This is a genomic window from Stieleria tagensis, from assembly GCF_024129865.1.
Classification (GTDB): domain Bacteria; phylum Planctomycetota; class Planctomycetia; order Pirellulales; family Pirellulaceae; genus Stieleria; species Stieleria tagensis.
In genome coordinates, this window is the sequence record NZ_JAMYFE010000028.1 from 1 (window position 1) to 57,671 (window position 57,671).

A 57,671-nucleotide genomic window follows, 5' to 3' on the forward strand; every position below is an offset into this window, starting at 1 on the left:
TCGATTTAGCGGTATTGGGCGCTAGCCTGCGGTTCCCGGCCACCGTCAAACGTATTCTGCTCGCTGGTTCATCCTTCGATGAATCACTCTTCGATGGAATCGAGTTGATGCGAATCCACTTTCCTGAAGGAACGACCGTCAACTGCTATGCCATCGACCACCGCAGTGATGACGATGCACTTGGTAAACGCATCCGCGCAGCCACACTTACTTCACCCTCCCGCGAAGTGGGAGGGTCGGACGCTGTAGCGGCCGGGGAGGGCTCAACGCCGGAGAGTTCAACCACGAAGGACACGAAGAGCACGAAGGAAGGGGGATAACTGGGGACAGAGCTCACCGGGGCGTTGTTGTCGCTCTCCACTTGGGGAGTCATGCTAGGCACGGGGGGATAACTGGGGACAGAGCTCACCGAGGCGTTGTTGTCGCTCTCCACTTGGGGAGTCATGCTAGGCACGCGATTCCTGCAAGTTTTCACCTGATCTAGCGCGAGATGGTCCAACAGATTCGGGCATTTCTCACCCTCGGCGCGTACCGGTACCCCAGGTTAGCTCGGCTCTGTCGGTTTATTCTGCTGTTGGTCGAACAAAAAAAGGAGTTGGGGGGTTTAAATTGGCCGTGTGTTGGTTCCATCGCCTTGACATCGTCAATGTCGATCTGTTTGCCGCGTCCTCCACGAATCCAATTCGCCGGTGCAAACTCTTGGATTGCTGCTCGTGCCGATCGCTGAAGACTCGAATGTAGACTGAGATCGTGATTTCCCCGGGTCTGACAACCAAAGACAAAGTCTGACCCCGCGGTGGTTGCCGCGGGGTCAGCCACAGGCTCTCGAACCATACGGTGTCGGCGCCGAGTAGGAACGGGGTTCGCCCGATCGATTGCTTGCGTTGCTGCGGGGGATTTATCCGACCGGATTCGATTCAGGCGACGTGCTGCTTGGTCGGATGAATCCTCCACACCAGCGCTGGGTCGTTTTGTCGGTTGCTCGTTGGATCGCAAGCGGGGTCAGGACTTCACATTCTTGGAGAGGATGGACGCCCCCGTTTCCATGGATGGTGGAGATGGCCTTAGAATCGGGCGTTGACGCACCATTTGCCCGCTTTCACGCTGACCGGAACTTTGATCATGTTGCGATGCTGCTGGATTTTTTTGAGGCTCGCATTTGTTGTCGCTGCTGTTGCAGCGGCGGCCGATTCAGCACCGCCGCAAACGTTGCAGCGATCACCTGACCAAACGCGTCCGGGACTGAACTATTGGATTTCTGTCCCGGATGTCGATCAGGCGGAATCGGAGCAGCGTCCGGCGCTGCTGTTGTTTTTGCATGGCGGTGGCGAAGGTGGCGGCACGGCGGATTTGGTGAAGAAACATGGACCACCGCGCTTGATTGACCAGGGCAAGCGATTTCCGTGTCTAGTGATTTCGCCACAAAACCCGTCAAAGAGCCAACATTGGGACGACCAGCAGTTGATCGAATTGGTCGATCATGTCTGTGCGAAGTTCAATGTTGATCCGACCCGCGTCTATCTGACGGGGATGAGTCGCGGCTGCTACGGCGGCTGGCGATTGCTGGTCCAACACCCGAATCGTTTCGCAGCCTTTGTGGGGGTTTGTGGTGGTGGATTGGCTCCCTATGTCAAACGAGTCGCCGACGTACCAATCCGGCTGTATCACGGCGACCAGGACCGATCGATTCCCCTGGAAGAATCGCAGCGAATGTGCGCGGCGCATCGCGCCGCCGGTGGCGATTGCCAATTGACGATCTATCCCGGCGTGGGACACGACGCTTGGGAACAGGCCTATGCCGACGACCAGATGTATCAGTGGCTGTTTGCGCAGCGTCGACGTTAAGGCGACTGTTCCCGAAGCGATCACTCAAACTGCCAGTGCCCAGTCTCCCGTGAGTCAACCGACCCGTTGCTTGAACGTGGCGCTGTCGATGACTTCGCTGATAAACATTTGCTGGGCGACCAAAATTGAACGCTGAAGTTCCTCCGCCGTGACTTTTCCGGCTTCGTTTTCGACCGCCAAGGTTCCTGTCGCATCACGCAAGAATTCCACTTTGTAGCCACGATGAAAGGCTTGGCGAGCCGTTGTGTCACAGCAGATCTGTGTCATGTAGCCGGCGATGCAGACCGTGTCCGCCTGTTGCTCGGTCAACCAGTCTTGTAGTCCGGTATCGGTGAACGATCCGGGCCACTGTTTGTCGATCAGGATATCGCGTGGCCGGTCTTGAACCTGCGGATGCAACTGCCACATGTCCGAATCTTTACGAAAGATCGGCGATTCAGGATCCGCTTGATGATGACGAATCACAGCCGTCGGCAATTGCTTTTCCGCGGCATAGTCCATCACATCAAGAATGTTTTCCAGATGCCCGGTCGGATACGAGATCGGCAGGGCACCGTCAAAATATTCTCGCTGGACATCGATCACCAACAGCGCTCGCGACATAGATTCACTCCGATTCAGGGCAGAAGAAAAAGCAGAAACATCAAGTCTAACCGATCACGCCACGCTTGAAGTTGGGAGTGGATCAAAGGTGAAACGTGTGAGTTCTGAGTTTGCAATAGCCGGGACTTCATGCATTCGATTGGAAGGTCCGCCAACGCGAGCAATTCAATTCTCGGGCACACTGGTTTGGGCATCGGCTATCGCACTGTCCGATCGCCCGAACCGTTCGAATTGGACCGCAATCGCTTCCTCGCCAAGTTCCCCAGCGACTTCCAGTCGACTGAGATTTGCCATCTTACCTCGCGGCTGCCAATTTCCATTTGCTGCCGGGAGGTCAGTGATGGCAACATCAGCGTTCACGGCGTTAATTGCACGATTGGATTGTTGGCCGGGGTTGCCTGACCGATACGCCGGATCAGACAACCAACTCGAAACATCAGCAAACCCCATATCAATAACAGACGGCGGCTTCTCCGTTCTTTGACGTCCGTCAGACGTTTCTGACTCCGCCGACGAACATTCCTTGCCAAGCCGCAATCGCAGCGATCGAAAGTTCAGTTTGAATCGAGACACTGCCGCTTCGTCATCAAGCAAACTCAAATCAAAATCTCGCCAGAACAGCCCATCTACCTCGTCAGAATCTTCAGCCAAAAGCGGGACTTCTTCCGCCGATTGAGATTCTTGTTGGGTTTCACCGACTGCTGGAACCGCAGGTTCAACGTCACTCGGATCACGCATGAATTCGAGTTTCGCTATCGAGCGGGATTCAGTGACCTGGCGAACTGCGATCCAACGACCTGTCGTTTCCAAGTACGCATGATCGTGAAACCAAACGGGAAGCCAGGTTGCCGGCTGAAACAAAAAAGGTGAGTGTCGATGACTGAAAAACATTTGACCGCCGGAAAACGCCTCGTCCACAACGGGCAATGGCAAATCTGGGTTGGGAAAATCGATGACAAATTGCAATGGCGCGATTGCGATTCTCGACGCGGGGAGCGGATTATCATGACCAACGATCAGAATCGATTCACCGTCACTGGTTAAGTTCGCAGCAATCTTTGCGTCCCCGGTTCCCACCGCCTGAAACGGAATCGATGCGATCCGCATCCGGCCGTCAACAAAATCGCTGGGGTCGGCCAGTGATGAGACAACGTTGGTGCCACCGACATTCAAAAGCCGACCGTTATCAACTGTTATAACGCCAATATTCCCAGACAATTTTTCGTGCAATTGAACCTGGTCTACGATTGGCGCGACGACCGCTGGATCAAATTGCAAATCAAATTTGGCTTGAAAGAGTCCACGTCTATCAAACTGGAATTGGCCGGTTTCAAGATCCGTAAACGAATCCATCACAAACAGATCGATCATGAATTGGTCGCCGGCAGCGCCAACGCGTCCGCGTGATTCCAATTGAACTTCGACCGATGGTGTGCCCCTTGCCGTTGCTGGCGGCGATAAATCGACCGTGCCACCGAGTGAATTAAAAAGTTCGGATTTCTTGGCAATGAAGTCCTCCAAAAATCCTGATATCGTTTGCACATCAGTGCTGGTCCATCCATCCGATGGGGCCGCCTCGGTTTTCAGCATTTCAACCATGGCCCTTAGACGGTCGATTTCGCTCGCGAATCCGCCATCAAGTGTAAGACGCAATTCGAGTTGTTCGATCTTGAGCGTGCGTTTCATTACAGTTGCTCCACCCTTTTTAAGTCGGCAAGCGTCTGTTTCAGCAGTTGTTGACTGGTCACCTTCATTGGATCAGTCATCTGCGAGGAACGTTCTGCCAAAGATTTTTGCAAATCGAGGGAGCGGTGAAAGTAATTGCCGGCCTTCTCATTCGAATCGGTGAATGCGTGGGCACGCCCCAAATTGTGCAATACACCAGCGAGGCTGACAGTGTGATGCTCCGCTGTCGGATCTGTTTGTTGCAAACAGACGAGCGTCTGCTCGGCTCGTTCGAACTCTTCAATCGCCTCGAGCACGAATCCATTTTCGATCAGGACTCGTCCAAGGTCGTTTTGAATCGTAGCGACTTGCGTCAAAAAAGTTCTGTCGTGACTTTGAGAATCACGAATGGATAACAACAATTCCGTCGCACATTTCAGATCAGCCGCCGCCCCCGACAAATCATGACTTCGAAGTGCAGCACGATTCGCCCGTGCCGTCGCCAGCATGCGTATGATTTCCGGTGTGCGGGGCTGTGATTGCAAGAGGGCGATGGCACGTTCAGCAACCGAGAGAGACTGTGTCGATTGCTTTGTCTGAAGTACATACGACAATTGGCTGAGCAACATCGCGCGCACAAGCCCTTGCTCCTGCCCGGCTTGCTGCTGGATCTCGGCCAGACCTTTTTCAATCAAAACGATCGATTGAGTGTATTCTCTCGATTCGATCCTCAGCATCGCGTAGTTGCCGTAGGTTCGCGCCAAATCGACGCCCGCCAAACTGCTGTCGAGCACTCGTTCGTACAATTCGATCGCCTTGTTTTTCTCTCCCAATTCTGCTCTCAAGACGGCCAAGTTGTTCCACGTAAGAGCACGCGTGGTGCGTCCCAGTTCCGACAGACCAGTCGCCTTGGCGAATAATTGAGCAGCCGATTCATAGTTCTCGATCGCATCCTGCTTGGCACCGATTTCATCAATGATCTGTGCCGCCTTGAAGTAAGTGATCGCAATTTGTTCGCTAAACTGCTCGCCGCCTTGGATGCGGCGGGCGTAATCTTCGTAGTACAAGAGAGTCTGCTTCAACAGTTCGCGACGAACCGGTTCAGCGCCCTCAACATCACGCAGCTTCTCTGCAGCCAGCAATCCAAATCGGTCAAGTATTTCCTCGGTCCGTTGTAGATTCGATTGTGAACTGGCCAGCGCCTGGCGGGTTCGACCGTTGGCGATGGCTAGCTGTGCCAGAACAACCCAGGACGCTGCAACAATCAACACGATCGAAGCAGCGACCGCCAGTACAATCCGTCGATGTCGGCGCATCCACTTTGATAGACGCGTTGCCACAGAGGGACGCGTTGCCAAGATCGGCTCGCGATTTTGATAGCGCCGCATGTCATCCGCGAATTCGCGGGCGGATTGATAGCGTTGAGAAAGCTCATGCGCGGTCGCTTTTGCCACGATCAGATCAAGGTCGCGATCAATCCCTGGATTGTACGCACGTGGACTAAATGAATCGGAGTGTTCGCGAGCGTTTTGCACCTGACCGATTGTTTCGCCTGCGATGGCACGACGCCCGGTCAATAGCTCAAAAAGAGTTAATCCCAATGCATAGACATCGGCTCGAGCATCAACGGGAACGCCGCTCGCCTGTTCGGGGCTCATGTAAGCCATCGTGCCGACTCTGTCACCGGTTTGCGTCAGTGCCACGGCATTGCCGGGAGCCAGGCGAGCCAAACCAAAGTCCGTCACCCACAGATGGTTGCTGCGATCAACCATCAGATTGGATGGTTTAATATCGCGATGAATGATGCCACAGTCATGCGCTTCGGCAATCGCATCGGCTGCTGCAATTGCCCATCCCACCGCGGTCCCCGAATCGATAGCACCGGTTTCGAGAACGCGATCGATCGAAAGCCCGTCGATCAACTTCATGCTTAAAAAACAGGTCTCTCCGCAGGTTGCATCACCCCCAATGCAATAGATTGGAACGATGTTTGGGTGATCGAGCCGCGCCGCAGCTTGAGCTTCAATGATAAATCGAGCGTGTGCGTTGGTCTCTCGATCAATCGCGGCGGGAAAGACTTTGAGCGCGACCTTGCGTTGAAGTTTTTCTTCAACCGCTTCAAAAACCACGCCGGCGCCGCCATGTCCCAATCGCCGAATGATCGAGTATCCATCGATCAGCGGGCTAGAACGGCAGTCATGCCCCGCCAACAGTGACAACGCATCGATTTGACTCGCATCATCGCAGAGTTCAGTTGCCAAAGACGGATGTTGCTGACATGCCAATTCGATCCAGCGTTGACGGTCAAAACAGGGATCGGTCTCAATCGATTCGAGATACTGTTCGAGCAACGCAAGCAGACGCTCATCGTTGCCACGATCGCTTGGTCGATTCGCGGTTTGACTGACAGTCATCAGGAAGACTCCCGCAGCAGTGTTTTCAATCTCTGGATGGCTCGCAACCACATCATTCGTACCGCACCACTACTCCGCTGCATTTGCTTGCCGATCTGGTCAAACGACAACCCATCAAAATGCCGCATCACAATCACTCGTTGGTAGTCGTCTGACAGTTTGGCGATCGCATCTGCCACCAACACGGCGCGTTCTTGATCCGACACGATCGTCCCGGGAGACCGTTGCAAATGATCACGAGCCATCGTTTCCAGACAGGCACTGCTGCGACTCAACCCATCATTGATCGTTTCGATGGACACTTCACGGCGCACGTCTCGCCGTGCGGCACCAAGATGCCGCTCGTGTGCATCGGCGATGCGGCTCACCATGATCGCACGAATCCACGCTACAAATTCGCTGGTCGACGCGCCGCGAAATTGTTCGAACGCTTCAATGGCGTGCAAGAAGGTTTCTTGAATGACATCCGAGACCGTGACCCGCGTCTGGATTTGCAGTGACAAACCGTTGTGAGCAAGCAGTCGCAAATAGTGTTGATAGCACGCAAACAGATCCCCGATCGCGCCGGCGTTCCCCGCGCGGGCAAGTTGAAGCAGTCTGGTGCGGCGCTCGGAGTGGAAAGATGCCATCGACTGGAAGAAACCCTGGAGAGGTGAAATCTGTGGCATTCTAGCCAATGCTGACACCGTTAAAAGTCGTTTTGCGCAGATCATCTTCGCGCCCGATTCGAGCCCGTTTTGTCACGGACAAAACGCGAAAACAGATTTTTTTTCTGAAGGCTAAAAAGCAACGTTTTCGTAGGTGACATTGAATCGCTAAATCCTTCTTTCTTTCTAACGGGACAGCGCCGGCTAGTTTCATCCTCCATTCGTTCACTATCTATCGCTGTCCATCAAGGCAAATCTACTCCATCCCATATCCACGATTGACCGCATGCGATTTCCAGCACGACACAACAAGCAGCGCTACACCCGCAAACATCGCAAACCCCGTCTCGAGCGACTTGCAGATCGAGCCCTGTTGGCCGTTTTAGGTGTCAGCCCAGAACCTGGCGATGTCCCAGCCGTCTTGCTGTCCCAAGCGATCGAGGCAGCCAACGCAACGCCCGAGCCGGATACCATTGAGCTTGTCGCTGGAGTCTATGATCTGGCTGCTCTGGACGTCGGCACGATCACAATCCAATCGGATATCACGATCATCGGTGCCTCGCCCAGTCAAACGTCAATCATGCCGGCTCCGACTGCGGTCGCATTCGAAGTCACGAGATCCGCGACACTCGATCTATCAATGCTGACCGTTTACGGCTCCGCAGGGGGCAGTGGCGGAATTGCCGACGGATCCGGCGCGATCAACATTCACGATGGGGGCACAGCCCGAGTGTCCAGTGTCGCATTGATCGGTTTGACGGACACCGATTTGTTGGGCGAACCGGACCTGCAAGCAACCACACTGATTCGAGCTGTTGGAAATTTAGAGATCGAAAACTCCGCCCTGATCGACAGCGCTGGCGATGCCATTCAATTCGGCAATCAGGCTGGAACGGGCCAAAACGTCATCAGCGGTACAATCATCGCGGGCTCGGCGGGCCACGCCATTGATGGGCAACGAACTTCGCTGGTGCTTTCCAATTCGACGATTTTTGACAACGGTGCGGGTGTACGCGTTGCGGGAATCGATCCAAGGGTAGAAGTCTCTGCGACGACGATCGCAGGGAACCACAATCGACTTGGACTACCGATGCTAACCCCCAGCCCGGATTTGCTAGGTTACCCTGGATTGACGATCGGCAGTTGGATGGCGGCGGGGCAAGACCAACCCCACCAAAACCCAATCACCGTTGCCGATGACAACGTGATCACCGGAAACCAAACGAATGCATTGAATCCGACGAATGCATCCGGTCCAGAAATCGCAGTGATGGGCGGAATCGGCGCGCTACCGATGCAGGTCAATGCTGATTTCCCAGCGTTTCTAGGCACGCAACAAATGGCGAACGACAATATTGCCGCAGTTTCCGCGGTCACCGAACCGGTCTCCGGAAATCGCGTGCTCCGCAGCGACCAAGCTCTGGAAGGCGTCAATGTCGATCTTGTCACAATCGACGGCGAAACAATCGTTCGATCTCGTGAATTGGGATCGTCAGGTGTGTATTGGAGTCCCCTAGAACAACGGTTCTTGGTCGAATCCAAACCCCGCGAACTCAGCGAGCTGATCGATCTTCATCAACCGCTTGCACCACTGCACTTAGGACAGGTCATTGGCAACGGGGCCGCCAAACGAATGGTGATCTCGGACCTTGCCCGCGGCAATGCAGAACTATCCACTGCCCAGCAGAACGCTTGGGTCTATTTGGACGTCATTGACGTTGCCAGCCAGGCTGGTGCAACGATCTCCCTTGCGACCAATGCGACCCACCAACCGTTCATCTTTACCTACACCCCTCCGTCCGATTTTGAAGGCACAGACACTCTTACCGTTCGTGCTTTGAATCTGGCCGGCGATGAAGTCGAAGGAACGCTCACCATCGATGTTCTTCAATCGAGCGACATCACGATGAACGTGGCTGCATCTGAATTAGATGACTTGATCGAGGTGGCCATCTCGACAAGTGGCTTCAACACGGTTTCGTCATTCAGTTTTGGCGTCGGATTTGACCCCACCGTCGTGAGGTTGACCGATACCGAGTTTGGCCGTGAGTTCCCTTTTCTGGCCGAGTCGCGATTGAGTAGCAGCGGGCCACTTAACTTTGCAAACTCGAATTCGCGAGTCAACGACAAGGTCATCGTCAGTGCCCTGGGCGGATTCAGTCGAGGCAGCGATTTGGTGACGCTGACGTTTGAACGAATCGGCAATGGTGCCGCAAACATCGAATTATTAGACCAAGAATTTCGGGCAAGCTTCAAAGGTCAACGCTTGGGACTCTCTAATTTTCACCAAGCCTACTATCACCTTAGCCAAGATGACGTCAATCGAGACGGATCAGTCACGGTTCGTGACGCGTTGAACGTTGTCAATGGACTTGCCCTGCCAACGACTGAAGGCGGAGCGGAGGGCGAGAGCGCGTATGACCGTGATCTGGATTCCAACGGCGATGGAGTCGTTACGCCACGCGATGCGCTGCGTGTCATCAATCGACTCGCGCTTGCTAGCCGGCAGGAAGCCGAATCTTCCAATAGCGGTTCCGACATTATTTTCTCCCAGGAGGGAATGGCGTTCCTTGACCCAGACAGAGAGATCCCCAGCTTCGTCGGGCGACCGGGGATTCCTATCGACGATGGAGCGGCACTCGACTCGGTTGACCTGACGGCACCAACGGAACTCGAAAAAGCAACTGCCGAAACGATTGCCCTGTCCGCCGAGGGGGTATCACTTCAGCGCAGCCTGAACGATGTTGATGATCAACAACTGTTCGTCGTACAGGGGACCGGGACCAAACTCGGATTCGGTCTGCAGCCCGCGGACCTCGAACATGCAACCGATTCTCCCAACGCAAAACTCACGCTCGTCTTTTTTCGAGCCGATGGAAGCGTGATCGAAGCGCACCCGACTCAAAACACCAACCGCGTGATTGGCGGAGCGATCGATACCGTGCAAGGCGAATCGGTGTTTGTCCGAGTTGGGACATCGGACTCGGCAACGCTGGACTTTCGTCTTGATCTTCTCTCGTTACACGGTCTGGTTTGATTCGCGGATCGAATCGATCGGCATCAGCAATAGCCGGGTCGTCGTGTCACTGCGGTTTTCCAGTGAAGATCGCTTGGATGTCTTCGAGGATCAGATACAGACAGGGCACTAGGACCAGAATGATTGCGGTTGCGAACAAGATGCCGAATCCAAGTGAAATCGCCATCGGGATGATGTACTGTGCCTGAAGTGACGTTTCAAAAATCAGAGGCATCAGGCCTCCGAACGTCGTCAAGGTCGTCAGCAAGATGGGACGAAATCGGCGCACACCGGCTTGGGAAATCGCGTCAAATGCAGACAGTTCGTTGCGGCGGCGGTTGGCGTAGTCGATCATGATCAACGAATCATTGATCACGACACCCGACAGTGCGATCACACCCATCAAACTGACCAGCGAGAGGTCATAGCCCAACAAGATGTGACCGGCGATTGCACCGACGACACCAAAAGGGATCGCAGTCAGGACGATGAGCGGCTGGATATAGCCGCGGAAAGCGATGGCCAACAGTGAATAGATCACCGCTAGCGCCAATCCAAACGATCCCCATAGCGACTCGGTCGCCTGACGCATCTCGGCGTCGCTCCCCTCGAAACTCCACGTGATCCCCGGAAAATCTTGACGCAGTTTCGGCAACGTTTCCGTCCGCAAGGCTTGGATCACCTGTGTGATCGCCCGTTTTGGTTCGACGTCCATCGAAACATTAATGACTCGACGACCATCACGCCGGTCGATCGATCGAAAAGCCAAGGATTCCGACAGGTCCGCAACATCCAGCAGCGGGACTTCGGCGCCCGACGGCGTGCGAACGACCAAATCCTCCAAGCTGTGAATATCCTCGCGCTCGTCCTCTGGCAATTTCACTCGGACTTCGATCTCGTTGGTGCCGCGCAGCAGACGCAGTGCTAGCGAGCCAAAGAATGCACCGCGAAGTTGTTCGCCGAGTTCATCATCGGTCAGACCGAGTGCGCGGCCTTCGGGACGGAGCTTGAAATCGTATTGGGTCTTGCCTTTGTTGTAGCTGTCACTGACGTCACGCGCGTTGCCGAATCGTTCACATTGGGCGACCAGCATTTGTGAAGCCTGTTCCAGCACGTCGATGTCACTGTGGCTGAGGTCGATGCTGATATCACGGCGGTGACCGCCCGGCCCACTTTCCGCTTCGAAAGTGACCTGGTTAACACCTGGCAAATCACCGATCGAATCTCGCCACAACTCGATCACTTGGTTGGCGGTCATGTCACGTTGATCTGGCGGTTTCATCACGATTTCCACATCAATGAAACTCTGGCCGCGAACGTTGGTTTTGATTCCCTCGGCGACTTCATACAGGTTATGTCGTTCGAACATTTCCAGACTCGCTTTGGTCACCGCATCGGCGATCTCGGCAGCCTGGGCCTGGGTGGTTCCGACCGGCATGCGAACGCCTGCTTCGATTTCATCAGCCGACACCTCCGGCATCAGGATCATTCCCATGTGGGCGCTGGTCGCGTAACCGGTGATGACCAGGAACAACGCGAGCGCCGAACAGGCGGTGATGTAGCGAAAGTGCAGGCAGGTGACCAAAACCGGACGGAACAGGATTTCAACCATTCGCGTGAACGTGCGGCTGAATGCCTGTTGGCCTCGATGCAACATTGCCCCCACACCGCGTCGCTGACGGCCTGCGGTTTTGGCATGGGCCAGGTGTGCCGGCAGAATGAACAGCGATTCGACCAACGAGAGCGACAGCACCAAAATCACGACCACCGGCAGCGGTCCCCAAAACTTGCCGGTCTCTCCGGGAATGAACATCAACGGAACAAAGGCCACGATGTTGGTCAAAACACTGAAGGTGACTGGCCCGGCGACCTCGCGTGTTCCTTCGATAGCGGCCACCGTGTTGTCACTGGTTTCCTGTCGTTTCTCATAGACATTCTCACCGACCACCACGGCGTCATCGACGACGATCCCCAACACGACCAGAAACCCAAACAGCGAGATCATGTTGACACTGACGTCGGCGATGGGCATCAACAACAAGCCACCGATAAACGAAACCGCCATTCCCGTCATCACCCAGAACGCCAGCCGAAACTCCAGGAACAACGCCAGGATGAACAGGACGATGCCGACCGCCATCACCGCATTTTCCAGTACCAAATTCAGTCGCCGTCGAAATTCTTCGGCATTATTTCGATCGATCCGCCACTTCACACCGGGAGGCATCGACGACTCGAAGTCAATCATGATTTGTTCGACCGCGTCGGCAATGTCGGTGGGCGATTGCGACCCGATACGAAAAATATCCAGCTCGACCGAAGGCGTTTGACTGAACTGGGAATGAAACCCGACGTCTTCGAATCCATCGCGAATCGTTGCGATGTCACCGAGTGTGACTGAAGGGCCGTCGCGTCCGGAAACAATTTCCATGGCGGCAAATTCGTCGGCCCATTGTTTGCGTGCTTTGACCCGCAACAGAATTTCACCGGCGCTGGTTTGAACCGACCCTGCCGGCACATCTCGGCTGGATTCTCGAATAACCTGGGCCACCTCGGGAAGTGTCAGTCCATATTCACGCAGTCGCTGACGCGGGATTTCGACATGCGTGACGTAACTGGGGACGCGTCGCAGTTCAACCTGAGTGATGTTTTCGTTGGCCTGCAATTGATCCCGCAATTGCTCGGCCAACTTGCGAAGCGCCCAAATGTCGATGGGACCATACAGCGCGACCTGCATCGCTTCCCGCTGCTCGGATTGCAGACGCACCTCGGGCTGTTGGATCTGGTCGGGAAAGGTACGGATACGACTGACCGCTTGGTCGATGTCTTGAAACGCCTTCATCCGCTGTTGGCCGGCGACCAACTCAATCAGGACTTCGCCGCGTCCTTCACGAGCTTCGCTGGTGATTTCGCGGACGCCTTCCACACCGCGAACCGCGCCTTCGATCGGCCGCAAAATCCCCTGCTCGACTTCCGCAGGCGCTGCGCCTGGATAGTCCACACTGACTTCGACGATATCGAGTTCGAATTGTGGGAAGACCTCCTTTTGAATCGCGATGGCCGACCAAAGCCCGCCGCCAAGCAAGATAAACATCAACAGGTTGGCAGCAATCGAATTGTGCGCCATCCAGGCGATCGGGCCACTCGACGGGCTTGTGCGTGAAGTGTCGGTCATTCGGCAGACTCCTGGCCGGACGTTTCGACTTGTTCGGACCCCGGGTCCAGCTTTCGCAGGCCGACGCCGTTGGCCACCGTTGCCAATGTCGTCACGACAACTTCGTCACCGTGGTCCAGCCCGCTGCGAATGAACGCATGCTCGGCATCACGAAAGACGATCTCGGTCTCGCGAATTTCCAACTTGTCGTCTTTCATCACCCAGACCGTGTCGCCATCACGCACCAATCCCCGATCGATGCGAACGACATCCTCGATCGGTTTGCCTTCGATCTCGGTTTGGATCAGCGTCTGTAGAATCAATGGCGGATCATCGGACTCGAGGCCCAACGGATCCTGCACAGTAATAATCACCCTCGCCAAACGACTCTGTTGATCGAGCGTGCCGATCATTCGGGCGACGCGTCCATGCCGCACCACACTCTCTGGCCAGGAATCGGAATTACGGAGCACGACGACCGAACCCGGTTGGTCATCGGATTGAGTGAATTCCAACCAACGCAAGCTGCGGACCGGAACAGCGGCGGAAATCCAGTACTCTTCAATACCAACCAATTGTGCCAATTCATCCCCGGTGGAAACTTGGGATCCGACGTTCACCGAGCGGCTGAGGATTTGGGCGTCGAAAGGAGCAAAAATGCTGGTGCGTTCGAGGTCCAGTGCTGCCCGTTCCACCGCGGCTTTGGAAGCGCTGACCTGGGCACGGATTGATGCGATCTGGGGCTGACGCAGCACCAATTGGCGATTGGTTTCATCGATCGTTCCCTCCAGCATGGCGAGTTCTTTTTTCGCCAAACTTTGCCGCCCTTCCTCGATTTGCAGCGAGGCCTCGGTCTGTTCGAGTTCACTTTGACTGATCGACAGCGCATTCTCGAAATCAGCCGGATCGATTCGCAGCAACAAATCGCCCTTGCGAACCATGCCGCCGGGAACGAGCTTGGGTGACATTTCGACCAACTGTCCGTTGACCCGCGGACTGAGCACGATTTCCTGGGCGGGCTGGACCGTCCCCAGCACCACCAGTTGCGGTGAATAGGTCCCGCGCTGGACCGTCACCGTTTCGACCAACGCGGTCGACTGACGCGTGGATTTGAGCTGTTCGGCGGTCGGCTCGGTCCGATTGATCCACACGATCGCAGCAGCCGACGTCGCCAAGATCGCGAGACAGGCAATTAAATTCCCCGCGAGTCGAAGCCAGCGCCAAATCGGTCGCGGTTTCTGGTCATCAATCATCAACATCTTTCTCGTAGAGACGCTCCGCCGACCGCAGAAGCTGACTAAAATCGTTATCCACCTGCTGGCCGGCCTGTTCAAGAGTCTCGGGATCAAGGGTCTGTGGATTCGCGCCCGGTGGACCAAGTCCTTCGTCACCGGATCCAGCGGGCAGAGTGACGCCCTCTGGCAAAGGAATCAACTCGACCGGCAACGTCCCGTCCTGGGCGTCGTCCACTCGCAGGCCGCCGGACTCCGAATCCTGGAAAAAGAACACTTCCTGGTTTCGAGGCTCGAAATCACCCGCCAGCGCCAAGTACAGCGACACGCGAATCAGCAGTAATTCTAGTCGGGCGGACAAGGTTTCGCGCTGCAAACGTTGATAAGCGGTGATCGCACTCAAAACATCCAGGTATTCGACGTCGCCGATTTGATATTGCTCCCGCAGTTGGTCAGCAGACTGCCGCGCCAATTCCGTTTGGGCATCGAGATGTTCAAGCCGCTGGAGCTGGAATTTTTCCTGCGCCAACGCATCCTCGACTTCGCGAAATGCGTTCAGCATCGTTTCACCGTATTCATTGAACCGCTGGCGAACCACAGCGGTTGTGCGGTCGACCTCCGCCCGGCGTTGGCCCCCATCAATCAGCGGAGCAATCATTTGGCCGCCGATTCCCAGCAACCAATCGCGAAACAAAGTCTCGGGACTCTCGGCTGCATTCAGAACCGAACCGGACAGACTGATGCGGGGATAGCGTGCCGTGATTGCGGATGCCAAATCGCGGTCAGCGGCCATGAATGCCAGATAGTCGCGGCGCACATCCGGACGGCGGTTGAGCAATTCGGACGGCAAACCGGTCGCCGGCAATGGCGGTAACGCAGGCAAAATCGCCCCAGGCCGGTAGACCGCTTCCTGAGGCATTTGTCCCAACAGCACGGCCAACTGATGCTCGAGCACCTCAATGCGGGCTTTGACCACAACCGATTGCTCGAGTGTCGATTCAACCAATTGCCGCTGTCGAAGCACGTCGGGGACACGGATCAGCCCGAGTCCAAACCGCGCCTCCTGGAGTGCCAACCCAGTCCGGTTGGTTTCAATTTGTTCATCCAGTAGCTGCAACTGCGCGTGGGATTCGATCAGCGAAAACCAAGTGCGGGCAATTTCAGCCGACAGTGTCAACGCGATCGCGTGGTAGTCCGCCCGCGTGGCTCCGGCACGCAAACGCGCGGCTTCGACTCGCGATCCGATCTGCCCCCAAAGATCGACTTGATACGACGCTTCGAACCCGGACGTAAAAATGGTTGGATCCTTTCCCGGGCCGAACAGACTGGCGATGTCAGCCACTCCGTCAACATCTGGAAAAAGATCCGAGGCCTCACGCCGGGCAACCGCGCGAGCCGCACCCAAACGCTGCAGTGACGCGGCCAGCGTGAAATTGCCATCAAACGCTTCATTGATGTGCAGATCCAGGTCCGGCTGGTCGAACGTCAGCCACCATCGATCGGGCACCGTCACTTGGCCGCTGGCAGAAAACGGCGGCGGAGTCCCGGTCTGCAGCATGCCAACAACGTCGTGATTGGCGCAGCCGACCACCGTCAGTGACAGCAAACCAGCCAGCCATCTGAATGTGCGCGCACCTACCTGGACGAAAGTTTCCATCAACGAGGGTTTAGCCCCGCAGACGATTCGGCGACAAGGCTGATTCCAATCGCTGAGTGCCAGTGACCGAATTTTTCCATTCAAATCGCGACAGTCGGTCCAAATGGTCGCACAAATGCGATTTAGCGAGTCGTAAAACCGGCGGTTTACACCGCCGGCAATTCGTGTACCGCCCTCCGAGGCTGGCAGAAACGCAACTTCAAAACTCACGCGTCGGATCGGGAAAGACCACAGCCTCTCGCCAACGACTCCACTCGATCATCCTGACAGTTCCGATTCAAATGCGATAAACTGGAGCGAGCAAACCCTTTCCCACCTGCTGCCCACCGGTACGACTGTGCAACGTCCTCTGATCCACACGTTCTTGATTCTGGTCTTTGTCACCGCGCAAGCGGCTGACACGCGAGCACAAGAAAAAGCCGAACCATGGAAACTTCCCGACGACAAGATGCTGACGCGTTGGGGTAAATCGCTGACGCCGGAGGATGTCTGGACGGAGTACCCACGGCCGGGACTAGTGCGTCCGCAGTGGACCAATTTGAATGGCATCTGGCAGTACGCGGTGACCAATTCGACCGAGCGTCCCGACCAATTCCCAGGTTCGATCTTGGTGCCGTTTGCGATCGAAGCACCGCTGTCTGGTGTCGGCCGGCTGCTGAAACCGGAGGAAGTGCTGTGGTACCGGCGGACGTTCGAACACTCCCCGATTGCGGACCAGCGATTGCTACTGCACTTCGAAGCCGTGGACTATGACACCGAGGTGTTTGTCAACGGAAAATCAATTGGCACACATGTCGGCAGCAGCGACCCCTTTTCGTTTGACATCACCGCCACCACCCGCGCTGGCATCAATGATTTGGTCGTCCGCGTGATCGACAAGACCGCGGTGACTCAAACGCGTGGCAAACAGAAACTGCAACCCAAAGGCATTTATTACACTCGGGTGTCCGGCATCTGGCAAACCGTTTGGATGGAATCCGTTCCCCAGCGGCGGATTGCATCGATCAAGATGAAACCGCGACTTTACAACGGGACCCTGCGAGTCTTGCCGACACTCGCCGGCACGCCGATCAAGGGCGAACAAGTTCGGATCACAGTCAGTGATGCCGACGGAAAAACCTATGTCGCGGACGGTTCACTGATGGTGCATTTGGCCGACGTACATCGTTGGTCCCCGGACGATCCCTATCTGTATGACATTGTGGTCGAACTGCTCGATGTGTCCGGCAAGACCGTCGACCGTGTCGAAAGCTATGCCGGCATGCGAGAATTTGATATCGCCCGCGATGCGGCCGGGCATCTGCGGATGCGGTTGAATGGTGAATTCATTTTTCACTACGGCACGCTGGACCAGGGCTGGTGGCCGGACGGATTGCTGACTCCGCCCTCGGATGAAGCGATGTGTTTCGATGTTGACTATTTGAAAGCCGCTGGTTTCAACACGATTCGCAAACACATCAAAGTCGAACCGCGGCGATTTTATTATCACTGTGACAAGGTTGGGATGTTGGTTTGGCAGGACATGCCGTCAACCGGTGGTGGTCCCAAGTGGACGCGGATGGAACCCGACCCGCCCGAGGAACAAAAACCGATCGAACAACACCAACAGTTCATTCGTGAAATGAAGGCGATGGTGTTGAACCTACAGAACCATCCCTGCATCGCAGCTTGGGTGCCGTTTAACGAACGATGGGGTCAACATGAATCCATTCGCACGGCGGCCATACTGGAGAACCTGGACGTCCGCCGGCCGATCAACCTGGCCAGCGGTGGCAATTTCTTTCCCGCCGGTGACATTGCCGATCAACACCACTATCCCGAACCACAGTTCCCGTTGGACGACCAGCGTTTCAAGGACTACGTCAAAGTCGTCGGTGAATTTGGTGGCCATGGCTACCGTGTCGACGATCATTTGTGGAACCCCGACATGAAAAACTGGGGCTATGGTGGACTGCCCAAAGACAAAGCGGAATTCATCCAGCGCTACCGAACGACATTTGCACAGCTGGTCGAACTGCGAGAAAAGGGGATCGCAGCGGGAATCTACACGCAGACGACCGACGTGGAAGGCGAAATCAATGGACTGATGACCTATGACCGCGAAGTCCAAAAAATTTCGACCAGCACACTTAGCGAAATTCACGCGGCTTTGAATCGCGATGCCGACTAGCCGTCGACGGCGGAACGCATTCTGATATAGCCGCCCGCGGCTGTGAACGCCTTGGTGCCTCCTATTCGCAAACGAGCAATTTGGAATCTGTTGATGTTGAAAAAAAAATTATGGATCGCCGCAGCTGCTACGGTTCTGGTCCTACCGACCATCGCGTCGGCGCACCCTGGACATGAAACCGAGTCTGGATTCGGCCAAGGTTTGATGCACCCGCTGGGTGGGCTGGATCACCTTTTGGCGCTGATCGGAATCGCGCTGCTGGCGGTGCGGCTAGGAGGTCGTCATACCTGGCGTCTGCCATTGGCTTTTTTAGGCAGTTGTGTCATTGGCGGAGCGATCGCGCAAACAGGCATTTCGATCCCTTTCACCGAGTGGCTGATCATGGCATCGGTGGTGATCGGTGGCGGCTTACTGGCCTGTGGCAAATCCGTCCCCGGATATGCGTTGGCATCACTGGCAGCTCTCGGCACCGTTCACGGCTTTGCGCACATTCAAGAGATGGGCACTGCGCCATGGATGAGTTACTCGCTGGGATTGATTCTGGCATCAACCGCCGTAATCGCGATCACCATGACGTCGGCCGTTGCGCTGCGTGCGCTACGAACTCGATGGGTCGCAACGCGATCGATGTCCCTTCCGACAGGTCTGGATCAGTAACGGATCGGGGTCGGCGGCATCACGGGAGTCGCTGGTGGGTCACTCCCTAGCCGATAGTAGTCGTCGGCGGTCATGGCATCATCTGTCGTGCGCTGCGTCACAGGCAGCGCCACTCGGGACGCCACATTCGACGTCGGCACGTTTGCCGCCGGTGTGTTGGCGACCCCATAGCCGACGTCGCAGCCCAGATCACAAACACAGCCACCGTCGCAGGCCGGTCCGCCCGAGCAGTTTCCACCACCGCAACCGTCTTTTTTCTCAGCCGACCAGGTGTAGGTACAGACCGGGCAGGTGTATTTGTCGGTCTTCAGCACGCATACTTTGCGGACGCGGGCTCCGTTGTGGACACAGGCGGTACAGCCCTTGCCAGCACATGAATCGCAGGAGGCGCAGGCTGCCTTGCGAGTCTTTTGCCATGGAAAGACGACGCGTGGGATGCAAATCACCTTGGATTCAACATCGAAACAAACCTTTTCTTCGTCGACTTTTTTAGCGTCAAGTTTGCAAACATGGTCGCACACCGGGCAGCAAGCACATCCGGTTTGATCCAGGATTTTTCCGTGACCTGCCGTGGCGAACTCGGGCGCCAACAGACACATCGCAGCAGCGGCAAGTAGCCCGGCCTGGAAAATGGTTTTGATGGACATGGTATTTTCGAATCCTTCGAATTTGATTGATTGGAACATCGTCACGCTGCGAATGGATGCCACACGCAGAGCGCTGCGGGACCGCGACGGCGATTAAAAATCGATCATGTAGCGGAAGCCCAGGATATTGAAATCGCCACCGATTCCCGCCACCAGCGGACCGGTCGCGCGGCCTTGTCCGGCGTTCTCGATCGATCCGGTGACGTAGTTCATTTGGATTTTGGAGTATGCGGTCCAGTACCAGTTCATACCGGCGGTCACGGTGTAGCCATTGCCACCGCGAATGTCCGAATCGGACAGATCCAGGTAGTCCCCTCGCAGCCCCATTGAAAGAGCGCCCCAACCATTTCCTTTGCCGCCTGTGCAGCGATCCACCAAGAAAAAGTTTTCGAACGGTTTAACGCGATCGATCGTTCCAGCAGTTCGCTTCAGCGGGATGTGCTCACCGGTCAAGAAGTAGTTGGCGAACAGATAACCGCCTTGGAAGTGCAGGTCGCTGCCGTTAAAGCCGCCCATTGCATCGCGTTGGACCCAGGTGTTGATGTACTCAGCGGTCAGTTGAAATGCGCCGATGTTCAACATCGATTCGAACGCCAATTCCTGGTATCCCTCGGCGCCCAATATCCGGCCCGTGTCCCACCAACGCGAATCACTACGAGCTTCTGGACGGGTGCGAAAGCGTGCCTCGTTACTGTTTTGATCGGCATCGATCGTCCCATCACCATCGGTCTGGTTAACCGAACCGGCGACGGCACAGTGCCAATAACCCCGTCCACCACTGATTTCGTCGTACCAGGGACTGGCCGCTAATCGGCCATACAAACCGGCCTCGTTGGAATCACCTCGATAGCGACCATCGGTACTGATGTTCTCTAGCAAGAACGCACCGTAGCGCCAGTTGACCACTTCATCATCGCTGGAACCGTACATGCACAGCCCCAACCGACGGGCATCTTCGTTGAACGCTTCCACGGCCAGCGGTCGTTCGATAAACACATTGTGACGGCTACTGTTTAGGTGATCCAAACCGAGCGGTCGTTTTTGGTTTCCCAACAGCAGCGTCTGATTGCTGGGCAGGTTTTCCCAGCCCAGAAACACGTCCTTCATCTCCGCCGAGCTGGGATTGTTGAAGTCGATCTGGATTCGATACAGCATGTTGTGCGGTACGGTACCGGACCAAGTCAGACGAATCCGGCGAAAGTCCCAGCGATCTTCTGGATCATCGTTAGGGTTGCCCGTTTCGAGTTCGTTGACCCCCGGATCACTGTCCAAAAAGTTCCAATTGTCCAGGTGAACCCGGCCGTTGAGTTTGTACGCCGGCTTTTTCTTTTTCGCAGCTGATTCTTCTTTCAGTTCCTCTTGGTACTTTTCCCAAGAGGACTCCAGTTCGCCGACTCGTTCGAGCAGTTTTTCATAATCTTTGGCGGGAACAGAGTCCTCAGAGACCGCCGCTTGATCAGCATCGATCAGCCCCAAGTCACCGAGGCTCGCGTCCTCGGCGGCTTGAAGCACCGCGGTGTGATAGGCCGGTCCGGCCGATCCAGGTGCAATGTCCGAAAAACTGGTTTCGTCGGCGCCGGCCACTGGCGTGCCCAAGCAAGCCGCCAGCGCGATGGCTAGCTTTAAACGCCGGGAGCGCTGAAATGGATGCTTCTTCATCGCGATGAAATCTTCCGTGATCAATGAATAGAGAGCCGTGCGGTATCGATCCTTCGACGCCGTTGATCACCACTCTGAAAATCTGCTGCAAAAACGTCCACGAACGCTGATTTGCATGTTTCTTGCAATCGACGGAACAGTCGTTCCGGTCGTCCCTAGAATCACCATTTCAGCGTTTGTTAAGATTGTGATGGCATAACGTTTGAAATCTCCGGCAGATTCCGAACATGTGTCAAAACCGCTTCAACCGGCAATCTTTCGCAACAGCCCAACACATACAGTCGCCAAAGGCGAGCGCCGCGCGCAACACCAATAAGTTCTTGTGAAGAAAAGATAATTCTGGCTTGCTCAGATGCCGTCCTTGGTTTGATCGAGTGCTCGACGGGACCGACCGTCACTCCGCGATCAGCGCCAGGTACGTCGTCAACTGATTGGGAACATCCGATGGTGGCAGCGATTGGATCATCGCCAACAGATCGGCAGCCGCTTGGTGACGTTGCTTGTCCGTGATGGAGTTGGACTCGAGCGAGGCGAGCATTTCTGCGTGAACCTCCAGCGACTCGGGCGCATGCGGTTTGCTGTAGGTGCTGATCGCCTTGAGAGCGCCGATAATGGCCGAATCACGCAGCCCACCGCGGTGATCGGCGACGCGGAGCGCTGCCTCGATCAGGAACTGGGCGACATCGACGCCCGCCTCTTTCGGATTGACTGCGGCATCCGATTTGGCTGGTTCCGCTTGGTTTCGCCGTGACCGGCGCCGAGTCGCGGATTTCAGTTTTGCCTTCCATTTGGCGGATTTCGACATGCGCAGATCAACAGCAGTGGAGAGGTGCAAATTGCTGACGGGTGGAAACGGACAAAGCGTAGACTATTTCAAACCGCAGCAGCATCGTGCAGGTAACTTTCAGGCACGCTTAATATTCACAGATTACGAAACCAACACCCACCGAACGACCGGCGTCGCACCCCACTTGGCGTTTCTGTTTCTGTGGATTGTGACTCGGGTGATCAATCGAATCGCAACCTCACACTCGAAATTGAAACACATCGCGCTGGTGGCAAGCTAATCTCGAGAAACGAGAATCCGATTGACGTTCCATTTGGCCAGTTTTTTTCGCGCATGATCCATGTCCAACATTTGACGAAGACCTACGAGGATCTTCAGCGCGGTCGATTTGTGGCCGTCGACGGAATTTCTTTCTCAGTCCGCAAAGGTGAAATCTTTGGTTTACTCGGCCCCAACGGTGCCGGCAAAACCACCGTGCTGCGAATGTTGAGCACGGTCTTGGAACCGACCGCAGGAATCGCCACCGTTGCCGGGTATGACGTGGTACGTGATTCCGCGGACGTCCGTCGCCACATCGGGTTTGTCAGCAACAACACGGCGATCTACGACCGCATGACGGCTTGGGAGATGGTCGAATACTTTGGCCGTCTGCATGGCATGAAGTCAGACCCATTGCAGCAGCGATTGGAAGAACTGTTTGAACAGTTGCGGATGAACGAGTTCCGCGACGTTCCGGGCGGAAAAATGTCCACCGGCATGAAACAAAAAGTATCGATCGCTCGGGCCATGGTTCATGACCCGCCAGTGCTGGTATTCGACGAGGCCACATTGGGGTTAGACGTGCTGGTCGCGAGAAACCTGTTGTTGGTCATCCGATCGCTGCGTGAGGCCGGAAAGTGCCTGATTTTCTCCACGCACATCATGAGCGAAGTGGAACGATTGTGCGACCGAATCGCGATCATGTATCGCGGCAAAATCCTGGACACCGGGACGCTCACCGAGCTACGTCAGCGACATAACGAACACGACTTTGAGGAGCTCTTTTTTGGCTTGCTCAGTCAACACGAACAGGAAATCCAAGACAGACGCGGCGTGTCGTTCCCGTCCACCTTGGATGCGACAGCTGGAGAGCAACGAGTATGAGCGAATCGCCAGACACGATCCGCCGCAAGGCAGAAAACGAGGGCAGGGCACGACCGTCGGCGATCTGGTTGATCTACGCTCGTGAAATGCGCGACCAATTGCGAGACCGTCGAACCCTGTTCACGATCGCAGTGCTGCCGATTCTGCTGTATCCGCTGGTCGGCATGCTGCTACTTCAAATCGCTCAGTTCTCTCGTCAGAACGCGATGACGGTTTGTCTGGTCGGCAGCGAAAACATCGTCGGAGCACCGCCACTGCTGGACGGGTCCACGTTTTCCCCCGACTTGATCGAGCAACCGCAAACCCTAGAGGTCAAGAAACGTCAGTGGGACGAACTCGCCGATCAACCCGACATCGAAACCAAGCCGCGGCGGTGGGTGCAATCCGGTCAATACGATCTGGTCGTCTTGATTCCCCCCGCGTTCAAAAACAATCAGATGTCCGCAGATGCCGAGACCTCGGCGGCCGCGATCGAATTGTTTTACAACGTCGGCAGCGATCAATCCGTGGTCGCGCGCGGCCGAGTTGCCGGCGTTCTGTCGGCATGGCGCGGCCGCTGGATCGAACAGCGTCTCTCGGATGTCGGCATCAATCCCACAGTCCTGCTGCCGTTTGACTGGACCGATACCGACATCGCCACCGGCCAAACTCGCGAGACGGCGTTTTGGAGCAAGTTGCTGCCGTTCATCATGCTGGTTTGGGCGATGACCGGAGCCTTCTACCCCGCGATCGATTTGGTCGCGGGTGAAAAGGAACGTGGTACGTTGGAAACACTGTTGTGCAGCCCCGCGCTGCGCAGTGAAATTGTCTGGGGCAAGTTAGGCGCCGTGGCAACCTTCAGCATGCTGACCGCAATGTTGAATGCCGGCAGCATGCTACTGACCAGTTCGCTGGTGTTCAAGCACATCGATTTAGGTGCCTCAAGCTCGCTGCTGGGTGCACCACCGGTGGTACCGATGCTGTGGTTGCTGGTGGCGCTCGTGCCGTTGTCATGCTTGTTCAGCGCGTTGGCGTTGGCCGTGGCCGCGATGGCCCGCAGCAGCAAAGAGGGCCAGTACTACCTGATGCCGCTGATGATGATCACGTTGCCGTTGGTCATGCTGCCGATGCTACCCGGCACGACACTGAACTTTGGCACCAGTTTCATTCCCGTCACGGGCATGTTTCTGTTGGTCCGGGCGCTGGTCGAAGGCCAATACACCACCGCACTGTTTTATCTACCCATGGTCGCCACGGTGACCGGTGTCTGTCTGTGGCTGGCGGCGCGTTGGGCACAACGCCAATTTGAAAGCGAATCCGTATTGTTCGGCGGCGGCGAACAGTGGGAACTAGGTGTGTGGGTGCGTCATTTGTGGCGCGACCGACAATCCGCGGCCACACCCACCCAGGCCTGCGTGTGTGGTGGGATCGTCCTGGTCACATTGTTTTTTGCCCGACTGTCGGTCAGCGAAATGCCACACAATTTTGCGGGGATCGCCAAACTGGTTCTGATGCCGCAAGCATTGATCCTGTTCCCCGCGTTGCTGATGGCATTCATGCTGACGACGTCGATGCGGCAGAGCTTGCGAATCCGCATGCCACACTGGACCACATTGCCGCTCGCAATCCTGTTGGGGGTGGCCTTGCATCCGTCTTACGTGATGTTGTCTAAATTGATCAATCACGTCTATCCGGTCAGCGAACAAGCGGCGCTGGCGATGAAGCCGTTTGCCCAGCAGATCTCGGCTGCTCCGTGGATGCTGGTGGTCGTACTGATGGCGCTGGTGCCGGCGATCTGCGAGGAACTAACGTTTCGCGGATTTATCTTTGGTGGTTTGGTTCGCCAGCGTGGCAAGTTGCGCGCGGTGGTTGTGACGGCGTTGATGTTCGGCATTTCACACGGTGTACTGCAACAATCGATCGCCGCGGCGACGATGGGTTTGGTGCTCGGTTGGATCACGTTGCGCACCGGCAGCATTCTGCCATGCATTCTGATTCACTTCACCAATAACTCGTTGTCGGTGTCGCTCGACCGAATTGCCAGCAGCGATTGGCAGGGTGCGTCACTGTTTGTCAGCCAAACCGAACTGGGGCCGTCCTATCAACCGTTCTGGACACTGATCAGCATCGGCGTTGCGGCGACCTGCTTGCTGTATTTTGGCACCATGAATCCGGTGACCGACGAGAGTGAATCCGAGCGGGTCGATAGCCCACAAGACTACCTCGACCCGTCGACATCACTGGCATCTGCCTAAGGACACGTTGCGGTCAATCGGTTTGCGTCCAGTAGCGGTAGGCACGCATCGTTTGCCGAGCCGCTTCATGCGGATCGGGCAGGGGAAATGCTTCGGCACACAGGTAACCCTGGTAATCAATTTCCCGCAGTGCTTGGATGATCGGCCCGTATTGCATTTGCCCACAACCGACCGGTTGGCGATTGCTGTCGACAAAGTGCACGTGGCCGACAAATTTGCCGCCCTGGCGTAGTGCCGCGGCGATATCGGTTTCTTCGATGTTCATATGAAACAGATCGCACAACAGTTTGACGTTGTCGGTCGACAGTGACTGCAGCAGTTCGACACCATCGGCGACCGTGCAACACTGGTTGGTTTCATAGCGATTGAGCGGTTCGTAGATCAGTGGCACCTTGTATTGACTGGCGTGCGCCCCGCCATCCTCCAGAGCCTCGGCCAAATAGCCGCGCGCTGTTGCCGCGTCGACGTCCGCATCGCTGCGGCCTTGCATCGAACCGATGATCGCCATCGCCCCCAATCCGCCCGCCGCGTCAATGATCGTGCGGACAAAGGCCTGAGCATCCTGGCGTTTCTGGGCGTCGGCATCGGCCAATTGCAATCGGTGTTTGACCCAACCGGCGCCGGTTCCCAGCGCGGCCAGAGAAACTCCAGCAGCATCCAACATTGCCCCGAGCGAATCCAATTGCAGCGCTTCGACCGAAGGGGCAAAAATCTCCACGGCGTCATAGCCTAGTTCGCCGGCAAAGGCGATTGATTTCTCAAGTCCATCCCAGAGTACGAAGGGGCCGCCACGTGCTTCTTCAACCAGTGAAATGGTGATACAGGATTTCATTTGTCAGTCGTTTGAAGGGGGATTTCAGGGAGTGAAAGCTGAAAAACTACCACAGATTCTGATTCCGTGGAGATGGTGATCGAGAACGAAACGCAGCGGACATCGATTGTGATCGATCGGTCTTGGGAACCAGCACAGGTGGGACAATCCAGCCAACCGGCAACGCAACCTGTGCAATGCAATGCGTTTTTGGACGATGAGAATCGAATCGTTTGGCGTCCGCTTGGCCGGGACCAACACTCCAACGGTTCTCGCTATCTTTCCCGCACACCGGTGTCATGAGTTCACCCCTTCCTCCGATCATCGCTCCGCTGCTAGGCGGTCTATCGCAAACCGGTGACGTCCCCGTCCCCGCGCAGCGTCGACCATTGGTGACCGAAGAACACATCGCTCAACCCGATAGCGTGGTGAAAAAATCGGTTCCGGCTGGCAAAATCATGATCGTTGACGACGAGATCGCGAACGTCAAAATTGCCCAAAAACTGTTGCGTCAGGCCGGACACCAGGATTTTGAAACGACCACCGACTCCACCGTCGCGGTCAACATGGTGCACGTCAGAAATCCTGACCTATTGCTGTTGGACATCAACATGCCCAATGTCGATGGCATCAGTATCCTCAGCCAACTCCGCAGCACCGATCGTTTTCGTCACCTGCCAGTCTTGATCCTGACAGCCAACCAGCATCCGGACGTCAAACTGCGATGTTTGGAATTGGGTGCAACCGATTTCCTGGTCAAACCGATCGACCCGATGGAGCTCGCACCGCGAGTTCGCAATGCGCTGCAAAGCAAACTTTATCACGACCAACTGATTCGCCACGCGGCGGAACTGGAAAAGGTCGTCCGGCAACGGACACTGGAATTGGAACGTTCTCGACGCGAGGTGATTCACTGTTTGGCCAGAGCCGCCGAGCTGCGAGACAACGACACCGGCAATCATGTGATTCGCGTCGGTCGCTATGCCGGCATCATCGCACGCAAATTAGGACTCTCAAAACCGTTCGTACGCGATTTGGAACTGGCCGCCCAGTTGCATGACGTCGGCAAGATTGCCGTCCCCGATGCGATTTTGATGAAACCCGGCAAACTGGATGCCAGGGAATATGAAATCATCCAACAACACGTCAAATTTGGTCACCAAATCATCCGCCCCTACAGCGCGCGTGAATCGGACCAACAGCGTGATGCTCCCAGTGGATCCAATCGATCGCACAGCGAGGACAGTTCACTGATGCGATTGGCGGCCAGCATCGCTCAAACACATCACGAAAAATTTGACGGCTCGGGTTATCCGATCGGGCTATGCGGCACGGAGATTCCGATCGAAGGCCGAATCACCGCGGTGGCAGATGTCTATGACGCCCTGTCGACAGATCGGCCCTACAAGCGAGCCCTACCGCGAGAGAAGTGCTTTGAAACCATGCAGCAAGGCCGGGGCACTCATTTCGATCCTCGCATCTTGGACGCCTTCTTTGCCGCCGCCGCAGAAATCACCCGCGTCCAGATCGAGTTCTTCGATTATCGCTAGCGCGGTCACTGAACCCCGCCGAACCCGCTCCGGCCGCTTAGACGTCCGACTCTCCTGCGGGGCGGACGAGTGAATTGCAAAAGCCCAGCGGCATCATGCCGATACACATTCACCGTCGATGGTTGCGTGAGATCGCTTGCCGATTGAGTGAGATCGGTTGCCAATTTGTGAGCGGTCACGGCGCACGACATCTGCGTTCCGTGTTATCCTCTTGAGCTTCGATCCAGGAGTATTGGATCTAGAATCACGAACTCGATTGGCAACACAAGACACTCACGATGAATAAACGGCCGTGTCGCTGGGGAATTCTCAGTAGCGCTCAAATTGCGAGAAAAAACTGGAAGGCGATCGAGTTGAGCGGCAATGGCGTCGTCCACGGAGTCTCCAGTCGTTCGGTGGATCGCGCCGAACAGTTCATTAACGACTGCCAGGCGGAGGTTGCGTTTGACCAACGTCCCAAAGCCTATGCCGGTCATCAGGCGCTGCTGGACGACGACCAGATCGACGCGGTTTATATCCCGATGCCAACAGGATCGCGAAAACAGTGGGTGATTGCTGCGGCCGCCGCAAAGAAACATGTGCTGATCGAAAAACCGATCGCCGTCAATGCCGCCGATGCCCAAGAGATGCTGGACGCCTGCAATCAAAACGGCGTTCAATTCATGGACGGCGTGATGTTCGATCACGGCAAACGAATCGCCGCGGTTTGCGACCAAGTCACGGCGGGAAAAATCGGCCGACTGCGGCGGATCCAGACCCATTTTTCATTCACCGGCGACTCCGAATTTCAGTCGGCCAACATCCGCACCGACACCACTTTGGAACCGCATGGTTGCCTGGGTGATTTGGGCTGGTATTGCATTCGTTTCATTCTGTGGGCCAACGGTTTCGCCGATCCGATCCAAGTCTCCGGTCGCACCATCACGCCGCTCTCACGAGACGATTCTGACGACTCGGTTCCCGGCGAGTTCGCTGGGGAACTGGTGTTTGCCAATGGCGTCACCGCCGGATTCTTTTGTTCGTTTTTGACCGCCAACCAACAATTAGCAACGCTTTCGGGCGACCAGGGTTATCTGACGCTCGATGATTTTGTGTTGCCGCTGTATGACTCGGAAACCAGTTGGCAAATTCACCGCCACGAGCTGGCCATCGATAATTGCTGTTGGAACTTCCGTCGTCGCAGCGATTGGTTTCACTGCGACGAATACCACAGCGGCCAGCCCAATGCGCAAGAAGTTCAGATGGTTCGTACGTTTGCCAAATACGTCAACTCGGGTCAAATTGATTCGTCGCTGGCCGACCGAGCTGTCCAGACGCAGCGCATCCTCGATGCCTGCCGACGCAGTGATGCGATGGGCGGACAATTGATCCCATTTGACACCGGTGCCTAGCGAGACCGTCCGACCACTTCGCTCAATCGCCTTCGCTCGATGAGATTGCTGCGAACGCGACCTGCACCGATCCATCCCCTCTCCCGATCTCCCTCCTATTCTGACTGGCCGGTATTCACAATGACGATCGCGACCTTCCTGCTTTTTACAGTCTGCGTGGCGCTGGCGACTTGGTGGGTGACTCGAGGCGGTGGTGAATCCACTGACGAAGGCTACTTTTTGGCCGGTCGCTCGCTGACCAGTGTGTTTATCGCCGGTTCACTGTTGCTGACCAACCTGTCGACCGAGCAGCTGATCGGACTCAACGCCGCCGCGTTTACCGAAGGCCTGTCGGTGATGGCGTGGGAGGTCGTTGCGGGTATTTCACTGGTCGCGCTGGCGCTGATCTTTTTGCCTCGCTACTTGAAGTCGGGGATCGCAACAATTCCCCAGTTCTTCGAAACACGCTACGGCAGTGGCGTACGGACGTTGACCACGTTCATTTTTGTCATCGCCTACACGTTGATCCTATTGCCGTTTGTGCTGTACCTGGGCGCGCGCGGCCTGTCAGGCATGCTCGATTTGGAGACGCGTTTGGGCTTGGATGAACTCCAAACCATTTGGGCAGTGATCATCTTCATCGCCGTAGTCGGCGGAGCCTATGCGATTTGGGGTGGACTCAAGGCCGTCGCTGTCTCGGACACATTCAATGGCGCGGGACTGCTGGTTGGCGGCCTATTGATCACCTATTTCACGCTGTCCAAAGTGGCCGGCGAAGGCAACAGTTTGTTTTCTGCATTCACGTTAATTGCAGACCACGACCCCGATGCGTTTCGTTCGCTGGGAACCATGGACGAAGACGTTTCCTGGCCAACATTGTTCACCGGCGTGTTGCTGTTGAACTTTTTCTATTGGTCGACCAACCAGCAAATCATTCAACGGACCTTCGGTGCCAAAAACCTAGCCGAAGGCCAAAAAGGTGTGCTGATGGCAGCCTTCTTCAAGATCTTGGCGCCTTTGATCCTAGTGCTGCCCGGTATCGCCGCGGCGTACTTGGTCGATCAAGACCCTGACTTTGCCGCCCAAGTCGATGGCAAGGCCGATCGTGCCTATGGCGCGCTCGTCGCTTCGGTCTTGCCCGAAGCCCTGGTTGGATTCTTTGCCGCGGTGGTCGTCGGCTCGATTCTGTCCACGTTCAACTCCGTGCTCAATAGTAGCGCCACGCTGTTTTCGTTGGACATCTACAAAAAATTCATTCGTCCCGACGCCTCGATGCGCCAGGTCGTGATTTCCGGACAGCTGTGCAGCCTGCTGGTTGGCATTTTTGCAGTGATTGCCGCCCCCACGTTTTTCCACGGTCGGGATGAGATATTCGGCTTCTTTCAAAAATTGAACGGTGTCTATTTCATCCCGATTTTGGCCATCATGCTGATTGGATTGTCCAATCGAACTGTCGATGGCAAATCCGCCATGATCACGCTGGTCGTCGGGTTGATCGCGATGTCACTGGGCACCTTCCTCAGCGGCGCCACCGAGACCGAACCGGGATGGGTCGTGGGCACGTTCTATTCGGCCTATCATTACATGGCCGTGGTGTTTGTCGGACTGATCCTGTTGCAACTGACGCTCGGGGCGATCGGTTTGCGTCGCAGTGAACCGTATGTGCAACGGGATGTCGGCGCCGTCGATCTGACTCCGTGGAAAGCTGCTCCAGTGGTCGGCGGCGGACTGATCCTGATGGCGATCTCGGTGTATGCGATTTTTGCGTTCTAAGACTGCTCGGCGAGAACCATCTCCCAGCACACCCATTTCGCCTAGGCTTCGCGGTCTAACAGGCTGAGGAATTTTTTTCCCAGCCGGCCCGGCGTTCACAAGCCATTGCTGAGGCTTGGTTAGCGGCGTGCCAATTGATGACCAGCCGCATAATTTTCGCATTCCTCCCAGCTTTCCCCTTTCGCACGGTCGGTGGATCGGGATGCTGTGCGGCCAATCAGCCGGGACCGACATCAGTCGTCGCTCCCACTGGCGGTCGGCAGCCAACCATTTTCAAAGCTGCTCCGCCGGGTCTGTTTTCTAATCATGGAGAAAGCCAGTGCGTTTGTATGCGAACAACAAGTCTCGTTTCCAAGGCGTTGCCGCCCTGTTATTGCCGGCGTTTTTGACGCTGGCGACATCCTCGGGACCTTTGTCAGCTCAATCGTCAGTCGTGGTTCAATCGCAACCGGTCGCAACAAGCGGCGTTGTTTGCGCAAAATGTGGACGCATCCACGCGTCCAGTCCTGCCGTGTCATCTAGCTCGCCGATCGTGCAGTCGTCCTCGGTGGGCGTGCCCACGTCGGGTGTGGTTCGCCAGACCAGCGCGACGGTTTCCAGCAACGGAGCGTCGAACGTTTTACAGACTCTTAATTCCCAGCGCTCTCGACAGGGGCTGCGGAGCCTGCGATATGACCCAACATTGCAAGCGGTCGCCGAGCGACGTGCGGCGCAGATGGCCAGAATGGGCACCAAGTCGCATCCGCCAGGATCGTTTGCACCGGGCCGCTACGAAGGTGTCGGCTGGTCCAGTTCGTTTTCGCCAAGCGGAGTCCACGCGTGCTACACCAGCAATCCGAACATGACCGCGGCCGGTGCTGCGATGGTGACAGGCCGCGACGGAGTCTATTTCGCAGTGGTCTACCGCTAAGACCGTCTGCGGTAGTTGACGCCACAAAGATCCTTACAGCATCGGTACTGGCGATCACGCTGATCCCCAGCGCGGTCGCCACCGCCCAACTGCCAGTTGAAACCGCCGAACTCACTCCCCTGAGTTCGGCGGCAGCCCCCGGCACCCCCAGTGCGACCACCCTCAGTGCGACCGAGCAACTTTCGGCCCAGCAAGCACGCGCCGCCGTGCAATCCCTGTTGAATTTGGCGTTGTCCAAAACCCCTCGCCGCTACGACGGTGATAAACATTGGGGCGACACCAAAAAGATTTGGTCCGGTGTTCGGCTACGGCGTGATGGACTGCGTCTATCGACCAAACGGCGTTGGCGCGAAGTCCAGCATGGATTGCAAACCCGCTATCACGTCCAATTCCCTGACCAACCGGGCGGCCAACCCAACGCACCTCTCCCCCTGGTCGCCCAGGTTCGATCGGTGCAAACCGTGCCGGCAAACGAACAATCCTCAGCCGGTTGGCAAATCGATTGCACCCTGACGACTCCGCTGGATTTCGCGGCCCGCATCGAACGCTGGAATTTGGGCATGCAGTTCTATAGCGTCGAAGTCAGTGGCCACATGACGGTGCGGATGGACGTACGGGCCCGACTGAGCGCCCGACCGGATTACTCGGACATTCCTCCGGCGATCGTGATCGATCCCAAAATTGAATTGGCAACCCTGCACTTGGACGCGTTGCATGTCGACCGCGTCAGTAAAGTCGGTGGCGAAGTCGCCGAGCAATGGGGCGAGATCGCCGAACGAATTGTCAAGGAGATTCTGCTAGACGATTTCAATGAAAAGCTTCCCGCAACGCTGAACAAATCGATCGACAAACATCGCGATGACCTTCGACTGTCGCTGTCGGATTGGGTTGCCAATTTGACGAAGCAATAGACGCCCCGCGTCCGACACAGCCCCAACGGGCAGCGTTTCAATCGGTCAAATCGCGACTGCGTTTCGCAGCCATGATGGCAGCGAGTTCACTGCGCAACGATTCGACGATCTGCGGGTGTTTGTCGATCAAATTGTTTGTCTCGCCGATGTCGTCGGCCAGCTGATACAGCTGCCCAACGTGGCGGCCATCCTTGCCGGGCTTTTTACCTCGGTCGCTGAATCCACCGGAACCATCGCCTTCGATCAGTTTCCAGTCGCCGCGACGAATCGTCATGAACCCGCGGCCACTTTTCATCGCCAACGAGGGACGGGCACGACTGCTGCTGGGCTTGCCTGTCAATTCAGCCGCAAAACTAAAACTGTCGGGGCCGACATCGGATTCGGCTGCGTCTTGATACACGTCGGCACCCACCAGTTCATCAAACGTGGCCAAAAAATCGACAAAGCTGATCGTTTTCTCACAGGTTGAACCGGCCTGAACCGTCCCCGGCCAGCGCGCGACCATCGGCATTCGATGTCCGCATTCCCAGGCATCTGCCTTCATTCCTCTTAGCCCGCCGGAACTGTCGTGATCGAACCGCTGGACGTCGCTTTCATACCACACTGGCCCGTTGTCACTGGTGAAGATCACCAATGTGTCGTCGGCTAATTTAGAATCATCAAGTTGCTTCAAGATTCGTCCGACCATGGCATCCACCATCATCGCAAAATCCCCATACATGCCCGCGCCCGATTTGCCGGCATACTCCTCTCCGGGCAACCATGGCGTGTGGGGTGCAGGAAACGCGACATACAACATCAACGGCTCCGGTCGGCCGGCGTGTGACTCGATCACCTGGCAGGCTTCGTCGGCAAACCGTGGCAACACATCGGCCAATTGCAAATTCGGTGCGATCCCACCGGCGCGCCAAAATGCGCCTTGGATCGGTGACCAACCTTCACTTTGGTTGGCCGTGATGGTATCGGTCGGTGGCGACACAGCCATGCGATCACGAATGTAAAAATAAGGCGGAATATCCGTTGAGGCACGGATGCCAAAGAACGATCCAAACCCTCGGTCAGCCGGACCACCGTCAAGCGGTTTGTCGTAGCCGTCTTCGTTGAATCCGACATGCCACTTGCCCACCATCGCTGTTCGATACCCCACGTCGCGCAGTAGCGAAGCGACGGTGACTTCCCCTGGTTGGATCAATGCTTCGGTGGGCCAGCGATTGACATTGATTCGAAACGGATAACGCCCCGTCATCAATCCGTAACGAGACATGTGGCAGAGCGGCCCCGGTGCATGGGCGTCGGTAAAACGCATCCCATCGGTCGCCAACGAATCAATGTTCGGTGTTGCAATCTTGCTGTTGGCATTAAAGCAACCGGGGTCTCCATAGCCCATATCATCGACCAGGATCAAGACGATGTTAGGGTGCTCGCCAGAGTCGGCACTCAGGATCGGTGATTCAAACCATTGCACGACCAGGGCGGCAACGGCGACCAGGACGGGTGTCACGATTTGATGTCGCAAATCACATTGGAGTGACCGGCGACAACCGGCCTGCATCGAGGCAAAAATCTGGATCATGTAGAGTACTCTTGTTTGAAATGCGGTCGCCGGTTTCTAGTCCACGTGTCAAAGCACGAATCGCTGGTGGTGCGGTCAACGCAGCAGAGAGTTCAATCGACCCAGGTTGTTCGAATGACGAGCGAATACGTCCCGAGCCCGACTTTTTAAGTTCTGCGCTAGCGTCAGGCAATGTACCTTCTCAACCCGACGCGTGAGTTTTGAAGCCAGCGTTTTTGCGTGGGGCATTGGATTTTGGTAACCCGAAGCGTCACAAGTGCTCGAAATGCGGCGAGTGCCACTGTCGTGGATCGCTCCGCCGATCCAACGTTGCACTGTCGTGGATCGCTCCGCGATCCAACGTTGCATCTAATTCTTGCGTTGGATCGACGGAGCGATCCACGACCTTAGTTCGGTCGCTGGTGATAGTGAAACTCTCCCGGCCTCAACTTGGCCTTCTTTGGATTGTCGGCGATGTACTTTCGCAAATACTCGTATTGTTTGGGACTTCGCACGAGGTGGTCGAAAGGCTCTTGTTGCCAAAAGTGTCCGGACTTTCCAATCACCTTGTTGATTTGCCGCGCTGTGTAGTGCAGCCACGAATCGAACTGCTTCTCCATCGCATCTTCCGAAGCGAACGCGGCCAATAAGTGAACGTGGTTCGGCATAATCACAAAGTCACCCATTTGGTACCGATCGCCATCGAAGTGAAGCAAGCTGTCGGCAACGATCTTTGACAACCGTGGCTGCTTTAAAACACAAGCCCCACGGCAGGAATCAAGAAAAACCTCTCGCAAGCGATTGAAATGGCGATCAAATTCGGCACGCGTCTCCTCGTCCAGCGTGCCCAGGGCTTCCTTCCAGAACGTTCCGTTTCGCAACTCCCGCCGATCAAGCCAGTCGTTCTTCTCGCGGTCCCATCGCTGAAGAACCTCGCGCGGGATCGAGTCCTTCGTCCGGAAGGTCACAAACACGATGGCTCCGGCTTGCGACCAATGCGGCCGAAGCCGATCGTTGATAAACAATTCCGCTTTTGGGTCAAAGATCTCGCCGAGCATAAAATCTGCCCCCAATTCACCAAGATTGTCGTGGATCGCTCCGCCGATCCGACGTGAATTTGAATCTAGCGTTGGATCGGCGGAGCGATCCACGACTTTGGGTTTAGATTCCCTGCAATTCCAATGAACCAGAACACATTTGTAACAGTTCGAGTAAGCAGCAATTGAAGCAAGATTCGATGAAAACAATGCCACTGTCGTGGATCGCTCCGCGATCCAACGCCTGCCTCCTGTGCTCTACCAGTCATCTTATTGAAAGATTGCCATGTTGGGATTCATACGAACCGCGAATACCGGTCATGCCAATCATTGCGGAACAGTAGTCGGAATACACGAACGACTGATTCGCAAACAGGACCCGAACCACGGCCCGTGGGAAAATGACACGAAGCTGTGGGACATGAACGCCCAGCGCACCGCCCATGACGCAGACGAAATTGGGCAGTGTGCACTCGCTCTATTTCTTTTGGACCGTGAGCTCTAATCTCATGGCGCTCGCAGTCTGAAATGATCGTAGTGGACTTCGCGGTCCACCGTCGTGAGATTCATATTCGACTTTGTAGCGTGCGCGATGCCTTCGGACTTCAGTCGGCCAACTTCCATACCATCGATGACGACTTCCATGACATCGCCGTCGATGCGGATGACAAGATCGTGCCAGGTTTGCGGATCAAGCTTGATCGCGTTGCGTGAGGTTTTCTGTTTCAGCATCGCCTGTGTTGCAGCATCCAGTTTCTCTCCCGCTTTTCGTTTGTCGCGAATCTCTTTGCGGAAGATGCCCGTCTTGCCATCGTAAAGTGTTACCTTGTCAGGACTGATTGCCACATGACAAATGTGACCGGCGTGTGATCCTTTGTAGTCCATATCCCGAATCATGACGGAGAAACTTGGAGAGCCGTGGAATTGGAATGAGACTGATAATTCAAGATTCGATTGCGGTTTAAAATCCACCGAGTTCACAGACGGGTGGTCAGCCTCCTTGGGCGTGATCCCAACGAGAACTCCATCACGAACGATCGATTCGCTTTTCCAACTCCCCCATCGCTTATCAAGTGTGCTACTCTCGAATTCGTCTTCGAAGAGAACGGTATTGAATTCGTTGGCTTGGGTGTTTGACGCTAAAGAGCAAACCACTGCGAACAGCGTGAGAGCTAGGAAATTTTTCATCTACAGTTCCTTCGTCAGGGTGAATGGACATAAACGTTTGGCCTGCGGCATTGCCACCATCGATCCATTCTAATCCAAGATCGAAGGAGAGAGACCGGCTTACAAGTCAGTCCATTTGGACAGCGTCGCGGCCGTCGACCGGCAACTTGAAACGGCCAACGGTTGCCTCATCTGGCCACTGCCTGTCGTGGTGCTACGAGCTCAAATGGTCCCTGGGTACGCGTTTTGCGATGACGTGTCTGGATGCAGGACGTCGATTGATGCCGGCAGTCGAATGTTGCTGATCCACCATCATTGGGGCAAACACGACGGATAGGTTGGCTGCGTTTTTCGCTCCGCAGGAGCATGGGGGAGTGGTCAAGAATGGACTTCCACGGCATTGATGTCTATCCTGAGCAACGACGGGTTTCTTATTTTTGGATTGATTGACTATTCCGGCATCAAGTTTTCGGCTCACTACGGCAAGCAATCTCTGCAGGCGCCCTCCGAGGAGGAACGCGTGCGAGAGGCTTGTCGTCGATTCAAAGATTTGTGCAAATCGATCCAGCACCCGAGCGGCACGATTCACACTCCTTTTCCCCCCCTGAAATTTTAACGAGGTTCGACGATGAAATCCAAAGGCTTATTCAACCGACGTGATTTTCTGCAAACGGCAAGCGCTGCCACTGCGACTGGCGTTTTCATGGGCACCAGCGCCCTAAGCCAAGCGCAAGATTCGCCGAATGAACGACCCGTTTTTGCCACGATTGGATTGCGCAATCAAGGTTGGACAATCACCGACAAGTCAACCAAATTCGCAGACTTCGCCGCCTTTGCCGATGTCGATTCTAACGTCTTGGGAGCGATCAACGAAAAACTCGAGAAGAAGACTGGAAAGAAAGCGGAAGGGTACGCGGACTACCGCAAAGTGCTTGAGCGCAAAGACATCGATGCCGTCATGATTGCAGCGCCGGATCATTGGCACACCAAGATTTCGGTCGAAGCGATGCTGGCCGGCAAAGACGTGTACTGCGAAAAACCGCTGACGTTGACAATCGACGAAGGCAAGTTGATCGAAAAAATTGTCAAGCAAACCGGGCGTGTGTTCCAAGTCGGAACCATGCAACGAACCGAAAACAGCCACCGCTTCCTCAAAGCAATCGCACTGATCCGTGATGGTCGGATCGGCGAAATCCGTAAGGTCACCTGTGGAATCAACGGTGCCACTGGTTCGCCAACGATCCCTGCTATCGATGCGCCCGAAGGCCTTGATTGGGACATGTGGCTCGGCCCAGCACCGAAAGTGCCTTACCGCGCTTTGCCAGAAATGCGCAAAGGCTACGGTGGCGGTGTGCCGCTCTACACCAACTGCCACTATGCATGGCGCAACTGGTATGAAACCTCTGGTGGCCAGATGAACGATTGGGGTGCACACCACGTCGACATTGCAACTTGGGCACTCGGTGCGAGCGAGACTGGCCCAAACAAGGTGACACCCGTCAGCTATTCACTACCGGTTGAATACAAAGATGGCTATCCGACGGTCAGTGATCAATACAATTCGCCGACCAAGTTTGAGATTCACGTCAACATGCCAGGTGACATTCCGATGATCATCACCAGTGAAGGTGACAACGGCATCTTGTTTGAAGGAACCAAAGGCCGCTTCTTCGTCAATCGCGGCAAGCTAGCGGGCAAGCCGGTCGAAGACTTGGAATCGAATCCGCTGCCAGAAGACGCGGTGGAGAACGTTTACGGGGGCCCCGTCAGCGAGAACCACACCGCCAACTTCATCGAAGGCATGCGTTCCCGCAAACAACCGATCTCCGATGTCTGGACGCACAACCGAATGCTGGAAACGTGCCACCTAGCCAACATCGCGATCCGCTTGGGACGTGAACTGAATTGGGATCCGAAGCAACGTGAAATCATCGGTGACGAGGAAGCCAATTCGTTCCTTTCGCGGGAAAGTCGCAAAGGCTACGAAATCAACATGTCGTGATTCCGATTCGTCGCCAAGATTGAGACCGATTCAGTCAGTCATCGATTAAAACGCTACGGTGTGCCAATCGTTGACTGAGTGAAGACGGACCGACCAATGCCCGTGCGACATTGGAGTGAAAAGGAAAACGCGTCCGCGGGCCGCTGCTTCGATCTTTTCGAATTGCGTTTGTGATGGAGGCATGGGTGTTCCATCACCCGACGCGTCGCGGCGATCAATAACTCTCGTATCAGCTTCCGATCCAAAAATGAATCTTCTCAGATGGGTCACGCCTGCGGCGACCGTCCTGGCGTTTGTCGCCGGCCACCTCATTACTTGCGCGCAGTCGCCCACCGACGTCGTTTCCCTGCCAAAGGCATGGGAATACTCGGCTGCATTGATTGCTCCTGAGTCTCGCGAAGACGAACCGAGTTACGCTCAGAAAGACCCCACACTGGTCTTTCATGATGGGCGTTGGCACGTGTTCATGACGGTCAAACTTCCTGGACGTTCGGCCATCGAATACTGTTCTTTCAGCGATTGGGATGCTGCGAATCAGTCGAAGCGAGTTTTGTTGCCGGTCAGTGAAAGCGATTATTACTGCGCGCCGCAGGTGTTTTTCTACCGCCCGCACAAGCTTTGGTATTTGATCTACCAGATGGGTGTTCCGAACGCGAACAAGATGGCGGTGGCTTATTCGACCACCGACGACATCACGAATCCGAATTCTTGGAGCAAGGCTCAATTGATTTTGGACGGCGGCCCGAGCGATCCCCGAGTTGTCGGCGGCTTGGATTTCTGGATCATCTGCGACGACACGCGTGCCCATCTGTTTTTCACCAGCTTGAACGGAAAGATGTGGCGGATGTGGACGACCCGCGACGAGTTTCCGCTCGGCTTTCGCGATTGCCAAGTCGCCCTTGACGCGGACATCTTTGAAGCCAGCCATACCTACCGTTTAAAGGATCGCGATGCGTATTTGACGATCATCGAACAGAAAGGCCAGCGTTACTTCAAGGCGTATATCGCAGACAAGCTTGATGGCCAGTGGACGCCGATCGCCGACACTCGCCAGCATCCATTTGCCGCAAACACGAATACTCAGCCGCTGCAGAACGTCGAAGCTTGGACGGATAACATCAGTCACGGGGAACTGATCCGCGACAGCAACGACGAACGGTTGATCGTCGACCCGGATCACTTTCGAGTTGTGTTCCAAGGTCTGCTCGAAAGCGAAAAGCAGGGCAAGCCTTATGGGCAATTCACTTGGCGAATCGGAATGCTAACACCACTCAATGACAGCGAGTGATGGGGAAAGGTTTGCGGATCTCTCGCTGACCGGGCTGTTGATTAAGCCGAACTTTTTCTCGCGTCTGTGGCGATCGTGACGTAGTTTTCGGTAGCAGAATTTCGGTCTGTGATTTGATGCTGCGCGAACACAACCCTTGACGACGAAAAAGACTTGCCACCATGCCGTGTCGAACCTGGCTACTAGCGGCCGCGATTGGAATCCATTGCCAGGCGGTGCTCACGATGAATCCGGTAGCTGCCTCAAACCAAGTTTCCAGCGAAACCGACGCTCGGCGTCCCCAAGCCCTGGAACTTGCGCAGCCGACGTCGGCGACGACGTCCGAATTGGACCAAATCGTCCAGGCCTACTTCGTCAAAATCAGTCACTTGTATGGAGAAGAAGCGACGCCCTATAGCAAAGAGGTTGCCGCTAGATGCATTCGTAGCGCCGCGGAGCAACATCTCGTGCGGGCGCAGCTGATACTCGGCTGGATGTATGTCCAGGGACATGGCGTTGCTCAAAACGACCGAGAGGCTGTCCGCTGGTTCGACCAGGCTGCGGATCAGAATTTTGCAGCCGGGCAGAACTGGCTGGGGTTCATGTACCTGCAAGGTCGCGGCATCACTCAGGATAACGATCGGGCATTCCAGTTATTCGAAAAAGCCGCAGAGCAAGGCCACACGGATGCCCAATTTAATCTCGCGCGTTGCTATCGCAGAGGTGTGGGGGTGTTTCAAGACGATGCAAGATCCGTGCATTTCCTTCGGCTTGCTGCAGAGCAAGGGCATCATTGGGCTCAATTCGATCTCGGATGGATGTGCTTCAAAGGACGTGGCGGCGCGGGAACCGACAGCGACGCAGTGGACTGGTACCGCCGCTCGGCCGCAAAAGGTCTCGCTGCGGCACAATTCAATCTCGGCTATATGTACGATGTTGGACGCGGCGTCGATCAAGATCCGCTGGAAGCATTGGCGTGGTATCGAAAGGCCGCAGAACAGAACCTGGCCGAAGCGCAGCGCTCCATTGGGTTGTCGTACCGAGACGGCCAAGGTGTGCCACGGGACGATTCCATTGCCGTGGAGTGGTTCCGCAAATCTGCCCAACAGGGCCATTGGCTTGGCCAGGGTTCGTTGGCCGCGATGTACTTGCATGGCCGCGGTGTACCCCAGGATGACCGAAAAGCGGCCACCTGGTTTCGCGCCGCAGCCCAACAGGGCGGGACCTGGGCGCAGGCCAATCTTGGATGGATGTATTTGACCGGACGTGGCGTGCCCAAAGACGATGCGATTGCGATTCGCTGGCTGCGACAGGCTGCTGTTCATGGCAGCCCCTGGGCTCAAGCTGAACTTGGGCGACTGTATTACAACGGACAGAGCGTACCGCAGGACGATGCTGAGGCGCTAAGATGGTCCCGCCAGGCAGCTGAGCAGGACAAGCCGCTGGCCCAGTACATGCTGGGGCTAATGCACTTCAATGGACGCGGCGTAAAAGCTGACAACCGCCAAGCTGCCAAGTGGTACCGCAAAGCTGCCGAGCAAGACTTTCCCGACGCCCAAAACAACCTGGGAATGCTGTACCAGAAGGGATTGGGTGTCACTCAAAACCACGCAACGGCCGTGCATTGGTACCGCAAGGCAGCGGAACAACAATTTCCAGTCAGCCAAGCTAATCTTGGTTTTATGTACCTGCATGGAAATGGAATCAAAGCCGATGAAGAACAGGCAGTGGCGTTGTTCCAGAGAGCCGCGGAAGCCGGCGAACAGGAAGCAATCACGGTTCTTGCTCAGCTTGACAGAATGCGATCACCCAATCGCTCACACCGGTTTTTATCGATCATCATCATGGTCGCAGCCAGCTTGGGTTTGCTGTTGATGATCCTAAGAAACGCCCCGCGTCAAAACGCGTCGACATTGTCGAGTGTGTCGTGATGAAGCTGTCGGGTCGCGTTTGCTAAAACGAAGTCACGCCTGCTGCTTGCGTTCAGTGGGTTCGCCCGGGGTGCCCGGTGTTTGAGCCGGCAGCACTATTTCTAAACCCCGAGACACCAGTTTGATCATGCCCGATGCTTTGTCACTTTCTGCGGGACGTTTGATGGCGTTGTAGGCTGCTGCCGTGGTGACGCCAGCGAAAAAGGCTAGACAAAATGCGAACAGCGAAGTCACTACCAATTCGCCGCGAAATCCATCCAAATAAATCATCGTCATGTAGACGACTTCCACGATCAACGCGGCGATCGAAAATCGCCTGCGGTGTCCACGGTATTCCATCGCGGCAATCGGGAGCACGCAGAGTGCCAAGAAATGCAAGATCCAAACGTGAAGTATGCAGACCCAATCCAAACCGATCAGGTTTGTCAGACCAAACACGACTGCAAAATACAACGTTGCGAGCAGCGCCTTGAAGATCGAAAACTGGAACATGATTGATTAAGGTGCCCGACACGTTTTCAAGAAATGAACAGCCCGATCGCAACGACAATGGTGATCGCACGCAGATCAAAGAGGTCAGCAATTAGACGATTCCAATCGAGCGCAGTTTGGGAGAGAGAGGGAGACAGAAATCAGAGCGACGCTAATCAGAGCGACGCTTGAATGTCAGCCTAATCGATCGCCGAAGGTGGCGCCACCTAGGCAGCAGGGTTCGCGTCCCCCACTCTATTCGCTCAGATCGTAAAGTCGAAGTTGCCCTTTTGCGGTTCACCCGCCGCGCCGCGGGCGGGTGATTTAATCTTCGAACGCAAATTAGCGTGGCAATGGCAACCCGACGCGTGAGCGAGGGATTTTGGGTGTTAACGGGATCCCTCGCTGACGCCTCGGGTTACCAAAAACCAATGCCCCACGCGAAGGCGCAACCGCAAAATGCGCGATTGAATCCTGCGCGACAACCTCGCAGTCGCGCGTCTGTCGCAACACAACCGCAGGGGTCCGATGACCACACCCGCTCTGCCACACTGGAACTCAACCACCCGACAGCATGCGGCAACTAAACACTTCGACTTTTTCTTTGAAAAGTTAACGCCTATTCTGCGGTACTCGTGTATTTATGACGCGTTCACCAATACGTACAAATTGACATTGCGCAGAAGGTCCGCATTTACACTGGCCGGTCTCTGCCCCCCCCTATAAAGCGTTTAAAGTTAGAAGCCATTCATGAGAAAGCAGATTTTAACTGCCTGTGCTGCCGCTGTGATGCTGATCGTTGCGACATCCCCCGCGGAAGCCGGCGTCATCTCGGGACTTGGCAATCCCTCGAGCGCGATTCCCGGTGGGACGCTGGTGGATTTTGAATCCGCCGCCGGCGTTTACGACGCTAACTTCGGCCCCGCTCTCAGCAGCAATGGAGTCACCTTCAACCCGGGTGGCGGAACACTGGCAGTGCATGATTTATTTGCTGGCGGTTTCAATACCACCGGTAACTCTCTAGGCAACTTCTTCGGATTGACCAAGACCATTGAATTCAGTTTTGATAACTTGGTCGACGCATTTGCTTTCAACGTCGGTGCCACCTTTGAGCAGTGGACGCTGACCGCTTATTCGGCGACCAATGACGTACTCGGAATGGCTGATGTTCCTCAAACCGGCCTGTCCAACAGCGGCAACTACATCGGATTCGCGGCCGATGGCATTGCTCGGGCGACGTTGAGTTTCAGCGATACGTTCAATCCTGACTTCATTCGGATCGACAATTTGGTTTATTCCGAGTCGGACAGCTCGGCCGGTGACCCGTCCGATGGAGCGGTTCCTGAGCCGACATCGTTGGCGATTTTTGGCCTCGGTGCGATCGCCATGACGCTTCGCCCACGACGCCGACGCCGCGTTTGATTAGCGTCGGTGATTGTTTAGAAATCCACCCGAGGATGCTGTTCGCGGATTAAAGATCTTTCGTGTACGGCTGGGTGCGTATGGTTTTTCTGCGATCGGAACCGGGTTTTGGCCAGGCGTTTGCAGAATGTATTCGCCTTCGTCGACGGGGTACTCGTCGACCGGGTATCCGTGGCTAACCCCACCGCCACAGCTGCAACCGCCTTCACAACCGCACGCCGGTTCTAAGCCACAGGCGGGTTCGCCGATCGAGCAATCACAGGCTCCTTCGCAGCCGCAGGCCGGTTCAAAACCGTAGCCCTGTTCCAGGCCGCAATTGGGTTCTATCCCACAGGCCGGTTCGCCCATACAGCTGTCACAACCGCCGTCGCAGCCACCGCAGATGGCCGAACGTAACGGAGCGAAACGTCGATCGGTGGTCGCCACCGGTCCCGGTGCACAACCACAGCGATAGCCCCACAAGCTTCGCATCCCGGAAAACACCGAACGGCATTTCCCACAGCTCTGGCCGTTGTAGTTGCCACAGGAGTCACAGGGATCGACGCAGTCGGCTGGGTGGTTGATCCAGGGGTCGACGTACAGTTCACCGCAGCCGCTGCAGGAATCGCAACCGCCGCAGGAGCCGCCGTCACAGCCGGAATCGCAGCCGCCGCCGCATTGACCGCCAGGTATAGCGATCGGTCCGCAACACCCGGCACCCATCGGGCCGACACAGCCGGTCAGTCCGATTGTGATCCATCCAACTAGCAACAAACCGAAGACGCGTGACATGGTCATTATCCCGTGAAACAAATTCTCTCGAACCATCCGCATAGGGTCTGGCAGACTGTGCCGCGGATAGAAACGTCATCGTCAACCCAATCGTCAAAGTTGACAAAATCTTGCCAAACGGTCGTTTGATGAATTTTTCAAGTCGCGTCCGACTGCAGCCGTATCCGGACTTTCCGCCGGCTGGGAGTTTTCGCTAGTGTCCGTCTGCGACGAGCCAAGATGGCTTCGAACAGTCGAAACAAACGGCGTGAGAGTTTCCCGAGCGGGATGTTTCACGCACCTATCGCACCGCAATTCATTTGCACACCTATGCGATCTGAACAGCCAACGGAACCCAATGCATCGCACCACGGCGCCCCTGAGCGCGAACTGGAATCGCCCCCTGGGGTGATTCGCGTGGTGCATCCGTTTTTGCAGGCGCCTGAAGAAGCCTTTCGCGTGAGCGCCTTGTTCTGGTTCGGCGGCATGTTATTGCTGGCCGTCCCGATGATCACGCTGCTGGACGTCCCGGTGGCGCGGTGGTTTGCCACCGATCCACTGCCACGAGAATTTGGCAATGCGTTGGAACTGACGCTGGTGTTTTCGCACGGCAGCGGAGTGTTTCTGTTTTTGTTCGGATTCTTTCTGATGTCGCCCAACCGACGTTGGCATTTGCCGCGTCTGGTGGTTTTGCCACTCGGTGCCGGCGCGATTGCGACGTTAGCCAAAATGTTTGTGCTACGTCCGCGACCGACCGGATTGAACCTTGATGTCGCATCGTTTGATTCGGCATGGTTGTGGGCGTTTGACTGGTCGCTCTCACAGGTTGCGACATTTGACGCCAGCACGCGCGCGTTTCCCAGCGGAAACATGGCGACCGCAACCGCCCTGACGATCGGGCTATGGATGATTCTACCGCGAGGACGATGGCTATTTGCCATGATCTGCGTCGGCACAGCGCTGCAACGCCTGGCCTGTAGTGCGCACTTCCCCAGCGACATTCTGGGCGGCGCGGCCTTTGGATTTCTGTGGGCCTATGCCTGTTTCCATCCCCGGCTGCTGGGCAATTTGTTCGACAAGATGCAACCGGAAAACCAGCCCAAGCGTCGTCGGCCGATCGATACCGAATCGGTTGACAGCCAATTCACACAAGACGACGAAGGCGATCAACAGCCCCTGGCGGCGTAGCAATCGGGGCGGTCGTTATTCCTTGAATCGATAACCGACGCCGCGAACCGTTTCGATCAGGTCGGCTGCACAGCCCATTTTTTTACGCAGGGCCCGAACGTGCACGTCGATCGTGCGGTCCAGTACGATCGTGTCTTCGCCAAGAGCGGCATCCACCAATTCGCTGCGACCGAACGCACGCCCGGGTTGGCGGATCAACGTGTCTAACAATCGAAACTCGCTTTTGGTCAACTTCAACGGTGATTCTTCGATCATCACCACAAACCGACGTCGGTCGACCGTCACGCTTTGATGCGTGACCGCTTCGTGATCGTCTAACAACGGCTCGCGCCGCCGCAGCAACGCCTTGAGACGTTGCAGCAGCACCTTGTAACTCTCAACGGGTTTGACAACATAGTCGTCGGCCCCCACGGCAAATCCAACCACCTGATCCGATTCTTCGCCCATCGCGCTGAGCATCAAGATCAACGTTTCGCGAGTTTTGGGATCGGACCGCAACTGCTTGCAAACTTCGACACCGCTCAAGATCGGCAGATCGATGTCTAACACGACCAGATCGGGCAGATAAAGTTTCGCCTGATCCACTCCGTCACGGCCGTCGCTAGCACGGTAGACTTCGTACCCAGCGCGTTTCAGTTGATATTCAAGCGATTCGGCCAACGGACCGTAATCTTCGACGATCAAAACCTTGGTATTGGTCATGCTTGGTTGCTTGGGTGAATCCAAACGAATGTTGCTATTCGTGCTGACGTCCGGAGATTGTGGAAATCATGAAAAACGGGCTTTTCACGGACATCGACGATGTACGCCATGTTGGTGGAATTGCACGAAAAGTACACCCTCTCAGCCACATTCTTGCGATGAATGTTTTGTGAAGACAATCGCCTATTTGGCGCCGGGAAGCCAAACCTCGAACGTTGCCCCCTCTCCAGGACTACTGATCACTTGAATGGTACCGCTGAGCGCCCGGGTCAGGTTCTTGACGATTGACAGGCCGATCCCGGTCCCGCCATCGTGCATTTTGCGAGTGCGATCGACCCGGTAAAAACGCTCAAAAATGCGTTCTTGAAACTCTGGGGCGATGCCCACGCCGTCGTCCCGGACGGCCATGATCCAGCCGGTGGACTCGCGGCGACAGGAAACGACCACATGCCCGCCGGCCTCGGTGTGCCGCAACGCATTGCTGATCAGGTTTTGGGTGATCGCCAACGCGGCATCTTTGTCGGCCATCACATAAACTTTTTCAACCTGTTGATCGACCGTCAGTGCAATCTGTTTGGCCGCAGCAACAGGTAAAAAGGACGCCATGGCTTGGTCGATCACTTGCTGCAAATCGATCGACTGGACCTGCATCGTACCCTTGCCCGATTGGGCGCGCGCCAGACGCATCATGTCAGCGATCAAGTCTTCCAAACGCTGGCATTGATCATCGATTTGACGAACGAAGTGTTTGGCCGCATCGGGATCGTCCTCGATCGCCAATTCGACCGTTTCCGCATAGCCCTTGATCGCAGCCAACGGGGTTTTGAGTTCATGCGAAACGTTGGCGACGAATTCCCGCCGGATGGCGTCCACTCGCTGCGCCTCCGTTTCATCACGCACCACCAACAACAGGTGCGGCGGACGAGTGTCTTGAACACGATCGACGCGGACCGTGACCGGGCGGACGATCGATCCGTCGACGATTTCGACGGACACGTTCTGGTCGACGTCGGATGAACGGGCACGGCGAACCGCTTCGACAATTTCGGGGACGCGCACCAATTCGGCAAACTTGCGCCCTAGGTAGACTCCGTCGTCGGGTAGCGCCAACAGGTATCGCGCGGCCCGATTGATCAATACGATTTCCGTAGCCGGTGACAGCATCAGGATGCCGTCGGTCATGTGCGACAGCACACTGGCGGTGCGGGTCGATTCGGAATGAAGTTTGACGAACCGCGTATTCCATTTCTCGGCCGCAGCACGCTCTTTTTCATAGGCGTTGTGTGCGTTTTCCCAACGCAACATGCTATGGATCGTCGCGACAGTCCCCACCAGGAAACAGATTGCAAACGCAACGACGACCATTCCCATTCCGGTCACGCCCAGGAACGTTGCCAGCCAAATCGCAATCACGATCGATAACAAACCGATGACGGTGGCCCGGCGACGCGGCTGGAACGCGGTCGTGTCGATGCTGCGTGGCGGCATGCCGAGTGTCGGCCCGGGATCACCCAACGGAGCGATCGCGACGTTTGTCGCGGACAGTGTATCCATTCGGGATTCGCTCAATGGAGCGATCGAATTCGCGATGCTGTTCTGTGGACTCTCACTCATCGATCCGCCGAGCCGTTGTCGTTCGAGATGACTTCGGTATCCGCACCGGATGATTCAGTCGGTTCGGCATCAAGATGCGGCGCACCCGATTTCCAACGATTGCGCATCGATTGAATGATTCCCGAGCAGAACAGCCACAACGCTTCCGCGGGCACCCGGCGGCGGTGGCCTTTTCGGTCAACCTGGACCAATTCTCCGCTGTCCACATTCATCGCCGTCAGATAACCGGTGCCAAAGCAATAGGTATCGACACAGACCAGATGGCCGACATCCAACACAGTTCCGCCGGGTTGAGGCGTATGGCCGACGAACACGCGTTTGCCGGAGCAATGCGGCGGCGGTATCGGTCCCAGATGGGTCCAATACCGAATCTCGTCGGATTGGTCGTCCATTGCTCGATAGGCGTCGTAACAGGCGTGAACAAAGATCGATTCAGCCGTTTCGTAGTGCGTCCGCAAAGACAACAAAAACTGCTTGTGATCGGCAGGAATTTTGTCCAATGATCCACCATAACTGGTCACCGTGGCATTGCCGCCCGCTCCCAACCACATCGCCGCATCTAGCCCACCATAGGCCACACCGTACAGCATGATCTCGTGGTTGCCACGCAGCGCGACGACTCGGCAACGTTGCTGCAGTTCAATCAATTGGTCAATGACGCCACGACTATCAGGTCCGCGGTCGACATAGTCCCCTAGAAACACCAGTTCATCGTCGCGCTGCGGGTCAATGGACTCCAACAACGTCCGTAGCGCTTTGGCACAACCGTGAATGTCGCCGATTACAAAACGCCGCATGCGCTGGTCCGTCTACTAATTGATCGACGGGTCGATGAATCGCAACCCTGGCGAGAGCGACGACAGGATTTCGCGCCCACAGCGTTTGACAGCTGATTCCCAAACCTGATCTGGATCTTCGAACACGACCTCACGTTTGATTTCGCCGACCAACCAGCCCCCGGTCTCCATTTCCAAATCCAATTGCCCGGGCCCCCAACCGGAATACTGGGCGATGAATCGCACCTTGGCATCAACACGGCTGAGCAACAGTCGCAGATGGTCTTCCTCACCGGTCAACCAGATCCCGGTCGATTCCGATGCGATCGGAGACCCGACGCCTGTTAAATCGTGCAGTGCCAGCAACGGCCCTTCGACGGGTCCGCCCTCGTAGATATAGTCGTCTGGCCGAATCGGCCCCTGCGGCAGGGAGAGTTCAACGATCTCGCTCAGCCGACGGGCGGTGCAGCGGTTCAGCGACAATCCAAAGGCACCCTCTTCATCGTGGCTGATCACCAGAACCACGCTGCGCATGAAATTAGGGTCATTCAGATACGGTGACGCGATCAGCAGTTTGCCGCTTAGAAATTCGTTCATTGCTCATTCGCCGGCCAGGTCTTTCCACAAACAACCGGCCCACGAAAGGCCGACCCCGAAACCAACGAGCATATTAACGGAATCTCGATCGATTCGCCCGCTATTTCGCAACTGGTCGATCAGAATCGGCAGCGTGCAAGAAACGGTGTTGCCGACTTCGCCCAGTTCAATCGGCAGTCGCTCCGGCGCCAAATCCATACGCACCCGCAACTGGTCCAACATTTTCCAGGTCGCTTGGTGCATCAGATACTTGGAAATGTCCGCGTCGCTCAGGCCCTGTTTGGCCAAAATTTGGTCCACCAAACGTGGCACCGCTTCGACGGTGAAATTGATCAGACTCGGTCCATCCATATACAACCGGCTTTTCCAGCGTTTTCGGTGCCGTGGTCGAATGGCGTCGGATTCCGACCGCGCCCCGCCGTCACCGACCAACAACATGTCGGCTCCGCTGCCGTCGCTGCCGAATTGGAACCCGCTAAGCGATTGATTCGGCCCCGCGGTGATCAGCGTTGCCGCAGCCGCATCGCCAAAAATGGTCCGCAAACTGCGGTCTTCTGGGTCGATGTACTTGCTGTAGGTCTCGGCCGTCAGAAATAGGATCCGGCTGGCCGCACCGGATTGAATCAATCCGTCCGCCATCGCCAGACCATAGACGTAGCCACTGCAGCCCAGATTAAAGTCCAGCGCCCCGCAACGGGTTGGGAGTGACAAACGATCCTGGATCAGACAACTGGTCGTCGGCAGCGGGTAGTCAGGCGTCTGTGTGCAGAACAAGACAAAATCGATCGAGTTCGGATCGATATCGTGTTCGGCAAACAATTTTTGCGACGCCGCGACAGCCAAATCACTGGACGTCTCGCCATCCGCCGCAATGTGCCGCTGACGGATCCCCGTTTTCTCTTCAATCAGCTTCAAATCCCAACGAGGAAATGAACGTTGAAGTTCCTCATTGGTTTCCACCCTGGTGGGCAGATGAACCGCGATCGGGCCAAGTTGGGCGTACGGCACAGACGCTATCCGGAATTTGCCAAGTGGATGAAATGGTCGACGACAAAGCCTAGCAAGCTTCCGCCTCAGCGCGGACCCCAAGAATCAACCACATCGGACGACCTGGGTTTCGGTGACCAACCAATCCATCGAAACGTCATGGTCGGCGGTCGGCACGGCATTGACGACCTGGCACTGAAATGCTAGCCCCACCAACACCGTCCTGTCCGCCACGTCGGCCAACAATCGATCATAGAAACCATGGCCGTGCCCCAAACGACCGCCCCGCCGGTCAAACGCCACCCCCGGAACGACCACCAAGTCCAACTCGTTGGGGCTGACATTGCGATCGATTTGACCACGCAGCTGCTGGCGCGGTTCTAAAATGCCAAATGCCCCCACCGCCAGATCCTGCATCTGATCCAGCCGACACAATCTGATCTGCTGGCCCACACAGTACGGCACCGCGATTTGCTGGTCCCCGACCAGCACCCTCTGCAGTGCATCTCGCGTCCGCAGTTCATCCCGAACATCGACGTACCACATCACACGCCGCGCCTGAGCATACTGGGGCATGGCTAACAATTGATCGGTCGCAAGTTTGCTGATCCGATCCTTGTCGGCCAGCAACCGCCGGGCCTGTGCCGCGGTCTTTCGCAGGGATTCCTTGGATACCATCTGATCGACTAACAAGAGTTCTTTTGCACACGTCACATCCATTGCACCGCATGGCCGCCGATCCAATTCGTCAGGAAACATTGGGATCACGACGGCAATGCGAACCATCGTATCGCACTAGAACAGCGACGCGAACAGGATCATCCAACGAATCACTCCCGCAACGACCACGCCAGCCAATAGCCCGCAACTGACACCGGCAAACCCCACGGACGCGCCCGCCCCGATCGCCGACCCGAGCAGCCCACTCAAAATGACCAGAGCCGCAATTCCGATCGCAGCCGGGCGGTGATCCACCCGCGGCCCCACGGCGTCATTTGCCGACGCCACCAACCAACGAAACAAACCACCTGCGATGGCACCGGCCAGGGGCACGCTGACCACCGAAAGGCCGAGCTCGGTACCGGTAAACCAATACACTGGAATGAGAACAAGTCCGATCAGCGCTCCCCAGCCGACCGCATTGCCGCGTTCGACCCAAGCAGCGGGCGATTGCAACGGAGTCATCGAATCAACATCGGCAGCGGGTAACGGATCACCCTGATGCGTCAGCGGTCGCGCGTCGGTGGCAGCCAATCGCACGATCACTTTCCCGCTGTGACCACCCACAATTTGCACGTCACAGCCAGGATCGATCCAGGTCCCTTGGGAAGTCGCATTGAGCGTCTGACCGTGAATACGAATCTGTCCCGCCGGCTTCAACGCGCCGATGGTCTTTGCCACGTCGCCGATCAAGATGGGTTTTTCTGTCACTCGATAGAATCTCGCTGCAAGTCAGTTGCACCACCGCAGGCTCCTCTCCCTGCTCTCGCTAAAAACGGCTCGAAGGGTACGGAGGTTGACTCTAGGCTTCAATTTCTCTCTTAGTTGCCGGCGAGTTCTAGGAACCGCGCCGCCGGAGCGTCCCAAATTTCGGCCTGCTGCGGCGTGTAGGTCTGAACCGAAAAACTTTCGCGGACCAACCGGCGGGCCTGACGAATCGCCGCGGATTGATCGCCCAGATCGCCGCTGCCGATCACTCCCGTGCCGACCATTTGCATCGCCAGATTTCCGATGGCTGTCGCTTCGACCGGCCCGGCAATCACGGTGCGATTACAAGCGTCGGCAGTCATCTGACACAACAATTCATTCATCGTGCCACCTCCAACAATATGAATCGTTTCAATCGAGTTGCCCACAATTTGTTCCAGCATGCCCAGACAAACCCGGTAACTCAGTGCCAATCCCTCAAGTGCAGCGCGGTAATAGCTGCCGTCGGATTGCGGTTGGTCTTGACCGGTTGCTTGAGCAAACTCTTTGATCGCGTCGAGCATATCGTTTGGCGCGACGAATGAGGCGTGGTCAGGATCGACCAGCAACTCGAAGGGATCGGACGCCGCGGCCTGCTGAACCATCGCTTCCCAATCGACTTCGCTGCCGCGACGCTGCATCGATTTTCGCAACTGTTGAAAGATCCACAGACCACTGATGTTCTTTAACAACCGTGTGCTGCCGGCCACTCCGCCTTCGTTTGTAAAATTCAGCTCGGCACAGCGCTCGGTCACACGGGGCGTGGCCAATTCACATCCCATCAGGGACCACGTCCCCGAACTGATGTAACACCAATCAGGTTTTTCGGGTGCGAAGGCATCGACCGGAACGGCGATCACGGCCGAGGCGGTGTCATGGGTGGCCGGCACCACCACAGGCACGCCTTCTAATCCGGTCGCCGTCGCGACGGATTCCTGAACGTCACCGAGCGTCGTGCCGGTCGGGGTCACCGGGGGAAACCATTCCACAGGCAATCCTAAATCGCGAATCAGATCCGACGCCCAGGTTCCCGTGTTGGGATTCAACATTTGTGTGGTCGATGCATTAGTCGCTTCGATACTGCGTTTTCCCGACAGCAACCAGTGAAAGAAATCGCCCATCATCAAAAAGCCGTCCGCGATCTGTAGAGAGCACTCTTTTGACTCCACAGCCGAAAACAGTTGGTAAACCGTGTTGATCGGCATGAACTGCAGTCCGGTCGCGTCAAAAATCCGCTGTCGACCGAGTTCGGCAGCCTGCGTGCCAGCACCACCTAGTTTTGCAAACGCCCGCTCCATCATGCCGTTGGTACGTGCATCGCGGTAATGCCGAATCGGTGCTGCGATCTGATCGTTGCGATCGACCAGCACATAATCGACGCCCCAGGTATCAACTCCGACCGAGGCCACGGATTCAAACTTTGCGACCGCCAGTCGGAGTCCGGTCAAGGTCTCGGCCCACAATCCGTGCACGTTCCACTGCAATGAGTTTTGCAGCATGACCGGGTCATTGGCAAACCGATGGGTTTCTTCCAGCGTCAAGACTCCGTCATCAATCCAACCGGCGATCACACGTCCACTAGATGCCCCCAAATCGACGGCTAAATGAACGGGGCTATTGGTCAAGGGAGAGACAGGTGCCGACATGATTCTGAACACGGATGCAGCGAGGTCAGGAGCAAAAAGAAACGCGATGCGCGACGATTGTATTGCATTTCCGCAACGTCAGCAGGACGCGGTGTGCATCAATCCGTTTTTTTGCCGCGCATGTGTGGCAACCGTCGGCCCTGCGATTGGGCGATGTCCAATTGGTCATTCAACTGTTCCACCGACAGGGGAATGATCGGAATCGTCATCAACGCTTCTGGATCGATCTCACTGCTGGCACTGCGTTTGGCGAGTTGCTCGACCTCCTCCTCCAGCGCCGCCAGCCACGCCGGCACATCCAGACCGGCACCGGTGGGTGTCCGCGCCAGCAATTCGGCTTCGGCTTCCAACAGTTCAAACCGTCGGCTATCGCCACCATTTTCGGCATCGTGCATGGCTGGTTTCACCAAGGCGCGCATGCGAGCAATTGTCATCGGTTGGACAAACCGTTCGCGAATACGATCCGCAACGGTTGGCATCCGCATCGAATAGTTTTGCTGCATTTTGCGCAACCGGGTCACAAACTTTTCGGCTTCGGCGCCGATCCGCTCGCTCAGACTGCGTCGCCACAACATGGCGGCATTCTCCAACCGGTGGCGGACCAAAACATCGTGTGCCCACATCACGGGTTTCAGATTCCAAGCGATCCGCTCATAGCTGGCCCGCAACCGCAGAAAATCCATGAACATGTACACCAGATCGCCACGGTCGCTTTGCGTGGTGGTGCTGTTGTAATCTTGGTATTCCGCGTGATGGTCGATCAACGATTCATAGACCAACGTGATCCAGCGATCCGCTTGGTGCATGGAAAGTTTGCCGCTGCGCAAATCTTCGAACAATTGCATGTCGGCGATCTGCGCGTCGTCTTCCTCGATCACGCGCTGCAACCAATCGGAAACGCCTTGGTGCAAAATGGCTCGAACGTTGCCCAATTGCAAAAAGACCTGCGTGAAAATCGGATCTCCGTAGTCGCGAATGAATTCGACCAACCGCTCCCATGACTGGCGATCATTGACCGACTCCAGTGGTGACAAGCGGAGCGTTTGACTGTGGGCCAGCCAAGATCCGAGCATGGTTTCGGTCAATCGTTCCACCAACGGAATCAAGACTTCACCGATCGCCTTTTCGTCTTCGTTCAGTTCTTCCAAGTCGCGCTGCTGTGCGACGCCGGCTGTCAAGGATTCCACCAAGGCGCGGAAACCGTCACGAAACAGGCTGTCGAATTCGGTCACGGCGCCGATACCGACACTGTTCTGCTGCTCCATCAATCGCGACACTTCGAGCAATCGACAGGCTTCACTGATCAATCCACGGCGTGGCATCCAGTGCATCAGGTGCCGCAGCACGCGCTGCCGCAGACGAGCGACATAGATTTTGACCGGGTCACCGCCACGCGACAGCGGGATGTACAACAGGTTCTCACTGCTGATCGCGTCGACGTATTCAGGAAACAACTGGCGGGTGGTCTGGCTGTCGCCGGAGATCAACGAGGCATACAGTTTGACCGCCTGCACATCATCGTTGGACATTTCGTCCAGACCGGCTTCGGCACCGGCAACGTCGGCGCCGGAGGATCCTGGATGCAATGAATGGTGCCGTTCCACGTGCGCGATGATCGTCCCACAGATCAATCGCCGGGCGTCTGACATTTCCACTGCCGTGCCAATGATTCGTTCCATCAACGAATCACGCAGCACCCGCGAACGATCGTAATCACGCATCGATTCACTATCGCTGCCGCCGGGCGAAATCTTGTATTCGCGGACGGCGTCCAGCAATTCCAACAACCCGATTCGATTTTCCTTGGCTCGCTTGGCCCAATTCTGCAGTGCCTCCAACTGGTCTGCGGCGCGGGCCGGGTCGTCACTGACAGCATCCGCCACGACGATGTCGGCGGCGACCGACCACATGCGTGCCATCGATTGCAGAAAGGACAACCGATCGACCAAGCGTTTCCATTCGGCTTCTAATTCGTCACGGCTGCCGTCGCCGGAGTTTTCATAAATCGCTCCATCGATGCCATCGTCTGTCGAATCGCGATAGGTCACGCCTTCATAGGCGGAATCAAACAATTGGCTGCCATCGGCAACGTCATCATCATCGAATGGAATTTCGCCAGCGAGTTCCTGGTCCCAGTCGCGTGGTGGCTTGCGTCGTTCAGCCAGATCAAACGCGGGGGCCGACCAAAATTCTTCCGCGTTGGCTTCGAAATAGTCAAAGCACTTGCGGGCCAGCGGCCAGATCGCAGCCGGGTCGTCGAGCACTGCATCGCCGGATTCGATCGGTTTGCCAATCGTTAATCCGTCTTGAAATTGACCACGCAGTTTCATCAACCAGCGTTCGGCCAGGCGTGGCAGTGAATTGCCGCCCTGTCGCAACCCGATCTGTTGGGCGTTGCACAGCCAATGAACCAACAATGCCATCGATGGCAGGAAATCACGTCGCTCCAGCAACGCTGAAATCACCAACGAATAGGCACGCGGCGAATCAAAGAACTCGGCATGGGGCTTCCAAAATTTGATGTCCCCTGCGGCCGCACCGCCCTCGTGCCAAACCCGCAGCGCTCGGGCGACCAGGCTTGCCGAATCATAGGACTCCAACGGATCAGCGGCTTCCAACGATTCCACAGTGTACGCGCCAAATTGACGCCACCACTCGGCAACATCACGGTACAACACACTGATTGTCTGGTAGGCCGCGGTGTCGTTGCGTGCCGCCGCCTCGCTCCAGACCCGGGCCATGTAACTGAATAATTGGTCGACCAAATACAGCAGATCGTCGACCCGCGAATCATGCACACTGCAGTCGGGACTGGGGTGCAAGCTGAACTGGCCTGTGAACCCGATCAGATCCCAGGGATCCGCCAGTGCACCACATTTGATGGCTCGTTTGATTAAATCGTAAACGTGCGTGGGGACCTGCATCGCGCGATCAAATTCACCGCTGCGAAGGGCGCGTAATCCCAATGTGATTTCACAATCGATCCGACAAATCATTCGCGCCGATGCTGCGGGGACGACGTCAATTTGGCGTGTCGCTGCGTCGGGGTAGCCCATTCGGGCATACAGCCTGGCAAGCTGAACGTGCTGGACCTGGGCGGCACGGCGTTCGGCCAATGCGGCGTTGAGATGTTGACGGGCGGCGCCAAACGGTTGACGCCGGACCTGTTGTTCGGCATCCAAACGATCGCGATGGACCCCGGTCAGTTTCGCCAAACGATCGAGATAAAACGCGTCACGGTACTCCGCAATGGGTTTCATCAGCGTGCTGAGCGTGACTTCGCTGGAATAGGCCGCCGGTCCGGAACCGCTGACACCGCTGGCCATCAACACCGTACCGGCCAAGACCGTCGCAGCTTCGGTCAACAATTCGTCTTCGGACAAACACTGCTCTTCCTGCAATTCCAAATCGCTGACACGACTGAGCAATGCATCCAATGTGACCTGGCGCAAGACAAAGCGACTGTAGTAGCCGCCCGCGTTGACGCTGCGCTCGTCCCAACCGCCAAAGTGATAGTTGGGACGACGGTTGACCGGGTGATCAAAATCGTAGGCGCGGGGGTCCAATGACAACTCGGCCAGCTGATCGAATTCAAACGAGGCGGCCCGCAAGACGTCCGGGTCGGTGTCTTCGAGAATGATAATCGTCCGCGAGATCAGTTCATCATAGGTGCCTGCCGAAACACCCGAACCTTGCACATACAGCGGGATCGGACGCACAAATTCATGCGGATAGGGTTGGCAACGACGATTTTCCAAGATCGCGACCGGCCGATAGCCGACGAAGTCGTTCAGATCCAAAATCGCTTGGTGCACCAACCCGACGATGGATTCGTCACTCGGAGCGGTGTCCCGTTGCTGGTACAAACCCAGCAATGCTTCGGCCGCCCGCGCCATAAAGAACCCGTTGAACAGGACCTCGGGTTCCTGATGAAACAACAGATCCCGGTGGTAATCCATGTAAGCCGGCAGCAGTTCGCTAAGCAACAGTCGCGACACCTCGCGCGCCTGGGAGACGTCTGCGAATGCGGAACTGGAACGTTCCAGCGAGTCCAGCGTTTGCTCGATCCAATTGTTCAACACCAACCACGCCGGCGTGCCGGTCAACGGCTTGCCCTGACTGGCATGGTGATACACCTCGTTCCATAGCGACGCGATCGCGGGATCGTTGCTGCCGCTGGAGAAGTTCAAATACCCCGCCAACCGCTTGAGCGAATCGTCGAGCGACTCCGGAGGGGGGA

At 56.2% G+C, this 57,671-nt stretch carries 42 protein-coding genes (1 of these 42 running past the window's edge); 17 read left to right on the forward strand and 25 right to left on the reverse strand.

What is annotated here, in order from left to right; genetic code table 11:
* Positions 1-320: hypothetical protein (locus NHH03_RS05270; protein ID WP_253154706.1), on the forward strand; the 320-nt coding region annotated here is incomplete at its 5' end.
* Between the two features lie 802 nt (positions 321-1,122).
* The gene (locus NHH03_RS05275; RefSeq protein ID WP_253154707.1) at positions 1,123-1,845 is read left to right on the forward strand and encodes a carboxylesterase family protein; all 723 of its coding nucleotides are present in this window, start codon (positions 1,123-1,125) and stop codon (positions 1,843-1,845) included.
* Between the two features lie 54 nt (positions 1,846-1,899).
* Here the strand turns inward: NHH03_RS05275 and NHH03_RS05280 are convergent, their stop codons facing one another.
* The 4 genes from NHH03_RS05280 to NHH03_RS05295 form a co-directional block, all read right to left on the reverse strand.
* Positions 1,900-2,448, reverse strand: a complete 549-nt coding sequence (locus NHH03_RS05280; protein WP_253154708.1) for a cysteine hydrolase family protein — start codon at positions 2,446-2,448, stop codon at positions 1,900-1,902.
* Positions 2,449-2,613: 165 nt separating this feature from the next.
* Positions 2,614-4,134 (reverse strand): hypothetical protein, encoded by a 1,521-nt coding sequence (locus tag NHH03_RS05285; RefSeq protein WP_253154709.1) that lies wholly within the window; start codon positions 4,132-4,134, stop codon positions 2,614-2,616.
* Positions 4,134-6,527 (reverse strand): protein kinase domain-containing protein, encoded by a 2,394-nt coding sequence (locus tag NHH03_RS05290; protein WP_253154710.1) that lies wholly within the window; start codon positions 6,525-6,527, stop codon positions 4,134-4,136. The genes NHH03_RS05285 and NHH03_RS05290 overlap by 1 nt, the downstream gene beginning before the upstream one ends.
* On the reverse strand, positions 6,527-7,195 hold the full coding sequence (locus NHH03_RS05295) for a sigma-70 family RNA polymerase sigma factor (RefSeq protein ID WP_253154711.1): 669 nt from the start codon (positions 7,193-7,195) through the stop codon (positions 6,527-6,529). Before NHH03_RS05295 ends, NHH03_RS05290 begins: the two co-directional genes overlap by 1 nt.
* 265 nt (positions 7,196-7,460) lie before the next feature.
* On the opposite strand from NHH03_RS05295, the gene NHH03_RS05300 reads away from it, so the two are divergent.
* Positions 7,461-10,211, forward strand: coding sequence for a dockerin type I domain-containing protein (locus NHH03_RS05300; protein ID WP_253154712.1), 2,751 nt, complete (start codon positions 7,461-7,463; stop codon positions 10,209-10,211).
* Positions 10,212-10,257: 46 nt separating this feature from the next.
* On the opposite strand, the gene NHH03_RS05305 is transcribed toward NHH03_RS05300, so the two are convergent.
* From NHH03_RS05305 to NHH03_RS05315, 3 genes are read right to left on the reverse strand one after another with little or no spacing between them, the layout of a single operon-like run.
* Entirely contained in the window at positions 10,258-13,365 is a 3,108-nt protein-coding gene (locus NHH03_RS05305) for an efflux RND transporter permease subunit (RefSeq protein WP_253154713.1), read from the reverse strand.
* Positions 13,362-14,597: an efflux RND transporter periplasmic adaptor subunit gene (locus NHH03_RS05310; RefSeq protein WP_253154714.1), complete on the reverse strand. Its 1,236-nt coding sequence runs from the start codon at positions 14,595-14,597 to the stop codon at positions 13,362-13,364. Before NHH03_RS05310 ends, NHH03_RS05305 begins: the two co-directional genes overlap by 4 nt.
* Entirely contained in the window at positions 14,590-16,233 is a 1,644-nt protein-coding gene (locus tag NHH03_RS05315) for a TolC family protein (protein WP_253154759.1), read from the reverse strand. Before NHH03_RS05315 ends, NHH03_RS05310 begins: the two co-directional genes overlap by 8 nt.
* A 337-nt stretch (positions 16,234-16,570) precedes the next feature.
* Here NHH03_RS05315 and NHH03_RS05320 point away from each other — a divergent pair, with 337 nt between their 5' ends.
* Positions 16,571-18,403, forward strand: coding sequence for a glycoside hydrolase family 2 protein (locus NHH03_RS05320; RefSeq protein ID WP_253154715.1), 1,833 nt, complete (start codon positions 16,571-16,573; stop codon positions 18,401-18,403).
* Between the two features lie 93 nt (positions 18,404-18,496).
* On the forward strand, positions 18,497-19,060 hold the full coding sequence (locus NHH03_RS05325; RefSeq protein ID WP_253154716.1) for a HupE/UreJ family protein: 564 nt from the start codon (positions 18,497-18,499) through the stop codon (positions 19,058-19,060).
* On the opposite strand, the gene NHH03_RS05330 is transcribed toward NHH03_RS05325, so the two are convergent.
* The 3 genes from NHH03_RS05330 to NHH03_RS05340 form a co-directional block, all read right to left on the reverse strand.
* Positions 19,054-19,707: a hypothetical protein gene (locus NHH03_RS05330; RefSeq protein ID WP_253154717.1), complete on the reverse strand. Its 654-nt coding sequence runs from the start codon at positions 19,705-19,707 to the stop codon at positions 19,054-19,056. The two genes, NHH03_RS05325 and NHH03_RS05330, sit on opposite strands and share 7 nt — an antisense overlap.
* Before the next feature lie 93 nt (positions 19,708-19,800).
* Positions 19,801-21,366: an OprO/OprP family phosphate-selective porin gene (locus NHH03_RS05335; RefSeq protein ID WP_253154718.1), complete on the reverse strand. Its 1,566-nt coding sequence runs from the start codon at positions 21,364-21,366 to the stop codon at positions 19,801-19,803.
* Between the two features lie 394 nt (positions 21,367-21,760).
* Positions 21,761-22,171: a hypothetical protein gene (locus NHH03_RS05340; RefSeq protein WP_253154719.1), complete on the reverse strand. Its 411-nt coding sequence runs from the start codon at positions 22,169-22,171 to the stop codon at positions 21,761-21,763.
* A 315-nt stretch (positions 22,172-22,486) separates the two neighbouring features.
* On the opposite strand from NHH03_RS05340, the gene NHH03_RS05345 reads away from it, so the two are divergent.
* Positions 22,487-23,296, forward strand: coding sequence for an ATP-binding cassette domain-containing protein (locus tag NHH03_RS05345; RefSeq protein ID WP_253154720.1), 810 nt, complete (start codon positions 22,487-22,489; stop codon positions 23,294-23,296).
* Complete coding sequence (locus tag NHH03_RS05350) at positions 23,293-25,530, forward strand: ABC transporter permease subunit/CPBP intramembrane protease (RefSeq protein ID WP_253154721.1); 2,238 nt, start codon at positions 23,293-23,295, stop codon at positions 25,528-25,530. Before NHH03_RS05345 ends, NHH03_RS05350 begins: the two co-directional genes overlap by 4 nt.
* 13 nt (positions 25,531-25,543) lie before the next feature.
* On the opposite strand, the gene NHH03_RS05355 is transcribed toward NHH03_RS05350, so the two are convergent.
* On the reverse strand, positions 25,544-26,362 hold the full coding sequence (locus tag NHH03_RS05355; RefSeq protein WP_253154722.1) for a sugar phosphate isomerase/epimerase family protein: 819 nt from the start codon (positions 26,360-26,362) through the stop codon (positions 25,544-25,546).
* 278 nt (positions 26,363-26,640) lie between these two features.
* Between NHH03_RS05355 and NHH03_RS05360 the strand changes: the two genes are divergently transcribed.
* The 5 genes from NHH03_RS05360 (at position 26,641) to NHH03_RS05380 (ending at position 32,855) form a co-directional block, all read left to right on the forward strand.
* Positions 26,641-27,891, forward strand: coding sequence for an HD domain-containing phosphohydrolase (locus NHH03_RS05360; protein ID WP_253154723.1), 1,251 nt, complete (start codon positions 26,641-26,643; stop codon positions 27,889-27,891).
* Between the two features lie 278 nt (positions 27,892-28,169).
* Positions 28,170-29,282 carry a Gfo/Idh/MocA family protein gene (locus tag NHH03_RS05365; RefSeq protein ID WP_253154724.1) on the forward strand — a complete coding sequence of 371 codons (1,113 nt, stop codon included), beginning with the start codon at positions 28,170-28,172 and terminating at the stop codon, positions 29,280-29,282.
* A 120-nt stretch (positions 29,283-29,402) separates the two neighbouring features.
* Positions 29,403-31,034 carry a solute:sodium symporter family transporter gene (locus tag NHH03_RS05370; protein WP_253154725.1) on the forward strand — a complete coding sequence of 544 codons (1,632 nt, stop codon included), beginning with the start codon at positions 29,403-29,405 and terminating at the stop codon, positions 31,032-31,034.
* A 319-nt stretch (positions 31,035-31,353) separates the two neighbouring features.
* On the forward strand, positions 31,354-31,944 hold the full coding sequence (locus NHH03_RS05375; RefSeq protein WP_253154726.1) for a CAP domain-containing protein: 591 nt from the start codon (positions 31,354-31,356) through the stop codon (positions 31,942-31,944).
* Positions 31,854-32,855: a hypothetical protein gene (locus NHH03_RS05380; protein ID WP_253154727.1), complete on the forward strand. Its 1,002-nt coding sequence runs from the start codon at positions 31,854-31,856 to the stop codon at positions 32,853-32,855. The genes NHH03_RS05375 and NHH03_RS05380 overlap by 91 nt, the downstream gene beginning before the upstream one ends.
* Before the next feature lie 37 nt (positions 32,856-32,892).
* Here the strand turns inward: NHH03_RS05380 and NHH03_RS05385 are convergent, their stop codons facing one another.
* The 3 genes from NHH03_RS05385 to NHH03_RS05395 all read right to left on the reverse strand — a co-directional run bounded on the left by NHH03_RS05385 (position 32,893) and on the right by NHH03_RS05395 (position 36,632).
* Entirely contained in the window at positions 32,893-34,428 is a 1,536-nt protein-coding gene (locus tag NHH03_RS05385; protein ID WP_253154728.1) for a sulfatase family protein, read from the reverse strand.
* A 386-nt stretch (positions 34,429-34,814) separates the two neighbouring features.
* Positions 34,815-35,558 (reverse strand): transposase, encoded by a 744-nt coding sequence (locus NHH03_RS05390; RefSeq protein ID WP_253154729.1) that lies wholly within the window; start codon positions 35,556-35,558, stop codon positions 34,815-34,817.
* Positions 35,559-35,951: 393 nt separating this feature from the next.
* Positions 35,952-36,632 carry a family 16 glycoside hydrolase gene (locus NHH03_RS05395; RefSeq protein WP_253154730.1) on the reverse strand — a complete coding sequence of 227 codons (681 nt, stop codon included), beginning with the start codon at positions 36,630-36,632 and terminating at the stop codon, positions 35,952-35,954.
* Between the two features lie 607 nt (positions 36,633-37,239).
* On the opposite strand from NHH03_RS05395, the gene NHH03_RS05400 reads away from it, so the two are divergent.
* From NHH03_RS05400 to NHH03_RS05410, 3 genes are all read left to right on the forward strand, one after another.
* Complete coding sequence (locus NHH03_RS05400; RefSeq protein WP_253154731.1) at positions 37,240-38,613, forward strand: Gfo/Idh/MocA family protein; 1,374 nt, start codon at positions 37,240-37,242, stop codon at positions 38,611-38,613.
* Between the two features lie 247 nt (positions 38,614-38,860).
* Positions 38,861-39,901 carry a non-reducing end alpha-L-arabinofuranosidase family hydrolase gene (locus NHH03_RS05405; protein WP_253154732.1) on the forward strand — a complete coding sequence of 347 codons (1,041 nt, stop codon included), beginning with the start codon at positions 38,861-38,863 and terminating at the stop codon, positions 39,899-39,901.
* Positions 39,902-40,062: 161 nt separating this feature from the next.
* Positions 40,063-41,811, forward strand: coding sequence for an SEL1-like repeat protein (locus NHH03_RS05410; RefSeq protein WP_253154733.1), 1,749 nt, complete (start codon positions 40,063-40,065; stop codon positions 41,809-41,811).
* Between the two features lie 33 nt (positions 41,812-41,844).
* Here NHH03_RS05410 and NHH03_RS05415 read toward each other — a convergent pair whose 3' ends face one another.
* Complete coding sequence (locus NHH03_RS05415; protein WP_253154734.1) at positions 41,845-42,303, reverse strand: hypothetical protein; 459 nt, start codon at positions 42,301-42,303, stop codon at positions 41,845-41,847.
* Between the two features lie 729 nt (positions 42,304-43,032).
* On the opposite strand from NHH03_RS05415, the gene NHH03_RS05420 reads away from it, so the two are divergent.
* Positions 43,033-43,704, forward strand: a complete 672-nt coding sequence (locus NHH03_RS05420) for a PEP-CTERM sorting domain-containing protein (RefSeq protein ID WP_253154735.1) — start codon at positions 43,033-43,035, stop codon at positions 43,702-43,704.
* On the opposite strand, the gene NHH03_RS05425 is transcribed toward NHH03_RS05420, so the two are convergent.
* A complete protein-coding gene (locus NHH03_RS05425; protein WP_253154736.1) occupies positions 43,705-44,475 on the reverse strand; it encodes a hypothetical protein in 771 nt (256 codons plus the stop codon).
* 309 nt (positions 44,476-44,784) lie between these two features.
* On the opposite strand from NHH03_RS05425, the gene NHH03_RS05430 reads away from it, so the two are divergent.
* Positions 44,785-45,642: a phosphatase PAP2 family protein gene (locus NHH03_RS05430; protein WP_253154737.1), complete on the forward strand. Its 858-nt coding sequence runs from the start codon at positions 44,785-44,787 to the stop codon at positions 45,640-45,642.
* A 15-nt stretch (positions 45,643-45,657) separates the two neighbouring features.
* On the opposite strand, the gene NHH03_RS05435 is transcribed toward NHH03_RS05430, so the two are convergent.
* From NHH03_RS05435 to NHH03_RS05475, 9 genes are all read right to left on the reverse strand, one after another.
* Positions 45,658-46,344 (reverse strand): response regulator transcription factor, encoded by a 687-nt coding sequence (locus NHH03_RS05435; protein ID WP_253154738.1) that lies wholly within the window; start codon positions 46,342-46,344, stop codon positions 45,658-45,660.
* 183 nt (positions 46,345-46,527) lie between these two features.
* Positions 46,528-47,898 carry a sensor histidine kinase gene (locus NHH03_RS05440; RefSeq protein WP_253154739.1) on the reverse strand — a complete coding sequence of 457 codons (1,371 nt, stop codon included), beginning with the start codon at positions 47,896-47,898 and terminating at the stop codon, positions 46,528-46,530.
* 56 nt (positions 47,899-47,954) lie between these two features.
* Complete coding sequence (locus NHH03_RS05445; protein ID WP_253154740.1) at positions 47,955-48,755, reverse strand: metallophosphoesterase family protein; 801 nt, start codon at positions 48,753-48,755, stop codon at positions 47,955-47,957.
* Between the two features lie 15 nt (positions 48,756-48,770).
* A complete protein-coding gene (locus tag NHH03_RS05450; RefSeq protein WP_253154741.1) occupies positions 48,771-49,331 on the reverse strand; it encodes a YqgE/AlgH family protein in 561 nt (186 codons plus the stop codon).
* Positions 49,332-49,334: 3 nt separating this feature from the next.
* Positions 49,335-50,339, reverse strand: a complete 1,005-nt coding sequence (locus NHH03_RS05455) for a ketoacyl-ACP synthase III (RefSeq protein WP_253154742.1) — start codon at positions 50,337-50,339, stop codon at positions 49,335-49,337.
* 84 nt (positions 50,340-50,423) lie between these two features.
* The gene (locus NHH03_RS05460) at positions 50,424-51,077 is read right to left on the reverse strand and encodes a 5-formyltetrahydrofolate cyclo-ligase (protein ID WP_253154743.1); all 654 of its coding nucleotides are present in this window, start codon (positions 51,075-51,077) and stop codon (positions 50,424-50,426) included.
* Positions 51,078-51,113: 36 nt separating this feature from the next.
* A complete protein-coding gene (locus NHH03_RS05465) occupies positions 51,114-51,749 on the reverse strand; it encodes an NfeD family protein (RefSeq protein WP_253154744.1) in 636 nt (211 codons plus the stop codon).
* 110 nt (positions 51,750-51,859) lie between these two features.
* Positions 51,860-53,431, reverse strand: a complete 1,572-nt coding sequence (locus NHH03_RS05470) for a rhamnulokinase (RefSeq protein WP_253154745.1) — start codon at positions 53,429-53,431, stop codon at positions 51,860-51,862.
* Between the two features lie 98 nt (positions 53,432-53,529).
* On the reverse strand, positions 53,530-57,671 hold the 3' portion of the coding sequence (locus tag NHH03_RS05475; RefSeq protein ID WP_253154746.1) for a hypothetical protein. The gene runs 10 nt beyond the window's last position; only the last 4,142 of its 4,152 coding nucleotides appear in the window; its start codon lies off the right edge, out of view; it ends in the stop codon at positions 53,530-53,532.

Excerpts from the sequence above, each read along its gene's own strand:
- NHH03_RS05275 (WP_253154707.1), top strand. The coding sequence starts at position 1,123 with ATGTTGCGATGCTGCTGGATTTTTTTGAGGCTCGCATTTGTTGTCGCT.
- NHH03_RS05280 (WP_253154708.1), bottom strand. The coding sequence starts at position 2,448 with ATGTCGCGAGCGCTGTTGGTGATCGATGTCCAGCGAGAATATTTTGAC.
- NHH03_RS05285 (WP_253154709.1), bottom strand. The coding sequence starts at position 4,134 with ATGAAACGCACGCTCAAGATCGAACAACTCGAATTGCGTCTTACACTT.
- NHH03_RS05290 (WP_253154710.1), bottom strand. The coding sequence starts at position 6,527 with ATGACTGTCAGTCAAACCGCGAATCGACCAAGCGATCGTGGCAACGAT.
- NHH03_RS05295 (WP_253154711.1), bottom strand. The coding sequence starts at position 7,195 with ATGCCACAGATTTCACCTCTCCAGGGTTTCTTCCAGTCGATGGCATCT.
- NHH03_RS05300 (WP_253154712.1), top strand. The coding sequence starts at position 7,461 with ATGCGATTTCCAGCACGACACAACAAGCAGCGCTACACCCGCAAACAT.
- NHH03_RS05305 (WP_253154713.1), bottom strand. The coding sequence starts at position 13,365 with ATGACCGACACTTCACGCACAAGCCCGTCGAGTGGCCCGATCGCCTGG.
- NHH03_RS05310 (WP_253154714.1), bottom strand. The coding sequence starts at position 14,597 with ATGATTGATGACCAGAAACCGCGACCGATTTGGCGCTGGCTTCGACTC.
- NHH03_RS05315 (WP_253154759.1), bottom strand. The coding sequence starts at position 16,233 with ATGGAAACTTTCGTCCAGGTAGGTGCGCGCACATTCAGATGGCTGGCT.
- NHH03_RS05325 (WP_253154716.1), top strand. The coding sequence starts at position 18,497 with ATGTTGAAAAAAAAATTATGGATCGCCGCAGCTGCTACGGTTCTGGTC.
- NHH03_RS05330 (WP_253154717.1), bottom strand. The coding sequence starts at position 19,707 with ATGTCCATCAAAACCATTTTCCAGGCCGGGCTACTTGCCGCTGCTGCG.
- NHH03_RS05335 (WP_253154718.1), bottom strand. The coding sequence starts at position 21,366 with ATGAAGAAGCATCCATTTCAGCGCTCCCGGCGTTTAAAGCTAGCCATC.
- NHH03_RS05340 (WP_253154719.1), bottom strand. The coding sequence starts at position 22,171 with ATGTCGAAATCCGCCAAATGGAAGGCAAAACTGAAATCCGCGACTCGG.
- NHH03_RS05345 (WP_253154720.1), top strand. The coding sequence starts at position 22,487 with ATGATCCATGTCCAACATTTGACGAAGACCTACGAGGATCTTCAGCGC.
- NHH03_RS05350 (WP_253154721.1), top strand. The coding sequence starts at position 23,293 with ATGAGCGAATCGCCAGACACGATCCGCCGCAAGGCAGAAAACGAGGGC.
- NHH03_RS05355 (WP_253154722.1), bottom strand. The coding sequence starts at position 26,362 with ATGAAATCCTGTATCACCATTTCACTGGTTGAAGAAGCACGTGGCGGC.
- NHH03_RS05360 (WP_253154723.1), top strand. The coding sequence starts at position 26,641 with ATGAGTTCACCCCTTCCTCCGATCATCGCTCCGCTGCTAGGCGGTCTA.
- NHH03_RS05365 (WP_253154724.1), top strand. The coding sequence starts at position 28,170 with ATGAATAAACGGCCGTGTCGCTGGGGAATTCTCAGTAGCGCTCAAATT.
- NHH03_RS05370 (WP_253154725.1), top strand. The coding sequence starts at position 29,403 with ATGACGATCGCGACCTTCCTGCTTTTTACAGTCTGCGTGGCGCTGGCG.
- NHH03_RS05385 (WP_253154728.1), bottom strand. The coding sequence starts at position 34,428 with ATGATCCAGATTTTTGCCTCGATGCAGGCCGGTTGTCGCCGGTCACTC.
- NHH03_RS05395 (WP_253154730.1), bottom strand. The coding sequence starts at position 36,632 with ATGAAAAATTTCCTAGCTCTCACGCTGTTCGCAGTGGTTTGCTCTTTA.
- NHH03_RS05400 (WP_253154731.1), top strand. The coding sequence starts at position 37,240 with ATGAAATCCAAAGGCTTATTCAACCGACGTGATTTTCTGCAAACGGCA.
- NHH03_RS05405 (WP_253154732.1), top strand. The coding sequence starts at position 38,861 with ATGAATCTTCTCAGATGGGTCACGCCTGCGGCGACCGTCCTGGCGTTT.
- NHH03_RS05410 (WP_253154733.1), top strand. The coding sequence starts at position 40,063 with ATGCCGTGTCGAACCTGGCTACTAGCGGCCGCGATTGGAATCCATTGC.
- NHH03_RS05415 (WP_253154734.1), bottom strand. The coding sequence starts at position 42,303 with ATGTTCCAGTTTTCGATCTTCAAGGCGCTGCTCGCAACGTTGTATTTT.
- NHH03_RS05420 (WP_253154735.1), top strand. The coding sequence starts at position 43,033 with ATGAGAAAGCAGATTTTAACTGCCTGTGCTGCCGCTGTGATGCTGATC.
- NHH03_RS05425 (WP_253154736.1), bottom strand. The coding sequence starts at position 44,475 with ATGTCACGCGTCTTCGGTTTGTTGCTAGTTGGATGGATCACAATCGGA.
- NHH03_RS05430 (WP_253154737.1), top strand. The coding sequence starts at position 44,785 with ATGCGATCTGAACAGCCAACGGAACCCAATGCATCGCACCACGGCGCC.
- NHH03_RS05435 (WP_253154738.1), bottom strand. The coding sequence starts at position 46,344 with ATGACCAATACCAAGGTTTTGATCGTCGAAGATTACGGTCCGTTGGCC.
- NHH03_RS05440 (WP_253154739.1), bottom strand. The coding sequence starts at position 47,898 with ATGGATACACTGTCCGCGACAAACGTCGCGATCGCTCCGTTGGGTGAT.
- NHH03_RS05445 (WP_253154740.1), bottom strand. The coding sequence starts at position 48,755 with ATGCGGCGTTTTGTAATCGGCGACATTCACGGTTGTGCCAAAGCGCTA.
- NHH03_RS05450 (WP_253154741.1), bottom strand. The coding sequence starts at position 49,331 with ATGAACGAATTTCTAAGCGGCAAACTGCTGATCGCGTCACCGTATCTG.
- NHH03_RS05460 (WP_253154743.1), bottom strand. The coding sequence starts at position 51,077 with ATGTTTCCTGACGAATTGGATCGGCGGCCATGCGGTGCAATGGATGTG.
- NHH03_RS05470 (WP_253154745.1), bottom strand. The coding sequence starts at position 53,431 with ATGTCGGCACCTGTCTCTCCCTTGACCAATAGCCCCGTTCATTTAGCC.